Origin of the sequence: Bradyrhizobium acaciae (assembly GCF_020889785.1) — a bacterium.
GTDB classification, from domain to species: domain Bacteria; phylum Pseudomonadota; class Alphaproteobacteria; order Rhizobiales; family Xanthobacteraceae; genus Bradyrhizobium; species Bradyrhizobium acaciae.
The window spans coordinates 1-53,283 of the sequence record NZ_JACMYK010000040.1; the positions used below are offsets into that span (position 1 = coordinate 1).

44 protein-coding genes are annotated in these 53,283 nt (G+C 64.2%); 16 read left to right on the plus strand and 28 right to left on the minus strand.

What is annotated here, in order from left to right:
* Both H8A92_RS17640 and H8A92_RS17645 read right to left on the minus strand, forming a co-directional pair.
* A partial coding sequence (locus tag H8A92_RS17640; RefSeq protein ID WP_229196954.1) for a helicase-related protein occupies nt 1–2,962 on the minus strand: 2,962 nt, incomplete at its 3' end.
* Between the two features lie 758 nt (nt 2,963–3,720).
* Nucleotides 3,721–4,551, minus strand: coding sequence for a DUF3108 domain-containing protein (locus H8A92_RS17645; protein WP_420831335.1), 831 nt, complete (start codon nt 4,549–4,551; stop codon nt 3,721–3,723).
* Between the two features lie 354 nt (nt 4,552–4,905).
* Here H8A92_RS17645 and rpmB point away from each other — a divergent pair, with 354 nt between their 5' ends.
* Entirely contained in the window at nt 4,906–5,214 is a 309-nt protein-coding gene (rpmB, locus tag H8A92_RS17650; protein WP_229196955.1) for a 50S ribosomal protein L28, read from the plus strand.
* A gap of 132 nt (nt 5,215–5,346) precedes the next feature.
* Here the strand turns inward: rpmB and H8A92_RS17655 are convergent, their stop codons facing one another.
* Nucleotides 5,347–7,074, minus strand: a complete 1,728-nt coding sequence (locus H8A92_RS17655; RefSeq protein WP_229196956.1) for a hypothetical protein — start codon at nt 7,072–7,074, stop codon at nt 5,347–5,349.
* Between the two features lie 41 nt (nt 7,075–7,115).
* Entirely contained in the window at nt 7,116–8,168 is a 1,053-nt protein-coding gene (locus H8A92_RS17660) for a dsDNA nuclease domain-containing protein (RefSeq protein WP_229196957.1), read from the minus strand.
* 1,153 nt (nt 8,169–9,321) lie between these two features.
* Here H8A92_RS17660 and H8A92_RS17665 point away from each other — a divergent pair.
* Nucleotides 9,322–9,549 carry a hypothetical protein gene (locus H8A92_RS17665; RefSeq protein ID WP_229196958.1) on the plus strand — a complete coding sequence of 76 codons (228 nt, stop codon included), beginning with the start codon at nt 9,322–9,324 and terminating at the stop codon, nt 9,547–9,549.
* 286 nt (nt 9,550–9,835) lie between these two features.
* Nucleotides 9,836–11,041, plus strand: a complete 1,206-nt coding sequence (locus H8A92_RS17670; protein WP_229196959.1) for an ABC transporter substrate-binding protein — start codon at nt 9,836–9,838, stop codon at nt 11,039–11,041.
* Between the two features lie 539 nt (nt 11,042–11,580).
* Here H8A92_RS17670 and H8A92_RS17675 read toward each other — a convergent pair.
* The 4 genes from H8A92_RS17675 to H8A92_RS17690 form a co-directional block, all read right to left on the minus strand.
* A complete protein-coding gene (locus H8A92_RS17675; RefSeq protein WP_229196960.1) occupies nt 11,581–12,543 on the minus strand; it encodes an alpha/beta hydrolase in 963 nt (320 codons plus the stop codon).
* Nucleotides 12,544–12,566: 23 nt separating this feature from the next.
* On the minus strand, nt 12,567–14,342 hold the full coding sequence (locus H8A92_RS17680; RefSeq protein ID WP_229196961.1) for an NAD(P)-binding domain-containing protein: 1,776 nt from the start codon (nt 14,340–14,342) through the stop codon (nt 12,567–12,569).
* 123 nt (nt 14,343–14,465) lie between these two features.
* Complete coding sequence (locus H8A92_RS17685; RefSeq protein WP_229196962.1) at nt 14,466–17,933, minus strand: acyl-[ACP]--phospholipid O-acyltransferase; 3,468 nt, start codon at nt 17,931–17,933, stop codon at nt 14,466–14,468.
* Nucleotides 17,934–18,220: 287 nt separating this feature from the next.
* Complete coding sequence (locus tag H8A92_RS17690; protein ID WP_229196963.1) at nt 18,221–18,478, minus strand: hypothetical protein; 258 nt, start codon at nt 18,476–18,478, stop codon at nt 18,221–18,223.
* A gap of 52 nt (nt 18,479–18,530) precedes the next feature.
* Here H8A92_RS17690 and H8A92_RS17695 point away from each other — a divergent pair, with 52 nt between their 5' ends.
* The gene (locus H8A92_RS17695) at nt 18,531–19,157 is read left to right on the plus strand and encodes a TetR/AcrR family transcriptional regulator (protein ID WP_229196964.1); all 627 of its coding nucleotides are present in this window, start codon (nt 18,531–18,533) and stop codon (nt 19,155–19,157) included.
* Here H8A92_RS17695 and H8A92_RS17700 read toward each other — a convergent pair.
* Nucleotides 19,148–20,143, minus strand: coding sequence for a winged helix-turn-helix domain-containing protein (locus H8A92_RS17700; protein WP_229196965.1), 996 nt, complete (start codon nt 20,141–20,143; stop codon nt 19,148–19,150). The two genes, H8A92_RS17695 and H8A92_RS17700, sit on opposite strands and share 10 nt — an antisense overlap.
* A gap of 151 nt (nt 20,144–20,294) precedes the next feature.
* Here H8A92_RS17700 and H8A92_RS17705 point away from each other — a divergent pair, with 151 nt between their 5' ends.
* Nucleotides 20,295–21,473 (plus strand): ABC transporter substrate-binding protein, encoded by a 1,179-nt coding sequence (locus H8A92_RS17705; protein ID WP_229196966.1) that lies wholly within the window; start codon nt 20,295–20,297, stop codon nt 21,471–21,473.
* A gap of 170 nt (nt 21,474–21,643) precedes the next feature.
* Here the strand turns inward: H8A92_RS17705 and H8A92_RS17710 are convergent, their stop codons facing one another.
* Complete coding sequence (locus tag H8A92_RS17710; RefSeq protein ID WP_229187690.1) at nt 21,644–22,063, minus strand: hypothetical protein; 420 nt, start codon at nt 22,061–22,063, stop codon at nt 21,644–21,646.
* 222 nt (nt 22,064–22,285) lie between these two features.
* Between H8A92_RS17710 and H8A92_RS17715 the strand changes: the two genes are divergently transcribed.
* Complete coding sequence (locus H8A92_RS17715) at nt 22,286–24,556, plus strand: DUF2235 domain-containing protein (RefSeq protein ID WP_229196967.1); 2,271 nt, start codon at nt 22,286–22,288, stop codon at nt 24,554–24,556.
* A gap of 230 nt (nt 24,557–24,786) precedes the next feature.
* Nucleotides 24,787–26,469: a phospholipase D-like domain-containing protein gene (locus H8A92_RS17720; RefSeq protein ID WP_229196968.1), complete on the plus strand. Its 1,683-nt coding sequence runs from the start codon at nt 24,787–24,789 to the stop codon at nt 26,467–26,469.
* Nucleotides 26,470–26,536: 67 nt separating this feature from the next.
* Here the strand turns inward: H8A92_RS17720 and H8A92_RS17725 are convergent, their stop codons facing one another.
* The 6 genes from H8A92_RS17725 to cobS form a co-directional block, all read right to left on the minus strand.
* A complete protein-coding gene (locus tag H8A92_RS17725) occupies nt 26,537–27,637 on the minus strand; it encodes an LLM class flavin-dependent oxidoreductase (RefSeq protein WP_229196969.1) in 1,101 nt (366 codons plus the stop codon).
* Between the two features lie 109 nt (nt 27,638–27,746).
* A complete protein-coding gene (locus H8A92_RS17730; protein WP_229196970.1) occupies nt 27,747–28,859 on the minus strand; it encodes an NADH:flavin oxidoreductase/NADH oxidase in 1,113 nt (370 codons plus the stop codon).
* 133 nt (nt 28,860–28,992) lie between these two features.
* On the minus strand, nt 28,993–30,084 hold the full coding sequence (locus tag H8A92_RS17735) for an esterase-like activity of phytase family protein (RefSeq protein ID WP_229196971.1): 1,092 nt from the start codon (nt 30,082–30,084) through the stop codon (nt 28,993–28,995).
* A 3-nt stretch (nt 30,085–30,087) separates the two neighbouring features.
* On the minus strand, nt 30,088–31,986 hold the full coding sequence (gene cobT / locus H8A92_RS17740) for a cobaltochelatase subunit CobT (RefSeq protein WP_229196972.1): 1,899 nt from the start codon (nt 31,984–31,986) through the stop codon (nt 30,088–30,090).
* Entirely contained in the window at nt 31,983–32,393 is a 411-nt protein-coding gene (locus tag H8A92_RS17745; protein ID WP_095731654.1) for a GNAT family N-acetyltransferase, read from the minus strand. Before H8A92_RS17745 ends, cobT begins: the two co-directional genes overlap by 4 nt.
* A 3-nt stretch (nt 32,394–32,396) precedes the next feature.
* Nucleotides 32,397–33,395, minus strand: coding sequence for a cobaltochelatase subunit CobS (gene cobS, locus H8A92_RS17750; RefSeq protein WP_163155663.1), 999 nt, complete (start codon nt 33,393–33,395; stop codon nt 32,397–32,399).
* 293 nt (nt 33,396–33,688) lie between these two features.
* Between cobS and H8A92_RS17755 the strand changes: the two genes are divergently transcribed.
* A complete protein-coding gene (locus H8A92_RS17755) occupies nt 33,689–34,351 on the plus strand; it encodes a DedA family protein (RefSeq protein ID WP_229196973.1) in 663 nt (220 codons plus the stop codon).
* A 13-nt stretch (nt 34,352–34,364) separates the two neighbouring features.
* Here H8A92_RS17755 and H8A92_RS17760 read toward each other — a convergent pair whose 3' ends face one another.
* Nucleotides 34,365–35,588, minus strand: coding sequence for a citrate/2-methylcitrate synthase (locus tag H8A92_RS17760; protein WP_229196974.1), 1,224 nt, complete (start codon nt 35,586–35,588; stop codon nt 34,365–34,367).
* Between the two features lie 76 nt (nt 35,589–35,664).
* Here H8A92_RS17760 and H8A92_RS17765 point away from each other — a divergent pair, with 76 nt between their 5' ends.
* The gene (locus H8A92_RS17765; protein ID WP_229196975.1) at nt 35,665–36,759 is read left to right on the plus strand and encodes a citrate synthase/methylcitrate synthase; all 1,095 of its coding nucleotides are present in this window, start codon (nt 35,665–35,667) and stop codon (nt 36,757–36,759) included.
* Nucleotides 36,760–36,937: 178 nt separating this feature from the next.
* Here H8A92_RS17765 and H8A92_RS17770 read toward each other — a convergent pair whose 3' ends face one another.
* Entirely contained in the window at nt 36,938–37,573 is a 636-nt protein-coding gene (locus H8A92_RS17770) for a J domain-containing protein (protein WP_163155671.1), read from the minus strand.
* A gap of 109 nt (nt 37,574–37,682) precedes the next feature.
* Between H8A92_RS17770 and H8A92_RS17775 the strand changes: the two genes are divergently transcribed.
* Together H8A92_RS17775 and H8A92_RS17780 are read left to right on the plus strand one after the other, a co-directional pair.
* On the plus strand, nt 37,683–37,958 hold the full coding sequence (locus H8A92_RS17775) for a BolA family protein (protein ID WP_028338206.1): 276 nt from the start codon (nt 37,683–37,685) through the stop codon (nt 37,956–37,958).
* A 76-nt stretch (nt 37,959–38,034) separates the two neighbouring features.
* Nucleotides 38,035–38,484 carry a hypothetical protein gene (locus tag H8A92_RS17780; protein ID WP_229196976.1) on the plus strand — a complete coding sequence of 150 codons (450 nt, stop codon included), beginning with the start codon at nt 38,035–38,037 and terminating at the stop codon, nt 38,482–38,484.
* 174 nt (nt 38,485–38,658) lie between these two features.
* Here the strand turns inward: H8A92_RS17780 and H8A92_RS17785 are convergent, their stop codons facing one another.
* The 3 genes from H8A92_RS17785 to H8A92_RS17795 are packed head-to-tail and all read right to left on the minus strand — an operon-like array spanning nt 38,659 to nt 41,755.
* Nucleotides 38,659–39,966, minus strand: a complete 1,308-nt coding sequence (locus H8A92_RS17785) for an HlyC/CorC family transporter (RefSeq protein ID WP_229196977.1) — start codon at nt 39,964–39,966, stop codon at nt 38,659–38,661.
* Nucleotides 39,967–39,983: 17 nt separating this feature from the next.
* Nucleotides 39,984–41,126, minus strand: a complete 1,143-nt coding sequence (gene aroB / locus H8A92_RS17790) for a 3-dehydroquinate synthase (protein WP_229196978.1) — start codon at nt 41,124–41,126, stop codon at nt 39,984–39,986.
* Nucleotides 41,123–41,755 carry a shikimate kinase gene (locus H8A92_RS17795; protein ID WP_229196979.1) on the minus strand — a complete coding sequence of 211 codons (633 nt, stop codon included), beginning with the start codon at nt 41,753–41,755 and terminating at the stop codon, nt 41,123–41,125. Before H8A92_RS17795 ends, aroB begins: the two co-directional genes overlap by 4 nt.
* A 145-nt stretch (nt 41,756–41,900) precedes the next feature.
* Here H8A92_RS17795 and H8A92_RS17800 point away from each other — a divergent pair, with 145 nt between their 5' ends.
* The 5 genes from H8A92_RS17800 to H8A92_RS17820 all read left to right on the plus strand — a co-directional run bounded on the left by H8A92_RS17800 (nt 41,901) and on the right by H8A92_RS17820 (nt 46,567).
* Complete coding sequence (locus H8A92_RS17800) at nt 41,901–42,047, plus strand: hypothetical protein (RefSeq protein WP_016843561.1); 147 nt, start codon at nt 41,901–41,903, stop codon at nt 42,045–42,047.
* Between the two features lie 16 nt (nt 42,048–42,063).
* Nucleotides 42,064–43,044 (plus strand): site-specific tyrosine recombinase XerD, encoded by a 981-nt coding sequence (gene xerD, locus H8A92_RS17805; RefSeq protein WP_229196980.1) that lies wholly within the window; start codon nt 42,064–42,066, stop codon nt 43,042–43,044.
* A 202-nt stretch (nt 43,045–43,246) separates the two neighbouring features.
* Entirely contained in the window at nt 43,247–44,209 is a 963-nt protein-coding gene (locus tag H8A92_RS17810) for an acetyl-CoA carboxylase carboxyltransferase subunit alpha (RefSeq protein ID WP_229196981.1), read from the plus strand.
* A 229-nt stretch (nt 44,210–44,438) separates the two neighbouring features.
* Entirely contained in the window at nt 44,439–45,908 is a 1,470-nt protein-coding gene (locus H8A92_RS17815) for a L,D-transpeptidase family protein (protein ID WP_229196982.1), read from the plus strand.
* A 263-nt stretch (nt 45,909–46,171) separates the two neighbouring features.
* Complete coding sequence (locus tag H8A92_RS17820; RefSeq protein ID WP_229196983.1) at nt 46,172–46,567, plus strand: nuclear transport factor 2 family protein; 396 nt, start codon at nt 46,172–46,174, stop codon at nt 46,565–46,567.
* 39 nt (nt 46,568–46,606) lie between these two features.
* Here H8A92_RS17820 and H8A92_RS17825 read toward each other — a convergent pair whose 3' ends face one another.
* The 7 genes from H8A92_RS17825 to H8A92_RS17855 all read right to left on the minus strand — a co-directional run bounded on the left by H8A92_RS17825 (nt 46,607) and on the right by H8A92_RS17855 (nt 53,086).
* The gene (locus tag H8A92_RS17825) at nt 46,607–46,837 is read right to left on the minus strand and encodes a hypothetical protein (protein WP_229196984.1); all 231 of its coding nucleotides are present in this window, start codon (nt 46,835–46,837) and stop codon (nt 46,607–46,609) included.
* Nucleotides 46,838–46,901: 64 nt separating this feature from the next.
* Nucleotides 46,902–47,603, minus strand: coding sequence for a branched-chain amino acid ABC transporter ATP-binding protein (locus H8A92_RS17830; RefSeq protein ID WP_229196985.1), 702 nt, complete (start codon nt 47,601–47,603; stop codon nt 46,902–46,904).
* Nucleotides 47,596–48,330 carry an ABC transporter ATP-binding protein gene (locus tag H8A92_RS17835; protein ID WP_229196986.1) on the minus strand — a complete coding sequence of 245 codons (735 nt, stop codon included), beginning with the start codon at nt 48,328–48,330 and terminating at the stop codon, nt 47,596–47,598. The genes H8A92_RS17830 and H8A92_RS17835 overlap by 8 nt, the downstream gene beginning before the upstream one ends.
* Nucleotides 48,317–49,438: a branched-chain amino acid ABC transporter permease gene (locus H8A92_RS17840; RefSeq protein ID WP_229196987.1), complete on the minus strand. Its 1,122-nt coding sequence runs from the start codon at nt 49,436–49,438 to the stop codon at nt 48,317–48,319. Before H8A92_RS17840 ends, H8A92_RS17835 begins: the two co-directional genes overlap by 14 nt.
* 7 nt (nt 49,439–49,445) lie before the next feature.
* The gene (locus H8A92_RS17845) at nt 49,446–50,666 is read right to left on the minus strand and encodes a substrate-binding protein (RefSeq protein WP_163162090.1); all 1,221 of its coding nucleotides are present in this window, start codon (nt 50,664–50,666) and stop codon (nt 49,446–49,448) included.
* A 5-nt stretch (nt 50,667–50,671) separates the two neighbouring features.
* Nucleotides 50,672–51,529 (minus strand): branched-chain amino acid ABC transporter permease, encoded by an 858-nt coding sequence (locus tag H8A92_RS17850; protein WP_229196988.1) that lies wholly within the window; start codon nt 51,527–51,529, stop codon nt 50,672–50,674.
* A 42-nt stretch (nt 51,530–51,571) separates the two neighbouring features.
* A complete protein-coding gene (locus H8A92_RS17855) occupies nt 51,572–53,086 on the minus strand; it encodes an amidase (protein WP_229196989.1) in 1,515 nt (504 codons plus the stop codon).
* Nucleotides 53,087–53,283 lie beyond the last annotated feature (197 nt).

The window sequence follows — 53,283 nt, forward strand, 5'->3', positions numbered from 1 at the left end:
CCAGTTGCGGCTCGGCCGGCGCTTCCGCGGCGGGAGCGGCCTCGGCGGCAGCTTCAGCCGGCGCAGCGTCAGCGCTTGCGGTCTCCGCCGGCGCTTCGGCAACAGCCGCAGCGGCTTCCAGGGCAGGCTCGGCTGCGGCTTCAGCAGCCGGCGCCTCAGCAGCGGGTTCTTCGACGGCAGCGGCAACCTCTGCCGCGGGCTCATCCACCGGCGCGGCACGCTCGGCCACCGCATCCTGATGGGTCTCGACCACGACCGGCGTCGCCTCGCTGGCGGCGACCTCGGCAAAGCCGACATCGGGCAGCAGGGCAGCCGACGGCGCGGGATCGCCGGACACCGGCTGATGATCCACCGCAGCCTCCGGCGCATCGGCAGTGACTTCGGCAGCCGCATCGACCGGCGTGTCCACGGCGGCGTCGGATGTCGCCTCGACCGGCGGCGCAACGGCGGCAACCGTCTCGGTGGCCTCGGCCGGCGCGGCCTCGACGGGCTTCGGCGGCAACGGCGGACGGCGGTCCATGCGATAGCCGAGCGCGCGCAGGATCGAGGCGAAATCCTCGCCGGCGGAGCCGGTCAGCGAGGTCATCGCCTGCGTCACGACGAAGCCGCGGCCGTCGAAGGCACCCGCGGGCTTCTCGCCCGGCGAGGTCTCGCGCCAGGCCAGCGCCGGGCGGATCAGATCGGCGAGCCGCTCCAGGATGTCGACGCGCACCGCGCGCTCGCCGCACTGGCGATAGCCGAGCACGCGATAGCCGTCGCGCGGCAGGGTCTTGTCGACCGGGAACGAGGTGCGGCCGCTGGAGGCCAGATGCTGCACGGTCGACAGCGCAGCCATGTCGACATTGCTTTGCTTTTCGGCCCACAGCAGCGAAGCCAGCGAGCGCGCCGCGGGCTTCAAGAGCTGCGGGAAATAGATGTGGTAGGCGCCGAACCGCACGCCGTATTTGCGCAGCGCCGCGCGCGACGGCTGGTCGAGATCCTTCATCTCGGTCGCGATCCTGCTGCGCTCGAGCACGCCGAGCGACTCGACCAGCTGGAAGGCGATGCCGCGGGCGATGCCCTGGAGATCCTCGGCCTTGGACAGTTCGAACAGCGGCCCGAGCAGCTTCTCGATATGCGTCTTGAGCCAGAGATCGAGCCTGGTCTGCACGGCCTCGCGCGAGGCGCCGGTCAGCCGCTCGTCGGAAATGATGCGCAGCCGCGGATGCAACGCGTCGTCGGCGGCCACGAGCTTGGCGACCGCATCGCCGGTCCAGCGGATGGTGCCGTCGGAAGTCAGCACGAACTGCTCGTCGGGGGCGGCGCCCAGTTTCTCGGCACGGGTATCGATCTCGCGCGCCAGCACCTGCTGGGCGGCGGCTTGCAGCGCCTTGGCGTCGCTGCCGGCCTCGGCCGCATCAGGTGCAAAGGTGAAACCATCGAGCCGGCCAATCACGTGGCCTTCCACGATCACTTCACCGGTCTTGCCAATTTCCGTATTCAAAACTGAGTTCTCCCGCAGGCGGCGCATCAATACACTGGTCCGCCTGTCAACGAAACGCTCCGTGAGCCGTTCATGCAGCGCATCGGATAATTTATTTTCGAGCTCGCGCGTGATCCCCTGCCAGTGGTCCGGGTCGTAGAGCCAGTCGGGCCGGTTGGCAACAAAGGTCCAGGTCCTAATCTGCGCGATCCGGCCCGATAGCGTGTCGATATCGCCATCGGTCCGGTTGGCCTGGTCGACCTGGGCGGCAAACCATGCGTCAGGGATACGCCCCTTTTGCATCAGGAAGCCATACAGCGTGGTCACGAGTTCGGCATGGGCGGCCGGCGACAGCTTTCGGTAGTCCGGAACCTGGCAGGCCTCCCACAGCCGCTCCACGGCCTTGGCGCCATGCGCGAATTCGCGCACCTCGGCGTCGCGTGCGACATGCTCGAGCACCCGCTGGTCCTCGGCGACCGGCGCTCGCGTCAGTGCCTCATGATTGGGCGCCTGCGCCAGCGACACCTGGAGCGCGCCGAGCGAGGAGAAATCCAACTTGGCGTTGCGCCATTGCAGCATCTTGACGCTGTCGAAGGTGTGGTTCTGCAGCGCATTGACGAGCTCCGGCTCGAACGGCGCGCAGCGGCCCGTGGTGCCGAAGGTGCCGTTGCGCGTCGCGCGCCCGGCGCGGCCGGCGATCTGGGCGAATTCGGCCGGCGTCAGCCGGCGGAACTGATAGCCGTCATACTTGCGGTCGGAGGCGAAGGCGACGTGATCGACGTCGAGATTGAGCCCCATGCCGACCGCGTCTGTCGCGACGAGGTAATCGACGTCGCCGTTCTGGAACATCGCAACCTGCGCGTTGCGCGTGCGCGGCGAAAGCGAGCCGAGCACGACGGCCGCGCCGCCATGCTGGCGGCGGATCAGCTCCGCGATCGCATAAACTTCATCCGCGGAGAACGCGACAATTGCCGTGCGGCGCGGCTGCCGCGTGATCTTGCGGTCGCCGGCGAATTCGAGCTGCGACAGTCTGGGACGCGTGACGATCGAGGCGCCCGGCAGCAGCCGCTCGATGATCGGCCGCATCGTCGCAGCCCCCAGCAGCAGCGTCTCGTCGCGACCGCGGCGATTGAGGATGCGGTCGGTGAACACATGCCCGCGTTCGAGATCGGCCGCGATCTGGATCTCGTCGACCGCAAGGAACGAGACATCGAGATCGCGCGGCATCGCCTCGACCGTCGAGACCCAGAAGCGCGGCGCCTTCGGCTTGATCTTCTCTTCGCCGGTAACCAGCGCGACGTTGTCGACGCCGGCGCGATCGACGATCTTGTTGTAGACCTCGCGCGCGAGCAGCCGCAGCGGCAGCCCGATCAGACCCGACGAATGCGCCAGCATGCGCTCGATCGCGAGATGCGTCTTGCCGGTGTTGGTCGGCCCCAGCACCGCAGTGACGCCTGCGCCGGGCACGCGGTCATTTCCGAACGAAGTTGAGAAAACCATTTTTTGCAGGTGTTTCTTGAATTGTTGGCGAAACGCTCAATCCGTCATCCCGAGGGCTTGTGACGCATTGGCTTGCTCAGTGTCATCACCCGCGCATGCGGGTGATCCAGTATTCCAGAGACGGTCGTGCTTGAGCCGATCGGCCGCGGCGTACTGGGTCGCCCGGTCAAGCCGGGCGACGACAACGGTGGATGAGGACAAAGCTTCACATCCTCTCAGGGTGACGGTTTGGCAGTGTGTTTCGCACCAGCAGAGTGTTTCGCAAAATCTGTCTCACAATGCGACGCTTCCTGTGCCGCCCTTAAGCTTCGGAACGAGTCCGGAACGAATCGCGGCCGAATCGCTGACTCTATTCCGGGCCTGAAACGTTCACCGCAACATCTCGGGTAGACCCTACGGCGGCGGCACTAGATCAAGTTTGAGAGGGCTCCACAAGCAGGGGATATGCGGACTGAATTCCTTAAATTCCAGAGGTAGCCGAGTCGAATCAGAAGCGGGCAAGAGTCAACTGGATTCCGGTGGCGTTTGTTTCATGCCGTTCGCCCGCGAAGCGCCTCCGAAGTACTCTCCCCTTGTGGGAGAAGGGAAGCCCCTCGCCGCGGGGCCAACTCTCAACCCGTCATCCTGAGGTGCGAGCGGAGCGAGCCTCGAAGGATGAATCGGCCGCATCGGGGGGCCGTGCATCCTTCGAGGCTCGCCAAAGAGGCTCGCACCTCAGGATGACGGGTCTGGCAGCGGCGGCCCCGCGAACGAAATCCCTACTGCGTCTTCGCCACGCGCGGCGGCGCGGCTGTCGTGACGAACGACGTCGCTTCCAGCATGGCCTGGCCGAGCGGGGTCGGGATCGTCATGCGGAACGGCACCAAGAGGCGGGTGCCGGCGATCGGCACGAAGGCGATCTCGATGTTGCGCTGGGCGGCGAGATATTTGATCACGGGGCGATCCGGGATGTAGCCCGAGATCGGCACGAAATAGAGCGCGCAGACCAGCGCCGGGCCGTGATAGCCGCGCTCGGCCTTGACGATCTCGACCCGCTTGAAATCCAGCTTCATGTCGTAGCGCATGCGGCCGTCGAACACGCCGGCGCCGGTGCGGCAGACATCCGGGCTCATCAATTCGGCATTGCCGGGCGCGCGCAGGAACGAGCCGGTCATCGGATCGAACACGTTCTTCTTCTGCGCGTCGGTCACCGGCAGGCGGTCGGCATCGACCGGCGGCTCCGGCTCGATCGCGGATTCCTTGATGCCGCCACCCGCGAGCACCATCCGGATCGTCTCGGATTTCTTCGAGGTGGTGGTGGTCGCGGTGTAGGACGAGGCCACCAGCGAGCCGTTGACGACGCGGCCCTGCGAGGCGCCGGAGCCGCTTCCGCCGGAAAACGCCTTCAGGAGGCCCGCGGTGCCGCCCTGGGCGGTGGCGGAGAAGGTGTCGTCGCCGATTTCGATGGTCCAGGTGCCCTTGCCGACCGGAATACCGGCGAGCGTCGCCTCATACTGGGCGTCGAGCCGCCCCTGGGCGCTGGCGCGCTCGGCGCAGAACAGCAACAAGGCACCCGCGCACAGGCCGATCAGCCGGCCGAGCGGGGGCAAAATGGCAATGGCGGTGGTCACTTAACCTACCTGACGGTCCTGCTATCGGCGCTCTGGTCGTCGTCCATTGGGGCATTCAATTCGGCCGGACAACGCGCGCATCTCTTATGGAACCAAGACTTGCAGCCGAATACGCCCTTTATATGGTTGCCATATCCGGCGTTAAGTGGCTGGAAGACCTTATGAACCGGCATTCTCCGGTACCGCCATGCGCCGATATAATCTTGACGCTTGGGTGATCTGCCCCTATACACCCGCGGTTCCTGGAAAATGGACGCGAATTCAAAACCCCCGCGCGGGCCGTGTGATTGCACGCCTGGCAGAGCGGCGGGGATGCAATAAGGATTTTGTAAGATGTCCCGGCGCTGCGAACTGACGGCCAAGGGCCCCCAGACGGGCCACAAGGTGAGCCACTCGAACATCAAGACCAAGCGGCGCTTCCTGCCGAACCTGGCCAACGTGACCTTCATCTCGGATGCGCTCGGCCGCAACGTGCGCCTGCGCGTCTCGACCAACGCGCTGAAGAGCGTCGACCACAATGGCGGCCTCGACGCCTACCTGATCAAGGCCAAGGCCGACGTGCTCTCGCCCCGCGCCCTCGACCTGAAGCGCGCGATCGAGAAGAAGGTCGGCAAGCCGGCCCCGGTGAAGAAGGCGAGCTGAGCGAGACTGCGAGAGCGGAATTCGCGGAGAGTTTTGAACGGCCGGGTCGATGACCCGGCCGTTTTTGTTTCTCGCTTGCGTGTGAGCTGCAGCAGCTGGCCGCTCGAAGCGGTCCTCAAATGTTTTGGCCTGCTACTCGGCAGCCAGCATGATTTCATGCAGGTTGCCGATGCGATCCAAAACTGCGGAGTATTGATCTTTTTGCAGCAAACGCAGTTCATCGGTTAGGTGAATTCTCTTCGCGTCCTTGGGAATCACATCAGACCCAATGCCATCCAACGACAATGTTCCCAAGATCAGTTGCTGCCCAGGAAGAACCCGTGAAAAGATGAATCGAAAGATGGCCGCAGCGTTATCTTTGTCTTGCTCTTGTTGCAGCGGAGAATCGAGAACGAGGGGGCAAACGATCGAGGGATTAAAACTAGCCATGGTTTGAAGGAAGGCAAACTGCTGAGCTAGCAATGATCGCGGCAAGTCACTCCCTAGCGCGTTTGTCTTTATTTGCTTCTCATAGCTCTTATAGTCAGCTTCCGAAAGAACATTGACACTAAGAATGGCCAAGAATTCCTTCATGCGAGCCTGATAAAATTCGTTGATCTCCTTTCTGCGCTTGGCATCGACTTTTATGTCGCCGTCCAAATCGTCGATACGACTACGAACTTCCTGCTCTTTGGCGGCAAGGTCGTTTATGTCGTCGGAAAGAGAACTCACAATCTCCTTCATGCCTTCTGCCGCGACGAATTCTGCAAAGGTCACTTTGCTGCGCTGTCGCTTTAGCAACTCCTCGATTGGCGAGAGCTCAGCTGTAACTTGACCATACTTCAAATCGGCCGCTTTTTCCTTTTCACGGACGTCAACCAATTTCTTCTGCCGCTGATCGATCAGGCCATAGCAGTAATCGATGTCGTCGAGTATGCCGAAACGCTCAACAATGGAATTGGCGATCTCAGTTCCACATGTTGGGCAAGCGACAGGATCAGGCGTGTTCGGATCTTCTGCGAGTTCGTAGTCAGCGTCCAACTCCCGAATGGCTCGCCGAAGAACTACTATTTCATTCTCCAATCCGTGCCTCTCGTTTCTAACATTCTTCAGTTCTTGTGCTACTTCCTGCTGTCGTTCGTAAACTTTGTTGTATGCATCGACGAGCTCTTCCGCTTCCTTTCGGAAAACTGCGGGATCAATATCGACCTGACGCGCCGCTTTTCTCCTTTGATAAGTCTCGCGAACTGTACAGAGAGTAGTCCGCTCCGCCTCCAAGCGCGCCTTTTCGTCGAACAATTCTACAAGTCGCTTCTTGGCATCATAATATGATTGAGGCCGAACCCCGAGGTGGTACTCGAGCATATTCTTTCGGTATGCGCTGAATTGCTGCAAGCCGTTAAACGAGGCCCAACTTTTAGCCCAACCCTCATCTTGATCGACATAAAATGGCAAAAAGTAAAACGCTGGCCCCGCAGGCCCTAGCTTTCCGTCCTCTGATCGCTCCAATTCGATACGGAAATTCAACAGAGGATTCAAAAACGAGGCGATTCCTCTTTCACCCGATATCCCGACGAATCTTCCGACGAGGTGCCCGCCCTGATCGAAGACGCCAAAGTATTTCTCATCTCGGAGAAGCGTGTACTCAGCTCCTTCGATTGAAAAGCGCAAGGCGTATATAGGCCTCGCTCTCTTCCAGACGGTGTTCTGCAGACCGGGAACATCAGCACCAAGCGCATGATATAAGCTCTTTATAAGAGTCGACTTGCCGACGTCATTCTCTCCGGTGAGTAGGTTTGTCGTTGGACTGAACGTCTCCGCTCTCGCTGCCTTTTCGACCTTTGAGAGGATCAACACTTCTTTGAAGACCAGTCTTTTCATTGACGCGACCCTTGCGCAGGTTTCGGATGAGTTGACGAAACCTAGATTTCTTCATGATAAACCATCACGGTCAGAGCCGCTAAGTACGCACGATCGTTGTATGGCGCCGGCAGCCCTGGAAGCACCGCCTGCTCGGCTTCGCTAACGAACGTCGCGAGCGTGATTTCACCATTTTGGCAAAGAGACTCGAGGCTCAGCACGATCCTCGCGACTTCACGGTTCGTGGAGTCCGAGTAGTCGGCTGCAGCCTGAGGCATCCGCTTGTCCAATCTCATAAGGTCTTGCGAACTCCACCCAGCCTCCTTCAACTCACCAAAGACAAGAGCCATATTTGGCAACGTCTTCGGCTGCGAAGATATCAATGCGAGACTTTCGTCGATTGCTTGCTTCCCAATGCACTTCTTTGAAACTAGATCGTTGACGGTTTTCACCTTGTCGGAGTCGTAGTTGTTCTTGCGAACGATCTCGCTCTGCACCAACCTGACCCAGCTATGAACATTCAGACCGTGGTCCTCACCGAACTCTGTCTTAAATAGCTCCATTGCTTCGCCATGGAGATAGCTGTGCATCGACTCAATCGACACACCTGTGACGAGAAAGTGAAGGTTGTCGATATTCGCTTCGGAGAATTTCGATATCTCTGACGTCAGCTTTTCTTTGATCTTGTCACGGAAGGTAGGCGCAATGTCCTTTGCCGAGACACTCGTGTCAGCAAACTCAAACGCAACATTTGAAACTAGGATGACTCTGATTGCGTGGCTTGAACACATCCCATCGAAGTTCTGAAACATCTTTCCGAGAATGGAATTTGCTTCCTTCCGCCTCGCCGTAAGATCAGAAAGCTTCCGTGGTTTTGCCGATTTTGAGGTCTTTACCTGAAAAAATTCAACGTTTGTTGGAGCGTCGCTTGGCGATAAGAAAACCGTGTCGTCATGAAATTCGAATGCCACAAGATAATCCGCGCTTTGCATATGTCTGCGGAGCATCTCGCAGAAAGCCCAACTTCTCTGATAGTCGAAACGAGATGATGAGTCAGAGCCTGCAGTCTCACGTTGTGGTTTCTCGAGGAGTTCATCAAACAAGCTCTTCGCCATTCTAAGCCTCAGGTTATGAAAAAGGCTTTCTACAACCTATTGGATTAAATGCTACCTCTCCTTTTGGCGATATCCTCGGCCCCGAGTAGTGCACTTCTGTACCCGCACTACAGGGATAGCTTCTTTCTTTCCGAAGATCATTGACCTTGCCGAAACGAGGCCACTCAGCCCTGCCAGTAGCTCAGCGGCCCCGGCGAACATATTCCGGAGGTCGCGCTGCAAATGAAGCGCGCCTCTAGCGCGGATGCAGCGCGCAAAACCGCCATGCGTGACACGCTCTAATTTATGTAATTTTTTCAAAGCGATACGCATTGTCCAATCCTTGCAGGGCCCTGACGCCCTAGGGGTAGGGTCCCCCGCGAGATGCGAAAGCGTCTTGCGAATGTGGTGACAAGCAAGCCCAGTCTCGCCGGGAGAGCACGTATAAGCCGCAACCCATCTGCGCGGGGAACACCGGGATCGCCCGGCGCCCTGCGCCCACCAGCGAGTGTCAAGCTACCGCAAAACTCAGGACGATCGCGCCGCGAGAATGCATCTGCCCCCCTGACAGGTGAATCGATCTGGCTGATGCGTGCTCGCGACGAGGTGCGGGTGGATTCTTTCTTTGCGCGACGACGTGCGAAGCAAAACAATCCATCGCAATGGGCGCGGAGAGATGGATTGTTTCGTCACTTCGCTCCTCGCAATGACGACGTTCGCGAGTTGCGGCAAATCCCGTGACAGCTGCTGCCAATGACAGCGGTGTCATCACTCGCCGCAGTGCGAATCTCTGCTGGAGGAGTTGGTTCGTGCGTGAAGAAACGCTTAACGCGCGCGCCTCGAGCAACATAGAAACCCTATAAATAAAGGCAAAAGCGGCTTGTCGCGCCGTAGCCTTGGCGAAAGCGGAGCCCGTTAATCACAACATCACTGCGCATCATCACGAGCGCATGAGGCGCATGCAAAACGCCACGATCTCATCCAACTCATGGTGTGCAAACAAGCCGTCCGACACGATTGCGATTCGACGCGGCCACGCCGCGCGGCTCGAACATCGTGACGGACGTCACGGCCGGTACAACTGATTGTGAGGCATGTGCGCCGCACTCTTGGGAAGAAGCCTGGCCGTTCCTACATCACGTCCAAAGAACGACCCCGATAAAGGAATTGATCAATGCAAGTTCGCGCACTCAATACGCGCGGAAGACTGGTGCCCGCGATCGCAACCGCCGCCGTGGCGGTGCTCGCAACGGCCGCCCTCGTCGTCCTCGAATTCAGCCCGCCCCGCAATGTGCAGGCCGCGGCCGAACCCGGCATGATCACCTCCGCCGCCGCCAGCCGCGCCGGCGCCACCGTGCTGCCGACCGATCCGGTGACCACCGGCAGCGTGCGGTACCGCTGAGAGGCGCTCTATCCATCATCGTCGTCCCGGCGAAGGCCGGGACCCATTACCACTAATCTTTGCCATTACGCGGAATGTTACCCCAGCGTCGTACCAAATAGACAGCCGGGGTAATGGGTCCCGGCCCCCGTGCGCAATTGCGCACTCGGCCGGGACGACGGTAACAATTTCCCTTCCCGCCGCATTTTCGCATCCCTGCCCCGGCGTCTCGCCACAAGCCTGCCTCCCCACACCTCACGTAAGCTCGCCCCCGCGAACAACAAAAAACGCACAGGGAGAGCTCACGATGATCTGGAAAGCCATCACGGCAGCGGCTGTGCTTGCGCTGGCGACGCAAGCGCACGCCGCCGAGAAAAAGTACGGCACGGGCACGAGCGATACCGAGATCAAGCTTGGGCAGACCTCGCCATTCTCCGGCGCGGCGTCGGCCTACAGCGTGATCGCCAAGGTTCAGGCTGCCTACTTCAGGATGATCAACGACCAGGGCGGCGTGAACGGGCGCAAGATCAACCTGATCACGCTCGACGACGGCTACTCGCCGCCGAAGACGGTGGAGCAGACCCGCAAGCTGGTGGAGCAGGAGGAGGTCGCCGCGATCCTCAATCCGCTGGGCACGCCGACCGGCCTTGCCGTGCGCAAATATCTCAACGACAAGAAAGTGCCGCAGTTGTTCGTCGGCGCCGGCGCCACGTTGTGGGGCGACTATGCGCATTATCCGTGGTCGATCGGCTTCCAGCCGTCGTACCAGGCCGAGACCGCGGTCTACGCCAAATATGTGCTGACCCAGAAGCCGGACGCGAAGATCGCGCTGTTCTACCAGAACGACGACGCCGGCAAGGATTACGGCAACGGCTTCAAGAAGGGCTTGGGGCCAGAGAACACCGCCAGGATGGTGGTGGCGGAGACGACCTATGAATCGACGGACCCCACGGTCGACAGCCAGATCGTGAAGCTGAAAGCCTCCGGCGCCAACGTGCTGTTCATGCACGCGATCCCCAAGCAGGCGGCGCAGGCGATCAAGAAGATCGGCGAGATCGGCTGGAAGCCGGACCTGTTCTTCCTCGCGGCGACCTCGACCTCGGTGTCCTCGGTGCTGAAGCCGGCCGGCTTCGAATATTCCAGGGACATCATCTCGTCCTACTCGCTGAAGGATCCGAACGATCCGCAGTGGAAGGCGGATCCGGACGTGATCGCCTGGCAGGACTTCATGAAGAAATATTTCCCGGACGGCAATCTGCAGGACCAGCTGATCGTCTACGGCTATGTGGTGGCGGAGGCGACCGTGCAGGTGCTCAAGCAATGCGGCGACGACCTCACCCATGAGAACATCATGAAGCAGGCCGCCAATCTCGACATCGCGCCGCCGATGTTCCTGCCCGGCATCAAGGTGAAGACCTCGCCGACCGACTATTTCCCGGTGGAAGCGATGCGGCTGCAGAAGTTCAACGGCGAGACCTGGCAGCTGTTCGGCGACACCATCGGGAACGATTGAGAGGATTGAGCCCGATCCCCTTTCCATCGTCGTCCCGGCGAAGGCCGGGACCCATTACCCCGAATGAGCAAGTGGCGGCACACTGGGGCCGCAGCGCGCTTCAACAACAGGCTGCGGTGGTAATGGGTCCCGGCCCCCCGTGCGCAATTGCGCACTAGGCCGGGACGACGACGGTTAGACTTGCCGTCAACAACAGCGAAACGCCACTTGCCCCCGGGCCGCACATGCCTGCCAGATTTCGGAATATTGGAAATGTATCCCTGAGTTGCCCGACGCGTCAAGTCGCCTGCCGAAGGTCCCCCGCTACCGCCGGCTTCCTTTGCATGGGGTTGTTTTCGATATTTTGGCAATTCCCCTCCACACGACCATATCGTCGTCCCGGCGAAGGCCGGGACCCATTACCCCGACTGCGTGCGTGGCGCGACGCTGGGGCCACGGCCCGCTGCAAGAACAGCCTGCGGTGCTTATGGGTCCCGGCCTTCGCCGGGACGACGGAGGTTAGACTCCCGCCGCCAACAACGGCCAAGACGACGCGGAGGTTAGACTCCCCGCTCCAGCAACACCCGAAAATCCGCCCGCGCGCGCTGCGCCTCGGCGCGTGCGGCCTCCGACGCATCGCCGAGACCGAAATAGCCGTGAATGAGGCCCTCGCCCGTGTGATACGCGACCTGCACCCCGGCCGCCTGCAACGCCTTGGCATAGGCATGGCCCTCATCGCGCAGCGGGTCGAACCAGGCGGTCGTGACCACAGCCGGCGCCACGCCGGCGAGAGACTTCGCGCGCAGCGGTGAGACGCGCCAGTCGGCGCCTTGCGCCTTGTCGGCGAGATAGTGCCCTGCGAACCACCGCATCGTCTCACTCGTCAGGAAGTAGCCCTCCGCATTCTCGGTGCGCGACGGGAATTTCGCGTTCTCGGCGGCATCGGCATAGCTGCCGACCACGTCGGTGACGGGATAGACCAGCAATTGCGCGGCGAGCCTGATGCCGGCGTCGCGGCAGGCGAGCGCGGTGGCGGCGGCGAGATTGCCGCCGGCGGAATCGCCGGCGACGCCGACGCGCGAGAGATCGCCGCCGAAGTCGCCGATCCGTGCAATCACGTCGCGGATCGCGGCGAACGCATCCTCGAACGCGCCGGGAAAGCGCGTCTCCGGCGGTTGGCGGTAATCGACCGAGATCACCACCGCGCCGGTCTCGATCACGAGGTTGCGCGCCTGACGGTCATGGGTTTCGAGATCGCCGGCAACCCAGCCGCCGCCGTGGAAGAAGATCACGGTCGGCGCCTTGCCGGTACCGTTCCGATAGAGCCGCGCGCCGATCTTTCCTGCTGCGCCCTGCACCTCCATATCCCGTGCGACATCGACCGGTGGCGGCGGCACCGCCTTGCGTGCCTCGGCCAGCGCGCGGAGCGATTCCCGACAGCTCTGCGGCGTCATGGTTGCGGGCTCACGCAGCGGCAGCAGCGGGATGATGGTTGCAATGACGGGATCGAGCGGAAGCGGCATGGGAGTCCTTCGGTGCTTGCAGTTCAGGTCAATTGCTTGGAAAGCGTGCCGGCCTCGATCGCGGCGATTTGCAGCGCGATGAAGCGGCTGTAGATGCGGGCCTGCGAGAACGCGCCGCCGGTGAACCAGAGGCCGGGCTGCGGCGTGCGCGTCCACATGTTGCGCAGCTCCAGCGTCGCCTCGTCGAAGCCCCAGACTCGGCCGACGCGCTCGGCGACGGCCTCGCCGAGCAGTTGGCCAACCAGATGGGCGGGCCCCTTGTAGCCGGTGGCGAGCACGAACAGCTCGGCGGCGAGCGACGTGCCATCCTTCAGCGCGAGGCCGGCGGCGGTGAAATCAGCGATGTCGGCGGCCTGGATCAGGCGGATCCTGCCGTCGGCGATCAGCTCGGAGCAGCCGACATTGAAGTAATAGCCGCCGCCGCGGGAGCGGAATTTCAGCGGCCAGCCGGTACCGTCCTCGCCGAATTCGAGCCGGAAGCCGGCGCGCTCCAGCCGCGACAGCAAGGGCGCATCGAGCCGCTTCACCTCGTCGGTGATGATCCGGTGCGCGATCTTCATGACCGGCAGCGGCACGCCGGAATTGAGGATGTCGCGCACCTCGATCGGCGGACCGTCGCCGAGATAGGTCTTGTCGTAGAGCTGCGCCGGCTCGACATTGACCACCATGGTCGGGCTGCGCTGGACCATGGTGACGTCGGCGCCGGCGGCATGCAGCTCCTGGCAGATGTCATGCGCGCTAGTGCCGGTGCCGAACACGACCACCGAGCGCCCGGCCCATTCGCGCCCTGCCGCGAACGCGCTGGAGTGCAGCACTCGGCCCTTGAAATTCTCGATGCCGGCAATCGTCGGAATGTTCGGCGCGCCGCTGACGCTGGTCGCGAGCACGATGTGCTTCGGGTGCAGCGTGCGCGGACCGTCGCTCCGTTGCAGCATCACCGCCCAGCGTTGCGTCACATCGTCATAGCGCGCGCCCTCGAACGAGGTCTCGGTCCAGAAGTCGAGCTCCATGATGTCGACATAGCTTTCCAGCCAGTTCGCGATCTGGTCCTTCGGGATGTAGTCCGGAAAGCTCGGCGGGAACGCCAGGTAACGAAACAGATTGACCGGCGTCTTGTTGTGCAGCTTGAGGCCGCGGTAGCGCAGCCGCCAATTGTCGCCGATGCGCCGCTCGCGATCGACGATCAGCGCGTCGAGCCCGATCCGCTTGCATTCGACCGCGGCCGCGATGCCGGCATGGCCGCCGCCGACAATGAGCACATCAGGCTCGCGGTCGGCATAGGCGCGCGAGGCCTGCCGCTGCTCCAGCCAGTCCGGTGCGGCGAAATCGCGCGCGTGGGATTGCTCGGCGGCGTTTTTGGCGCGCGCATCGCAGATGCGATTGAAGTCAGGCATCGCCGAGAACGTCCACGCCGCGGAATTTTCGCCCCCGTCGTGCAGCAGGCGGACCGCACCGGTGCCGGGACCGTTCGACGTGTCGAAAGTGAAGACTGCCTCGATCACCTCGCGTCCGGCCACCACGGCCCGCCGCGGGTTCAACGCACGGTCATCGAGGCGAAATCCGCCCGCGTTGACCGCGGCAGCGCGCTCCAACAGCTCGGCAACGACACGCTGCCGTCCGCTGAACGTCGCAAAATGCCAGGAAATGCCGAAGATGTTGCGCCAGTGGCTCTCGGGCGCAAATAGTGCCGAGAGAGCCTCAGCGGAGCGGCTGGCGAGCGCCGCGTCCAGCGCGCCGATCCAGCGCTCGGCCAGAAGTTCAGGCGTGTCCTCGGTAGCCGGGTTCAGTTTGTCCAGCATGATCGTGCTTTCTCGGGAGCAGTTGCCGTCTATCTGACAACATGCTCCCGAAAAGCACAACCATCATGCCAAGACTCATGCCAGGACTCATGCCAAGACTCATGCCGAGGCTCATGCCACGGCTCATGCGACGTGTTGCTGGCGCGCCTCCGGCTCGGCCTCGGCCGCATCGGTATTCTCATCCGTCTGCGGCGCGGGGGTCGGCGCAGCAGCGGCGAGTTCCTTGGCCAAGGCAGTAGCGCCGACATAGTCGGTCTTGCCGGTGCCGAGCAGCGGCACCTTGTCGACGACGCGGATGTCGGCGGGCACTGCAAGTTCGGAGGCGCCGGCGCTCTTGGCCTGGCGCTGCATCGCTGATCGGTCGGCGTCCTTCTGCGTGGTGAGCAGCACGATGCGTTCACCCTTGCGCTGATCGGGCAGCGTGACCGCAACCGACATCGCCTGTGGCCACAGCGCGGTCGCCATCGTCTCGACCGCAGACAGCGAGACCATTTCGCCGGCGATCTTGGCGAAGCGCTTGGCGCGGCCCTTGATCGCGATGAAGCCCTGCGCATCGACCGTGACGATGTCGCCGGTGTCGTGCCAGCCCTCGGGCAGTGGCTCCAGCACGCCGGGGTTTTCGGCGCGGAGATAGCCGAGCATCACGTTCGGTCCCTTTACCGACAGGCGGCCGCCCTCCTCGATACCGGGGACCGGATCGAGGCGGTACTGCATCAGCGGCGAGATGCGGCCGACGGTGCCCTGGCGGTTGGCCATCGGCGTGTTCATCGCCAGCACCGGCGCGGTCTCGGTGACGCCGTAGCCTTCGAGAATGCGGATGCCGTAGCGCTCCATGTAGATCTGCCGCGTGCGGTCCTTCACCGCTTCCGCACCGGCGATGACGAGCCGCAGCGTGCGGAAATCGTAGGCATGCGCCGAGCGGGCGTAGCCGGTGAGGAAGGTGTCGGTGCCGAACAGGATGGTGGCGCCGGTCTGGTAGATCAGCTCGGGCACGATCCGGTAATGCAGCGGCGACGGATACATGAAGATCGGGATGCCGCCGAGCAGCGGCATCATCATGCCGCCGGTGAGACCAAACGAGTGGAACACCGGCAGGACGTTCAACACCTTGTCGTTGGCATTGGCATCGACCCGCGCCAGCGCCTGCGCCGCGTTGGCGAGGATGTTGCGGTGGGACAGCACGACGCCCTTCGGCGTGCCCTCCGAGCCCGAAGTGAACAGGATGACCGCGGGATCGTTGGCGTTGCGAGCGACGCGCGGCGCGATGCCGGCGCGGAAACCTGCGATCTTGTCGGTGAGGCTGATGCCGCCGCGCACGTCTTCGAGATAGACGACACGCGCCTGGCCCGCCATCGCCGCGATCAGCTTGTCGAGCTTGCCTTTCTCGATGAAGGCCTGCGAGGTCAGCACGGTCGTCACCTGCGCCGCCTTCATCGCGGCCAGCACGTTGACCGGACCGGCCGAGAAATTGAGCATCGCCGGCACCCGGCCGATGGTCTGCAGCGCCATGAACACGACGGCGACGCCGGCCGAGTTCGGCAACAGCACGCCGACATTCTCGCCCACCGAAGTCCCCTGCTCGAGCTTGCGGCTCAACACCTGCGCGCCGAGGATCAGCTTGCGATAGGTCAGCTTGGTGCCGAGCGCGTCCTCTATGATCGGCTTGCCGGTGTCGCGATCGCGGCAGGCATGGCCGAGGCCCTCGAACAGCGTCTGGTCGAGCATCGCGTTCTGGACCATGGCGTCGATCATGACGTCCTGCAGCGCGGCGCCGGCGGCATTGCGGCGCGCCTTGCCCTTCAGCGACTGGTCGATCGGCAGCTTCACCGGCGGCAGGATCGAGATCGTCACCTTGGGGAACCAGGAGCGCTTGATTTCGCCGTTCTTGAGATAGCTAAGATGCGAACGCTGCGCGCCCTCGATGCGGATCGGAACGACGACCGCATCGGCCTTGTCGGCGATCATCGCGGTGCCGTCGTACACTTTCATCAGCGAGCCCGAGACCGTGATGCGGCCTTCGGGAAAGATCACGACCGGCTCGCCTGCCGCGACCAGCTTGATCAGGTCACGCGCGGCCAACGGCTTCGACGGGTCCATCGTGTAGTGCTTGATCATCTTCAGGAACGGCTTGGCCCACCACGCCTTGGCGATGCCGGTGTCGACCGCGAAGCTCGCATCGATCGGCAGCATCGCGTGCAGCAGCGGACCGTCGACCAGGCTGACATGGTTGGGCGCGATCAGCATGCGGGTGCCTGATGGAGGCAGGTTTTCCATGCCGCGCACCTCGAGCCGGAACAGCGCGCGGAACAACAGCGCGCCGAAATCGCGGACACCTTCCTTGCCCCACTTGTTCAGCACGAACCAGACGCTGCCGAAGCTCGCGATGGCGAGGCCGAAGAAGATCCAGGCGATCGGCAGGCCGATCGATTGCAGGGCACCGACGAACACCGCGCCGACGACCATGAAGCCGGCCTGCAGGATGTTGCCGGCGGCGATGATGCGGGCGCGCTCGGACGGCGCGGTCCAGGCCTGCACGGCGGCAAACGCGGGCACCACGAACAGGCCGCCGCCGAAGGCGAACAGGAAGAAGTCGGCCAGCATGCGGAAGCCACTGAGCGAGCTCGCGAACGCAGCCGCGGTGACGTCCTTGCCGAGCGAGGTGGTGGCGATCGCGAGTGCGAGGTCGAGGCCGATCACGCCCATCACGATGGCGCCGATCGGCACCAGCGCGATATTCGGGCGAACATGGCTCAGCTGCGCTGCGAACAGCGAGCCGGCGGCGATGCCGATCGCGAACACGGCAAGGCACAGCGTGACCACGCCCTCGGTGCCGCCGACACCTTCCTTGATCAGCGCGGGCAGCAGCGACAGCACGATCGCGCCGACCATCCAGAACCAGGACACGATCACCATGCCGTCCCACAGCCGCTGCTCTGCATAGAGCGACTTCAACAGGCGCACGGTCGAGGTCCAGGGATTCCTGGTGATCGGCAGGTCGGGCGCCGAGGGCTGGGTCAGCGGGATGCGCGAGGCAAATCCCCAGGACAGCACCGACAGACCGACCACGGCGGCGCAGATCCAGCCCATGTGGCTGGCGCCGGCGACGAACAGTCCGCCCGCGATGGTGCCGATCAGGATCGCCATGAAGGTCGCGCCCTCGACCAGCGCGTTACCGGTCGCAAGCTCGGAGACCGACAGCTGGTCGGGCAGCACGGCATATTTCACCGGACCGAACAGCGCGGCGACAACGCCGAACAGCGCCAGCGCGATGAACAGCAGCGGGATCGAATGGGTGAAGAAGCCGGCTGCAGCAAAGGCCGCGGCGAAGATCTCGAAGAACTTCAGCCGGCGCGCGACGATGGATTTGACGTAGCGGTCGGCAAGCTCGCCGCCGAGCGCCGACAGCACGAAGAACGGGAAGATGAACACCGCGCCCGCGAGCTGGACCAGCGCCGGCCCCTGCTCGTTGGCGACGCCATATAGCAGCATGATGACCAGCGCATTCTTCAGCACGTTGTCGTTCAATGCCGAGCAGAACTGCGACCAGAACAGCGGCGCGAAGCGGCGGGACGTCATCAATTCCTTGATCATGACCGGTTCCTTGGGTTAGCGCGCTCAGCGCTGGCAGGTCTGCGAGTTTGCGTGGCAGAGAATCATGAGCGTGATGAGATGAGATGAGATCCCGCAGCCTTTAGTCTTTTCCGCAACGTATCGGTTCGAACCGGCGCTTACCGAGAACGCCGGGCGGCCGGGACATTGCCCGCCAGAGATGTACGAGACCTTATCCAGACCTTGGGTTGATTGATCTCGAGACGGGCTCGCGCGGGACATGGTGAGCGGTTTGTTGAGGTTTCGGCGACAATTGCCGGCTGGCCGCTTCAGGTCAGTTCACTCAACCCGCGGAACGGCGACCAGCGGCAGTTGCGTGACTTGCAACGGCCGCCGCTTGCGGCCGCCGGGCGCGGCACGCGCGGATCCGCGCGCCGCTGCTCCAGGACGCCTGCGACGTCGCAGGCACGGGCGATCCGCTCGATCGGCGCCGTCGCCAGTGAGAGGATGGCGCGGCCAAGGCCCTGCACGAGCGCGATCGCGTCATCGACAAGGGTGGTGGTCAATTGAAGTGCTAGGGTCTGCATCTGAGTGGCCTCCTATGCCAACTTGAGCAACGCTCAAATTAGTATCTTAAAAATGAACATTGTTCAAGAAGAATCGCGACGGGACCGGAAGAAACTTCAGCGGCGCACTTTGCTGGTCGAGATCGCGCGCCGGTTTATCGCCACTAAGGGCTTGAGATCATTGAAGGTTAGAGACGTCGCCGACGCCGCCAAATGCTCCATCGGCAGCGTCTATAACGAGTTCGGCGACTTCGACGGCCTGATCCTGACCGTGAACCGGGAGACCGTTGAGGCCCTGACCACACGGCTCAAGGCAGTCCCGGCCGACGATCCGCTGCGCCAGCTGCACGGGCTCGCGGACGCCTATCTCGGCTTCGCCAGCGAGCACGCCAACCTGCTGCGCTCGCTGTTCGAGCACCGGATGGAGGACGACCGGCCGTTTCCGGAAGACATCCTCGCAATGGTGATGGATGCGTTCGCGCTGATGCACGCGCCGCTGGTGCGGCTGTTGCCCGATCGCGATCCCGACGACGTCGCGCTGCTGTCGCGGATGATGTTCTCCGCGGTCCACGGCATCATCTCGCTGGGGCTCGAGGAGCGCATGGTCGCGGTGCCGCCCGAGATGCTGCGCGAGCGACTCGCGCAGTTCGTCGACACGCATCTTGCGGGGCTCGGCGTATCGCGTGGCGATCAGGTTTGATTGCGCGCGACGCGGCCGGGATGGGCGAGCGTCCAGAGCGGTTCAAGGAACACCACCCCGGTGCCGCCATCGCGGAAGATCAGCCTGAACTCGATCCGTCCGTCCGCGGTGATGCAGGCGGAATGCACTCCCGCATTGCCATCATATCGCAAGATGCCGTTTGAGACTTGCCCGGTAAAACCGCCGGAGAAGCCCGGTCCTGGCGTGCGACTGTGCGGCATCGCCGGTCCGTTCACGAGATAGCCGGTCGCGACGCCGTCCCGGTCGACGCTGGTGACAATCATCATGAATTGGCGGTGCGAGTTGATCCATCCCTCGTCGCTCGCCCACACGCCGAGAAAGCGGCGGACATCGTCCGGCACGTCGCTTGCCGGCGCACGAATGCGAAAGGCAGGAAGCGGCATCTGCTTCTCCGCGGCCAGCGCGATGATCCGTTCGACATCCCGATCCGGCACGATGCCGCGATCCTGCGGCGCAAACCAGTTCACCAACTCCGCTAGGGGATTCCGCATCCCATCGGCAATCGGTGACGCGACGAGAGCCGCCAAGGCGATCACCGACAGGCTCGAAACAAGCAACCATCGGGGAAGCGCGGCCAGACGTCCCGCCACGCCGCGGGACGTTGACGTCGTGCGCGGGATGTTGCTCGATTCATGATGGTGCGACGGCAGAACAGGCTCTGCATCGAGCCGGTATCCCCGGCGCGACACCGTCTTGATGATGCGGTGGTCGTCATCCCGCAATTTCAGGCGCAGCTCGCGGACACATTGGACCAGCGAGTCGTCTGAAACGGCGACGTTGCCCCAGACTGCCGCGTGCAGATCCTGCTTGGAGATCAACCGCCCGGCATTGCTGGCAAGATGCCGGAGCACCGCGAATGACTTCGGCCTGAGATCAAGGTCCACGCCATCCACGCGCACAACGCCGCGGGCAAGGTCCAATACAAATGAATCAAATACCAAAACGGAATCAGTCGCCGGGTCCATAGAGGTCACTCCATGCCCACAGACGGTACCAATCCGGGAAATTTAGCAGGAAATTCGTGGTTCTGTCACTTCTCGATCAGGACTCCCCTGCGGCGAAGCCGATAGTCGAGAGCCGGCCCGGCGTCATTTCCGGGCACGCGGGAGGTTGGCCATGTCGAGGACGCGGTTTGCCGTGTTGACCGGGGTTGTTCTGACGCTCGCGGCGGTGCAATCGGGACATGTCTGGGCGCAGGACACCGTGAAGGTCGGGCTGGTGATGCCATTGACCGGCGTTCTGGGGCCGGTCGGCAAGCAGGCGGTCGCCGGAGCGCGGCTCTACATGGCGCAGCACGGCGACATGGTCGCCGGCCGGAAGGTCGAGCTGATCGTCCGGGACGACGCCAGCGTACCCGACAATGCCAAGCGCCTTGCGCAGGAGCTGATCATTAACGACAAGGCCGCGATCCTCGGCGGCGGACTGACGCCGAGCGTGCTGGCCCTCGCGCCACTGGTCACTGAGAGCAAGACGGCAACCGTCGTCATGGTATCGGGCACGTCGATCGTGACCGAGCGGTCGCCTTACTTCGTGCGCACCAGTTGGACCCACGCGCAGCAGGCCAGCGTGCTGGCGGATTGGGCGGCAAAAAACGGATCGAAGCGGGCCACCATCATCGCGTCCGACTGGGCCCCCGGGCATGAAGCGGCCGGGGTCTTTTCGGCGAGCTTCACCGCGGCCGGCGGATCAATCGTCGAAGCGATGAAGGTGCCGCTGGCCAATCCCGACTTCGCGCCGTTCCTGCAACGTGCGCGGGACGGCAATCCGGATACGCTTTTTATTTTCGTCCCGGCAAGCCAGGCCGCCATCCTGGCCAAGCAGTTTGTCGAGCGCGGGCTGGACAAGAGCGGGATCAAGCTGATCGGCCCCGGCGACATCGCCGATGACCAGGACCTGCCGGGCATGAGCGATGCCATGATCGGCATGATCACCGCGGGATTCTACTCCGCCGCCCATCCATCCGATCTGAACCACGCCTATGTCGCAGCGTTCCGCAAGGCCAATGCGAATACGCGTCCGAATTTCATCAGCGTCAGCGCCTATGACGGCATGCATCTGATCTACGAGGCGCTAAAGGCGACCGGCGGCAAGACCAATGGCGACGCACTGATCGATGCCATGAAGGGCATGGCCTGGGAAAGCCCGCGCGGCCCGATGTCGATCGATCCAAAGACGCGCGATGTCATCCACGACATCTACATTCGCAAGGTCGAGAAGGTCGGCGGCGAGCTCTACAGCGTCGAGCACGAGACCTTCAAGGCGATCAAGGACCCCACCAAGATCGCGAACAAATGAGCAAAACGGGGTAGCTGTTTATTCGGCCCGGCTCCGGGTTTGTGCTGTCCCGGGCGCTGCGGCCGGCCGCGGGTGCAGGACTTGCGTGCAGGACTTGCGTTCGGGCAGCCCGCCAACGCGATCAATCTCGATCGCCGAAGCGAGCCTAGCCTGGCGTCCGTCCAACGTCCTCAGGCGCGCGCCCGGGCGATCGTGCCGGCGACGATTTGCATCGCGACGCCGAGCACCCAGCCCGCCATGATGGCCGCGGTCCAGCCGATATCCGGCTCGCTCCGCAGCACGACGACACCCACCGAGAAGAACGCGACCATCGTCGCGAGGAAGGTGCCGACCGCGCTGAGCAGCTCCGCCGCGTCGATCTTGCGCAGCGAGGCGGCGTCCTTCGGATGGAAGAGCTTCGGCGGCGTGTCGATGCCGAGGTAGAAGCCGATCGCGCCGCCCAGCATCATGATGAGCAGGAACGCCTGCGAGGTCAGCGCCGACACGCTCGAGCCGACATGGATGGCGACGAACAGACCGCTTGCAGCCCCCGCCAGGGCAAGGCCGAAGCGCTCCAGCACATGGGCAAATTTTCTGACGCGGCTGCGCATTGCCATGCCTCATCAATGAATTGCACCGGCAATCAAGCTAGGCCTTTTCGCAGCATCGCGAAAGCTGCCATCTCTCACATGGCCGCGACCACGTGACGCTTTTGTGCGCCAGTTCACACCTATCGCGGCATGGAATGATTAAAGATCGATCCAAGGTAGCATTCGATCTGACCCCTGTTAGGCTACGCAATCCGCTTCATTCATTTCAGCGAGCGTCTTTCAATGCCGAGCCCCAAGATCATCATTCTGTCCGACGGGACCGGCAACGCAGCTTCGAGCGTCTGGCGCACCAATGTCTGGCGGATATTCCAGTCGCTGGATTTGCAGGGCAACATCCAGGCCGCCAAATATGATGACGGTGTCGGTACCTCGTCTTTCGTCCCGCTTGCGCTGCTCGGCGGCGCGTTCGGTTACGGCCTCAAGCGCAACATCCTCGACACCTACAAGTTCATCTGCCGAAACTACGACCACGAGAACGAATCGAAGATCTACCTGTTCGGATTCAGCCGCGGCGCATTCACGGTGCGCACGCTCGCTGCACTCATCGTCGATCAGGGCCTCATCGTCGCGGACACCGAAGCCGAACTGCACGACGGCGCCGTGAAGGCCTATCGCGCTTACCGGGCTGCGGGCTACCACTCGATCTGGCGCATCGAGGTGATCTTCCGCGCGCTGCGCGACTTCATTCTCGTGCCGGTGCTGGACCGCCTGAAAGGCAACAAGCCCTATGCCGAGATTGCCCGGAAGCAGGTGCCATCGATCGAATTCATCGGCATCTGGGACACCGTCGCGGCCTATGGCCTGCCGATCGACGAGATGACGCGCGGCATCTCCAACTGGGTGTGGCCGCTCGAACTGCCGAACCGGATTCTCAGTCCGAAGGTCAAGTGCGCACGGCACGCGCTGGCGCTCGACGACGAGCGCACGACCTTCCATCCGGTGCTTTGGACCGAGCAGGAGCCGGGACAGCCCGCACCGGCGGTGCCGACCACAATCGACGGCGAGCGCCTCGTCCAGGTGTGGTTCGTCGGCATGCATGCCAATGTCGGGGGCGGCTATCCGGACGATGCCGTCGCGTTCGTGCCGCTGGCCTGGCTGGTCGACGAAGCCGTCAAGCACGGCCTCGTGTTCAAGAGCGCTCCGATTGCCGACCCCGATGCGATCAAGGCGATCAGATCGTCGGAAGACAAGGACGGCCGCCTCTATGATTCGCGGGCGGGCCTGGGCTCGTACTATCGATACGGTCCCCGCAAGGTCGCCGACCTCTGCAACGATCGCGATGCCGGCGTCAGCGTGCCGATGCCCAAGATCCACGAAAGCGTGTTCGAGCGGATCGACAGCGGCGCCAATGCCTACGCCCCGATCGGGCTGCCGCCGAACTATGTGGTCGTCTCCCGCAACGGCCAGATCACGCCGCTGGGCCCGAATACATTCGAGACGCCGGCCGGCGCACCGGCGCGTTATGCCGCGCAGGAGAAGCTGTGGAATTTCGTCTGGATGCGGCGGATCGCCTATTTCGCCACGCTGGCGGCGTCGCTGCATCTGGCGGCTTTCTGGCTGTTCCACAATCAGCACCAGGAGCATGAATTCAACTCTCGGTTCAGGATGATTTCGGAACTGGTGCGCTTCGTCGGATCGTTCCTGCCGGCTTCCTTTCACTGGTGGGCCGATTGGTATGCCGGCAATCCGGAATGGTTTGCCGGCGGCATCATCGCCGTTGCCGCGCTGATGGCCGTCGGCAGTTCGCTCAGCGCAATGATCAGCGACAGGATGCGGATCATCTGGCGTGACCGCGCCAAGCCTGCGCCGCTCTCCGGGATCGTGCACGATGCGATCTATCGATTCCGCACCAGCGCGATCTATCAATGGGTCCTCAATGTCGGGAAACGGCACGTCGTTCCATTCCTGCTGACTGCCGTGATGGTCTGGTACGGCGCGACGCTGCTCAGCCATTTCCTGTTCGATGCCGAGGATTCGATGGGCGCCTTCTGCACGGGGACAGCTGCCGACAAGCTCGTCGCCGTCGACAAGGGCATCCCGCAGGATGCGGCGGCCGATTTCGATACCAGCGCGATCTGCGCGCCTACCGGCCTCAAGGTCCGCACCGGATTCAAGTACGAGATTGCGATCACGATGTCGGAGCCCTGGGAGGACGCCGGGCGCGCCGTCACGCCGATCGGATACCGGACTTCGACCATCGAGGGTGACAAGCGCTGGCGCGGATACGCCACGATCTTCCTGCGACGGATCCTGTTCCGGCCGTGGTTCAGGCTGATCGCACGGGTCGGAGAGACCGGCGTCGACGAATATTTCCTTGACCCGCTGCCGGCGCCCAACACCGACCCGCAGGTCTACAAGGCGCGATTCACCGCCGATCGCAGCGGCGAGATATTCCTGTACGTCAACCAGGCAGTGATCGGCCTGCCCTGGGTCTACAAATCGTTCTACGGCGATCACAAGGGCAAGGCGAAGATCACAGTGCGGTTGATGTAGGCACCGCTCCGACGGCCTCCCAGGACCGCGGCCGCACCGAGCTGTGCTGCGACATCGATCTGTGATCCAGCCGATAGTCGAGGTTGTAGATTTTCTGACATACTTCCCTTGCTAGAATAGCGGCCGGCCGCCCGAGACGATCCGATGCGACGCGTCGGATCCCTGAGGGCGCTGACGCGCCAGGTTCATATCGACGGGATATTTCTCACCAGCGATTTGGAGGCATCACCGTGATTTCCAGGATTCAAGCGTTCCCAACCACCGACGGCATCTTCGTGGTCTGGGAAGTATCGGCAATGATCCCGAACTGTCTCGGCTTTGCGCTCTATCGTCAGCAGCAGGGCAAGAGCGCGACCGTGGTCGACACCTGGGTCGGGTTCGAGGATCAGGTGCAGGGCCACAAGGCGGGAGATCATCGGCCGAGCACCGAATGGCCGGTGCAGAAGACCAACTGGACCGACTTCCTGGCACCGGCCGATGCGCCGGTCCGCTATGGCGTGGTGCCCGTTCTGATGGACGGCGCCACCAAGGTGAAGCCCGTGGCGAATGCGCCATCGACATGGACCGACTACGTCTCCGCCACGCCCTCGGGTCCGCTGAAGCCATGGTTCAACCGCGGCACGATCTCGGCCCAATGGCTGTCGCGCGCGATCGGCACCACGCCAAAAGCGTCCCAGACGCTGGACAAGGCGATCTCGACCAAGGGCAACAAGATCCGCGACTTCCTCAAGGGAGAGCTTGGCGCCCGCCTGCTCGCCCTGATGGCCGATGCCAGGAAGAACAAGGTCGACGTCCATGTCGCGCTTTACGAGCTCAACGATCCTGAATTGATCGCGGCGCTGACCGCGATGAAGGGCAAGGCCCATGTCGTGCTCGGCAACAGCACCGGCAAGTCCGACGCCACGGCAAAGGATACCGAGAAGAACGCGGGCGTGCTGAAGAAGGCCGGCGTCGACATCGTCCGCCGCAAGATCGCGCCGAGCCGTTACGCCCACAACAAGTTCGCGGTGTTCTGCGACGGCGCCGGGAGGCCGAAGGTGGTCTGGACCGGCAGCACCAACTGGACCCGCACCGGGCTGTGCACCCAGAACAACAACGGTCTCGAGATCACCGACGACAAGGTCGCGGCGGCCTATCACGATCATTGGAAGACGATCTATGCCGACGGCAGCAAGTCGCCGAAAGCGCTGGCCGTGGCCGGCGATCACGAATGGCCGTTCACGATCGGCAAGTCGAACGCCAGCGTCTGGTTCACGCCGACCACCAAGAGCGGCGACCTCAAGGAAGCCACCAAGATGATCGAGGACGCCGAGCACGGCGCGGTGTGCCTGATGCTCAATCCCGGCAACAAGGGCCTGCTCGGCCCGATCCTGGACAAGGCGCAGGACAAGAATCTCTATGTGCGCGGGGTGCTCAACAATTTCCCGGCGCAGGGCAAGGACAGTCCAAAGGATCAGCTGCAGCTGCTCGCCGGCAACGGCCAGCAGCAGGTGTTCAAGGGCAAGCAGATTGCCGACGTGATCCGCCCCGCCGGCATCGACAAGACCACCGACTGGTGGCAGCGCGAGATCAAGAACACCGGCAAGTTCATGATCGCCGTGCACAGCAAGGTGATCGTGCTCGATCCCGCCGGCAAGAATCCGGTGGTCATGACCGGCTCGCACAATTTCTCCGACCGTGCCAGCACCAAGAACGACGATAACCTCGTCATCATCAGGGGCGATTCGCAGCTGGCGCTGACCTACGCCGCGCGCATCGTCAGCATCTACGGCCAGTATCGCTGGCAGGCCTGGCGCAACACGCCGGAAGGCCAGCAGGACAAGGGCCTGAAGCGCAGCGACACCTGGCTGAGCAGCCGCATCGGCAAGGGCTGGGCGCAGATCGAAACCCGGTTCTGGCTAGGTGCGACCTGACGCCTGCTATCCGTCATGACAAACGGGGCAGCGTTGTCGCCGCCCCGTACGAACTTCGCGCTCCAGCCTATGCCGCGCGCCCAACCGAAGCGTCGAGATGCTTCAGCCGTGGCAACACCTCCTGCTTCAGCAGCCGCAGCGAATTGTGCCAGGCTTCGGGCTTGTGCTTGTAGTCGAAACCGAACACCAGCAGCACACCGAAGCCGCCGACCTCCTGGTAGATATTCTCGATCTTCTCCGTGACGGTCGCCGGCGAGCCGACGATCCAGTTGTTGCGGGCGCAATATTCCACGGTGACGTCGCTGTCCGGCACGTCGGGTGACGCTTTCAGATAATCCTTGAAACCAAAGTGGCCGAGCAGCGGCAGGAAATACTCGCCCATCATCCGGCCCATCATGTCGCCGGTCGAGAGCTTCCACGCCTCCTCATCGGTGTCGGCCACGAACACCTCGCGCACCATCCGCCAGTCCTTGCGGCTCGGCTTGCGGCCGGTCTTGGCAGCACCGGCTTCGACCGAGTCCCAATGGCTGCCGACATAGGCGGGATTGAGGTTCAGGCTCATCGGGATGAAGCCGCGCTCGCCGGCGAGCTTGAGCGTGTCCGAGTTCTTCGACAACCCCGCGACGCCGATCGGCGGATGCGGCCCTTGCAGCGGCTTGATGTGGGGTTTGAGGAAATCGAACATCGTGTCCGGCTTGGTCACCGTCCAGAACTTGCCTTTATGAGTCCACGGGCCCGGCTCGGTCCACATCTTCAGGATGATCTCGAGCGCCTCGCGGGTCATGTCGCGGTTCTGGCCGGACATGCCGTCGACATTGAACATCGCCCAGTCGCTCGGCAGGCCTGAGGCCGCGACGCCGAAGTTGAGCCGCCCGCTCGAGAGATGATCGAGCATCGCAACGCGGTTCGCGAGCTCCGCCGGATGATGATACGGCAGCAGGAAGCCGCCGGGCCCGATACGGATGTTCGTGGTCTGCAGCAGCGCCTGCGCCACCAACAGATCTGGCGACGGATGCGGCTCCCACGGTGCGGTGTGATGCTCTCCGATCCAGGCTTCCTGATAGCCGAGCTCGTCGAGCCAGCGCAGCACCTGCAGGTCCCAATCGTGGCCCTCCTTCAATCCGCACTCCGGCGGATGCGACGGCATCGCGAAGTATCCGAGTTCCATGGGTTTCCTCTCTTTGTTCGTTGCGTGTCTTCCGCACGCGCGCAGAGAGTAGCTGCCCCGGCTGCGGCAGAACAATGGCTTTTGTCGCAGTCGGATCGGCGCGCCGTCGCTACCGCGCTCCGAACGTGGTCTTACCGAACAGCTGCTTCTGCGTTGAGGGCTGCGAGCGCCAATATTGCGGCGGCGCACTCACCTCGCCGCCGAGTTCGGCGGCGGCGTGCCAGCCCCAGCGCGGGTCGTAGAGCATGCCGCGGGCGAGCGCGACCATGTCGGCCTTCCCTGATGCGACGATCTCTTCCGCCTGCTTCGCTTCGGTGATCAGGCCGACCGCCATGGTGGTGACGCCGGTCGCCTCCCGCACCGCCTGCGCCGCCGGCACCTGGTAGCCCGGCCCGAGCGGAATCTTCTGCAGCGCCGAGACGCCGCCGGACGAGATGTCCATCCAGTCGACGCCGCGCTTCTTCAACTCCTTCGTGAACTCGATGGTCTGCGCGACGTCCCAGGCGCCCTCGACCCAGTCGGTTGCGGACACCCGGACGCCGACCGGCTTGCGGTCCGGAAATGCCGCGCGCACGGCATCGAAAACTTCCAGCGGAAACCGCATCCGGTTCTCGAGCGAGCCGCCATAGCGGTCGGTGCGCTTGTTGGCGAGCGGCGACAGGAACTGGTGCAGGAGATAGCCGTGCGCGCTGTGCAGTTCGAGCGCGTCGATGCCGAGCCGGTCGGCGCGCTTGGCCGACGCGACAAAGGCCTCGCGAATGCGCTTCAGCCCGGCGTCGTCGAGCGCTGCCGGCGCCGCCTCGCCTTCCTTGTGCGGGACCGCAGATGGTCCAACCGTCTGCCAGCCACCGTCGGCAATCGGGATCAATTGCCCGCCCTCCCAGGGACGCTGGCTCGAAGCCTTGCGACCGGCATGGGCGAGCTGCATCGCGACCGCCGCCTTCGAATGCTTGCGCACCGAGGCCAGGATCGGCTTCAACGCCGCCTCGTTGGCATCGCTGTAGAGGCCGAGGCAGCCCGGCGTGATCCGCCCGATATCCTCCACATGCGTCGCCTCGATGCAGAACATCGCCGCGCCCGACAGCGCCAGCATGTTGATGTGGGTGAAGTGCCAATCATTGGCGGATCCGTCGATCGCGGAATATTGGCACATCGGCGCGACCATGATCCGGTTGGAGAGCTTGAGGCCGCGCAGTTCGATCGGAGAAAACAGGGTGCTCATGCGAGGGATGTCCGGGATCGGGGAAAGGGCCACCATAAGATAGAGGCCGCCCAGTCGATCACCAACCGCCCTGGATGCCCCGCAGGCCGGAACGCAGATCAGCAATGCTCCAACGGCGCCCCTCGGCGGCGGCTCACTCGACCAGGGTGAACTGCAGCAGCAGATTGCGCTGGATCAGCGAGAAATTGTCGTCGGAGATCATGGTCAGCACGGTCTCGCCCTGATCCGTGACATGGGCGTCGATGCCTTCCATGTTGTCGATTTCGTTGCCGAGGTCGGCGTTGAAGATCGCAGGGCCATCGACGACGGCACCGGGCGCGATGTCGGGCAGCGCAAGGCGGCGGATGCGGATCCCGACGCCGCCCAGCCAGGAGAATTTCCGCTCCAGGATCAACAGATCGCCCGACGGCAGCAGCACCGCGTCGCTGATGTCGAAACTGTCGGTACGACGGACGCTGAACTGGCCCGGCGTCTTGCCGCCGACCAGAAAGGCGATCAGATTGCCGCTCGCATCGAGCCCGCGTTCCGAGAACGCGATCAGCGTACCGGCGAGCGCCTGTCCCTTGGCCATGGCCTTGGGCACGAAGACCAGCGCCTCCAGCCCCTTGTTGAGAGGAAGCTTGCGCGCCGCCGGCGGCAGCGGCACCAGCTCGCCGCGCGAGCGGGTGAAGCCTTTGGCGAAATCGTAGCGCAGCACCTGATTGACCCGTTCGAGCCCGACGTAAGCGAACGAGCCGTCGAGCGCGAGCGATTCCGAATCGTACCAGCCGCGGGTCGCGGTGATCGGCTTGCCGTCGGCGCCAAGCAGCGGCGCCGCCTCGACTTCGTCGAGCCCGGCCATCTCGCGGCCGCGATAGACGATACGGCCGGTGAACCAGCTGCCCTGGTCGCTGACCGCGATGAAGCGTTCGCCCTTGGCATCGAGCCGCAGCGCGGAGAGACCACCGAAGCCGGAGAAGGACGAGGTCAGGATCAGGCCACTGCGATACTCCAGCGCGCCGAACCGCACGCGTGCGCGATCCCGGATATCGAACGACGGCAGCGGCCGGGCCTTGACCTCGATCGAGACGGGTTCATTGACCCGATAAGGATTCGGCTTGGCGGCCGGGCGCGGCACCGCCGGCTGCGCGGCGTTATGCGCTTGCGCGAGACGCGACAAGGCGGCGACCGACAGCCCCGCCGCCACATCCCTCAGGACATGGCGGCGGCTAACGGGTGAGCGCATGTCTCACGAGTGGAGGCGGCGCCGGGTGCCGGGTGCGGGCGCCGAGCCGTGGGTCTCGCTGAAGAGTTCGGCGAGCTTTTCGGTGATTGCGCCGCCGAGCTCTTCGGCATCCACGATGGTGACGGCGCGGCGATAGTAGCGCGTGACGTCATGACCGATGCCGATCGCGATCAGCTCGACCGGCGAGCGGGTCTCGATCTCTTCGATGATGTGGCGCAGATGCCGCTCGAGATAGTTGCCGGGATTGACCGACAGCGTGGAATCGTCGACCGGCGCGCCGTCGGAGATCATCATCAGGATGCGGCGCTGCTCGGGACGCCCGAGCAAACGCTTGTGCGCCCAGTCGAGCGCCTCGCCGTCGATGTTTTCCTTGAGCAGGCCCTCGCGCATCATCAGGCCGAGATTTTTCCGCGCGCGCCGCCAGGGTGCGTCGGCCGACTTGTAGATGATGTGCCTGAGATCGTTGAGACGGCCCGGATTGGCCGGCTTGCCGGCGGCAAGCCAGGCCTCGCGCGACTGCCCGCCCTTCCAGGCGCGGGTGGTGAAGCCCAGGATCTCGACCTTGACGCCGCAACGCTCCAGCGTGCGCGCCAGAATGTCAGCGCAGGTGGCGGCGACCGTGATCGGACGGCCGCGCATCGAGCCGGAATTATCCAGCAGCAGCGTCACCACGGTGTCGCGGAAGGTCGCCTCCTTCTCATGCATGAAGGACAGCGGGTGATAGGGATCGGTGACGACACGCGACAGCCGCGCCGGATCGAGAATGCCCTCCTCGAGATCGAAATCCCAGGCGCGGTTCTGCTGCGCCATCAGGCGGCGCTGCAGACGGTTGGCGAGCCGCGCCACGATGCCCTGCAGATGCGCGAGCTGCTTGTCGAGATAGGAACGCAGCCGCTCGAGCTCGTCGTGATCGCAGAGATCCTCGGCTGCGACCACCTCATCGAACTTCGGCGCGAAGGCGTGATATTCCGGACCGCGCGGCTCGTTCTGGCCGCGTGAATTCGGCCGGGTCGCCTCGCCCGGCGTCTCGTCGTCACCGAGCTCGCCGTCGTCGAACGTGTCCGACGTGGAGGCCTGTGCGCTCTCCATCGCGCTTTCGCTCATTTCGTCCGCGGTGGTCTGGGCCTGGTCGGCGCTCATCTCCTGCGCGGCGTCGGAATCCGGCGAACCTTCGGCGCCGGACTGATCGCTCTCGCCGTCCTGGTTCTCGTCCTGGTCCTCGTCGTCGTCGGAATCCATGTTGCGGTCGTCGCCGAGATCGAGCGCCGACAGTAGATCGTGGACGAGGTCGCCGAACCTGGCCTGGTCCTCGGCAAAACGGCCGAGCTGGTCGAGCCGCGAGCCGATCTTGTCCTCCAGCGTCGGACGCCAGAGATCGACCATCTTCTTTGCGGCCGCGGGCGGAGCCATGCCGGTGAGACGTTCGCGCACCAGCATCGCCAGCGCATCGGACAGCGGCGCGTCGGCGCGGTCGGTGATCTCGTCGTACTTGCCGCGATGGAAATGATCGTCGAGCATCGCGGTGAGGTTCTTCGCGACACCCGCCATCCGCCGCGAGCCGAGCGCCTCGACGCGCGCCTGCTCGACCGCCTCGAACACGCCGCGCGCCTGCGGATTACCCGGCATCAGCTTGCGATGCACCTTGGGATCGTGACAGGCGATCTTGAGCGCGATCGAATCGGCGTGGCCGCGCACGATCGCCGCGTCGCGCTTGGTCATCTTGCGAGCCGGCTCCGGCAGCCGCGCCTTGCCGGGCGCGAGCCCGGGGCGCTCCGCCGCGAAGCTGACTTCGAGCTCCGGCTTCTTGGCGATCGCCTTCAGGCACGCCGACACCGAGCGCTTGAACGGCTCGGTCGGCGCTTCCTTCGATCCGGGACGGAATTTGATGTTGGAGGCTGTCATAGCGATTTCGTAAACCAATGGCGCGTTACGCCACCGGGATACCCCTCAATCGAACCGAACTCTTTATATCCGTTGGCGCGGTAGAAGCCCGGCGCCTGGAAGCTCATCGTATCCAGATAGGATTGCGTGGCCCCGAAGCGCCGCGCCTCGTCTTCGATCGCCTTGATCAGCTTCGCGCCAAAGCCCTTGTTGCGAAACTTCTGCTCCATCCAGAACAGCTGGATGAACAACACCGCGGTCCAGACCTCGCCGACGATGCCGCCGACGATCTCGTCGCCTTGCCGCAGCGAGATGGCGAAGCGCTTGTACTTCTGCTTCCCCATCTTCTCGTTGTTGTAGCGGAGCAATCCGCCGAGCACCGCCTTCTTCGTCTGTGTGACTGTGCGCTCGACGGAGATTTTCGGCATGGACTAGCTGAGCGCCACGTTGACCGAGGATTCCGGCAGCTCGACGTTGAAGCAGCGCTGGTAGAACTCGGCGACCAGCGGCCGCTCCAGCTCGTCACACTTGTTGAGGAAGGTGACGCGGAACGCGAAGCCGATGTCGCTGAAGATATCGGCGTTCTCGGCCCAAGTGATCACCGTGCGCGGGCTCATCACCGTCGACAGGTCGCCATTGGCGAACGCGTTACGGGTGAGATCGGCAAGCCGCACCATCTTGTTGACGATGTCGCGGCCTTCCTGCGTGCGGTAGTGGCGCGCCTTCGCCAGCACGATCTCCACTTCCTCGTCATGGGCGAGGTAGTTCAGCGTGGTCACGATCGACCAGCGGTCCATCTGCCCCTGATTGATCTGCTGGGTGCCGTGATAGAGGCCCGACGTATCACCGAGGCCGACCGTGTTGGCGGTCGAGAACAGGCGGAACGCCGGATGCGGCTTGATCACCTTGTTCTGGTCGAGCAGCGTCAGGCGGCCGGAGACTTCCAGCACGCGCTGGATCACGAACATCACGTCCGGGCGGCCGGCGTCGTATTCGTCGAACACCAGCGCGATGTTGTGCTGCAGCGCCCAAGGCAGGATGCCGTCGCGGAATTCGGTGACCTGCTTGCCTTCCTTGACCACGATCGCATCCTTGCCGACCAGATCGATACGGCTGATGTGGCTGTCGAGGTTGACGCGCACGCAGGGCCAGTTGAGGCGGGCCGCAACCTGCTCGATGTGGGTCGATTTGCCGGTGCCGTGATAGCCGGTGACCATCACGCGGCGGTTCTTGGCGAAGCCGGCGAGGATCGCGAGCGTGGTGGCGCGGTCGAAGCGGTAGTCGCTGTCGACTTCCGGCACGTGCGGATCGACTTCGGAATAGGCGGGAACTTCCAGGTCGCTATCGATCCCGAAGACCTGCCGGACCGACACCTTCATGTCGGGCAAGCCGACGGGTTCCTGAGCTTTGGTCTGGACGGCGGTCGTCATTCATCCTCCGAGGTCCCGGGCGTTCCCGAAACCAGATTAATCGTTTGGCTGCGGATGGGGTGCTTCGCACAAGCCTAGCAGAGAGCAACGGCTGGCAGAAGCCCGCGGGCAAATCAAAGTTCCGTTGTTCTATCATAAAGATAAGAGCGAAACTCGGTTTTTGGAAGGCTGCTCTGCAAATCCCGCCGTACTTTTGCCGCAGCGCCACGACGGCCTGCCCGTCCGGGGCACTTTTCAGCGCGGCGGGGAGTTGTTAGCTCTCGGACCTGTTTCACTATCGCCCAAGGGATTCTGTGACTTCATTCCTTGACCCATTGATTGCGTTCGTTTCGGCCCATGCCTGGCTCGCCTATCTGACGCTGTTTCTGGCCGCCCTGCTGGAAGCCGTGCCCGTGGTCGGCTCGCTGGTGCCGGGCTCGACCATCATCCTGGCGCTGAGTGCGCTGGTGCCGGGCGGCGAATTGAAGCTCGTGCCGGTGCTGGCCGCCGCGGCCGCCGGCGCGATGCTCGGCGACGGCACCGCCTACATGATCGGCCACCGCAGCCAGCGCGAGATCCTGTCGGCCTGGCCGCTCTCCAACTACCCGCGCGTGGTCGCGCAGAGCGAGGCCTTCTTCAACCGCTGGGGCGTGCTTGCGGTGTTCTTCGCCCGTTTCGTGCCGCCGATCCGCGCCTTCGTGCCGATCACGGCCGGCGCGCTCGACATGCCGCCGGCGCGGTTCTACGCGGTCAACATCCCTGCGATCCTGCTCTGGGCGCCGGCGCATGTGCTGCCCGGTGTGCTCGCGGTCACGGCGCTGCACGACTATGCGGGCCTGCCGCATCATCAGCATGTCGGCAAGCATCTCTGGATGTTTGCGGTGGCAGGCGGCGCCGTCATCCTCGCGCTGGCGGTCTGGACCATCAGGCGCCGGCATGGCGGCGGCCTGATCGAACCGTCCAAGCCGGCAGAATAAAAGCTAAATACTGCTAAATACTGTTGGTCGAACCGGCCCGCCCGGGTGCCGGGCCGACATAGCGTGCGCGAGGCCGGATCAATTTGCCGAGCTGAAGCTGCTCGCTGGCATGCGCGATCCAGCCGACGCTGCGGGCCATCGCAAACAGCGCCAGCTCGCTCCCCGCCGGCATCCGCAGCGCATGTACCAGCACCGCCAGCGCGTAATCGATATTGACGAACTCGCCGGTCGCCTCCGCGATTCTATCAGGCACCTCCCTGGTGAATTTGCGCGGCGCACCCGCGCGCGTCAGGGCCTCGAGCAGCGAGATCGCGCGCGGATCGCCTTTCTTGTAGACGCCGTGCCCGAAGCCGGCGAAGCGCTCGCCCAGCGCAACCCGCTCGCGGACGACAGGCGCGACGTCGTTATCGATCATGGTCCTGACCAGGCGCGAGGCGAGCACGCCGGCGCCGCCATGCATCGGCCCCTTCAACGCGACGAGACCCGCGATCACCGCGTCGTACAGATTGAGGCCGGTCGATGCCGCGCAGCGCGCGGTGAAGGTGGAGGCGTTCAATTCATGATCGGCGAGCAGCACCAGCGCGCGGCGAATAAGATCGGGCGCGTGCTTGTTGTCAGGCGTCCAGACCCGCGCCACCTGCTCATGTAGCGGCTCGGCCGATGGCACAGCATTCAACATGGTCGCGACCAGCAGCCGCAGGATGCGGCCGCCGACCATCGCGCGGCCGTCGGGCGCGCGGGTGAAGGCGCCGGGATCCGCGCTTGCGGCCAGCGCGAACACCGCGACCGTTCGGTCGATCGGCTGGGCGCGGCGCGCGGCTTCCGCGATCGCACGCATCTCATCCGAGACATGCGGGCAATTGTCCGGCGCGAACGGATCGACGCCGGTGACATCCCACAGCAGTGTCGCGGTGTGCTCCAGCGTATCGCGCTGGGCGAGATCGACGCAGTTCACGCCGCGATAGATCGGGCCCTGCTCGGTGATGGTTGCGATCGCCGAATCCATCACCGGCAAGTCCGCATCGAAGTTTCGGAGCCCACGCGGCTCCGGCGACGGTACGCGGCGCTCCTTCAAACCCCTGATGTCCTCGGCACGGTAGCGATGGCTGCGCGAGTCCGGCGACGGCTCCGAGCGGATGAGGCCGCGGCTGACATAGGCGTAGAGGGTCGCCGGCGAGATCGCGAGCTCGGCGGCGGCCTCGCGAGCGGAGAGGTAAAGCTCGGCGGATTTTTTCATATTGATTTATATAATCAAGATTGATCAACTCGTCGAGAGGCCCGACCTTGAAGGGGTGAAGCAAGGAGATCGGGCCATGAACATGATTCTCACCAAGAGCCAGATCGGTCTGGACGGCGTACCCGCCGCCGAGACCGTGTTGAGCCATGTCGACGGCGAGCGCGGCGAGTTGATCATCGCCGGCGAGCACGTCGCCAACCTCGCGGACAAGTCGAGCTTCGAGGCCGTCACGGCGCGGCTGTGGAACGGCGCCACCGGCAAGTCACTGAGTGAAGCCAATGTCCGCGCCAGCCTCGGCGCTGCCCGCGAGCGCGCCTTTGCGCGGCTGCCGGACCTGCTGCCGGCGACGCACGGCATGTCCATCGTCGACGGCTTCCGGGCCGCGATCGCAGGCCTGCGCGCCGAGAGCGGGCTGGAGCACGAGGCGACCATTGTCGGCGCCTTCCCGGTGATCGCGGGCGCCCTGGTGCAGAACGCCAAGGGACGTGCCCCGATCGCGCCGGACCCGAATGCCAGCCACGCCGCCGACACGCTGCGGATGCTGCGGGGCCGCAAGGCCGAGCCGCGCGAGGTCGCGGCACTTGACGCCTATTTCGTCACCGTCTGCGATCACGGCATGAACGCGTCGACCTTCACCACGCGGGTGATCGCCTCGACCCACGCCGATCTGTTCGCGGCAATCACCGGCGGCTACTGCGCACTGACCGGCCCGCTGCATGGTGGCGCGCCGGAGCCGGTGCTCGAGATGCTGGATGCGATCGGCACGCGCGAGCGCATCAAGCCCTGGGTTGACGGCGCACTCGCACATGGTGAACGGCTGATGGGGTTCGGCCATCGCGTCTATCGCGTGCGCGACCCGCGTGCTGACGTGCTCAAGGTTGCGATCGAGCGCCTGGAGGCCAGCGGTGCCGACCTGCCCTTTGCCGGCGAAGTCGAGGCCTATGTTCGCGCAGCGCTGCGCAAGAAGAATCCGGAGCGGCCGCTCGAGACCAATGTCGAGTTCTTCACCGCGATCCTGCTCGACGGACTGGAGATCCCGCGGCAGGCCTTCACGCCGATCTTCGCCGTGGCCCGCGCCGCCGGCTGGACCGCACACGCCCTCGAGCAGCGCCGCACCGGCCGGCTGATCCGGCCGAGCTCGTCGTATGTCGGGGCGGTGCCGAAGGACTGAGAAATCGAGATCGCAGCTGTTCGACGGCGGAGCCAACCACTCCGCTGTCGTCCCTGCGAAAGCAGGGACCCATACGCCGCGGCCCATCAATGGGGCAGCGGGGGCAGACATCTCGTTTGAACAATGACCGCTGGTGGTTATGGGCCCCTGCTTTCGCAGGGGCGACGACGGTGATGGCTTACGCCTCGCGCACCACGGTCTTCAGATAATTATACGCCTTGATGATCTCGATCAGGCGATCCTCGGTGGAACGGTCGCCGCCGTTGGCGTCAGGATGGTGCTGCTTGACCAGCGCCTTGTACTTGGCCTTGACGTCTTCCAGCGTCGCGCCGGCGCCGAGTCCCATCACCAGCAGCGCCTTGCGCTCGGCGTTCATGACCTTGCGCGTCTCGGGCTTGGGCTCCGCGCCGCCGGGTCCCGGGCGCCAACGGCCGCGGCCGTTGAGTTCGGAGAACACGTGGAACGGATCGGAGGCGGCATCGAGACCGCTCTCCTTCTTGCCGTTGTTGGCACCCATCTTCCAGGTCGGACGGTGACCGGTCAGCGCATCCTTCTGGTAGCGCGCGACGTCGTCAGGATTCATGCCCTGGAAGAAATTGTAAGACTGGTTGTACTCGCGGACGTGATCGAGGCAGAAGTGCCAATATTCGCGCGAATTCTCGCGGCCCTTCGGAGCGCGATGCGCGCCCTTGTTCTGGCACCCCGCCCACTCGCAGGCAACCGCCTGCTCGCCGGCCTGCGCCTGGCGCTTCGCACTCACCTTGGTCGGCTTGATGCGAATGGAGTCGAAGAATTTAGATGAATCGATGGCCATGTTCTCTTTGACTACGCAATGCACAATTCTTCAAGTCTTGACATTGCGCAGACCTCGTTTCCCGCTTGCACCATTGACGAAAAGCTGTCGCGGACCTAACTCCGCCGCCATGAGCACCAAAGACGCTATCATAAACAAGTTGCGTGAAGCTTTCTTGCCCGAAAGCCTCGACGTCGTCGACGAGTCACATCTGCATGAGGGCCACGCCGGCCACAGGCCCGGCGGCGAGACACATTTCAGGGTGTATATTGTGTCTCCGGCCTTCGAAGGGAAGAGCCGGATCGAACGCCATCGCATGATAAATGCGACGCTGGCGCAGGAACTCGCCGGCTCGGTGCATGCGCTGGCGATCCATGCCCACGGCCCCGGGGAAAAGCCGCGCTAGTCCGCGCTTGCCTCAAGACGAAGCAGCGGTTTTCCGTTATGAGAATAGCACCTCCGCGCTTTAGATGGGGCCATTGATGATCCCTTGCTGGCCACGTTTCCGGTCGATTGTCACCGCCGCCGGCCTGCTCCTGATCTGCGCGATGCGCCCGGCCGCGGCGCTGGATATGCCGAGCCCGTTCGTCCAGGAGGTGCTGATCAAGAGCATCCTGGTCTCGCTCAACGACGCGGTGGCCGCGAACAATTTCACCGTGTTCCACGCCAAGATCTCAAAGCCGTTCCGCGACCAGTTTCCACCCGACAAGCTGCGGACCATCTTCAAGGATCTGGTCGACAAGCACGCCGTGTTCGACGCGGTCGTCGCCAAGCCGATCGTGCTCGATGAGGACGCCAAGATCGACGACAAGGGCGTGCTGCGGCTGAAGGGCCATTTCGACACGACGCCCAAGCAGGTGAAGTATCAGCTCGGCTTCATCCCCTCCGACGGCGCGTGGAAGCTGTCGGGGATCTCGATCGATATCGAGTAGCTTCCGGCAGACGACCAGCCCCGTCATCCTGTGGCAGACTACTAGTCCGTCATCCTGAGGAGCGCGTAGCGCGTCTCGAAGGATGCACGGCCACCGGCTGGGCCGTCGACCCTTCGAGACGCGCGCGATGCGCGCTCCTCAGGGTGACGGTACCGGCAGCCTAGCCAGCTCCAACTAGAACGCCGTCCCCGCCCGCTTCGGCTTCTTCTCCTCCAGCTCGGCCTCGCGCGGCACGGCGACGATGCGCAGCGCGGTGATGCGGTTGCGCTCGCGGCGGAGCACGCGGAAACGGAAGCCGTGGAAGGTGAAGCTCTGGCCGCGCTCCGGGATCGAGCGCGCCTCGTGGATCACGAGGCCGGCGACCGTGGTCGCCTCCTCGTCCGGCAGGTGCCAGTCCATCGCGCGATTGAGATCGCGGATCGGCACCGAGCCGTCGACCACGACCGAGCCGTCCGGCTGCGCACGCACGCCGGCGACGACGACGTCGTGCTCGTCGGAGATGTCGCCGACGATCTCCTCCAGAATATCCTCCAGCGTCACCATGCCTTCGACCTCGCCGTACTCGTCGACGACAAGGGCGAAGTGGGTCTTGCGGCGACGGAACGCCTTCAGCTGCTCGGAGACCGGACGCATCTCCGGCACGAACCACGGCGGCAGCGCGATCGCGGAGGCATCGATCGCGGACATGTCGCCCTCATTGGCGCGCATCGCGCGCAGCAGGTCCTTGGCATGCAGCACGCCGACGATGTTCTCCGGCTTCTCCCGCCACAGCGGGATGCGGGTGTATTCGCTGGCCAGCACCTCGCGCACCAGCTCCTCGGGCGGCAGGTCGGCGTTGACCATGGTCATCTCGGTGCGATGGACCATCACGTCGGAGACCTGGAGCTCGCTGAGGTCCAGCAATCCGCCGAGCATGTCGCGGTCCTGCTTCTCGACCTTGCCCTCGTGATGCAGCAGATCGACCGCGCCGCGCAGACGCTCGGTCGGCGACAAGATGGCCTGATAGGCACCGATCTTGATGCCGAGCAGCCGCAGCAAGGCCCGGACGATGGCTTCGATGATGGTCAGGAGCGGACCGAGCACGAACACGGTCAGCCGCATCGGCCGCGCCACCAAGAGAGACACCCGGTCCGGCGCATTGATGGCGACGGTCTTGGGCAGCACCTCCGCGAAGATCACCACCAGGACCGTCATGACGCCGGTGGCATAGAGCACGCCGACATCGCCGAACCACGCGGTGAAGATGCCGGTCGCGAGCGCGGAGGCACCGATATTGGCGATGTTGTTGCCGAGCAGCAGGGCGCCGATCATCCGCTCGCGCATCGCGATCAGGCTGGACACGACGGTCGCCTCGCCGTTGCCCTGCTTCGACAGGCGCAGCATGCTGGCGCGCGAGGCGCCGGTCAGCGCCGTCTCACTCGCCGAGAAGAACGCGGAGACGAGCAGGCAGAGCAGCACGATCGAGAAGGTCAACCATCCCACTGAAATGATCCGTGGCTTTAGGCCTTGAGCTTGGCTTGCAGGAAGTCGCGCACCAGCTGTGGCTCGACATTGTTGGCAATCACCGCGCGGCCGACCGCCTCAAGCAGGATGAAGGTGAGCTTGCCGCGCTTGACCTTCTTGTCCTGCGCCATCAGCGCCAGCAGTGCGTCGGCATCGGCGAGGCCTTCCTGCGCGAAGCCTGCGATGTCCTGCAGGCGTGTCGGCAATCCTACCGCGGAAAGATGACGCGCGATGCGGGCCGCATCGTCGGACGAAATCATGCCGAGCTGCGCCGAGAACTCCGCGGCCAGCACCATGCCGACCGAGACGCCCTCGCCGTGGAACAGGCGATCCGAGAAGCCGGTCGCGGCTTCCAGCGCATGGCCGAAAGTGTGCCCGAGGTTGAGCAGCGCGCGCTCGCCGGTCTCGCGCTCGTCGCGTGAAACAACGCCGGCCTTGGCACGGCAGGAGGTTGCGATCGCGTGCTCACGCCCGGCGCCGCCCGCGAAGATGTCGGCGTGGTTCTTCTCGAGCCAGGCGAAGAAGGCCTCGTCACCGAGGATGCCGTATTTCGCGACCTCGGCGTAGCCGGCGCGGAACTGGCGCGGCGACAGCGTGTCGAGCACCGAGGTGTCGGCGATGACCAGCACCGGCTGGTGGAATGCGCCGATCAGGTTCTTGCCCTGCGGCGAGTTGATGCCGGTCTTGCCGCCGACGGAGGAATCGACCTGCGCCAGCAGCGAGGTCGGCACCTGCACGAAATCGACGCCGCGGCGCAGGATCGCGGCCGCGAAGCCGGCGAGGTCGCCGACCACGCCGCCGCCGAGCGCGATCACCAGGTCGTTGCGCTCGATCTTCGCCGCGATCAGCGCTTCGCTGACCTGCGTCAGCGTGGCGTAGCTCTTCGAGCCCTCGCCTTCCTCGACGACGATCCGCGAGGTCGGCACGCCTGCGGCCGCGAGCGACGCCTCGGCTGGCTCCAGCCAGTGCCTGGCGACCGTGCGGTCGGTGACGATGGCGGTCCGCACACCGGGGCGCAGCGCCGCGACGCGCTCTCCCAACGACTGCAGCACGTCACGGCCGATGACGATGTCATAGGCACGGTCGCCGAGCGCGACATCGACGGTAACGGAGGCGGAGTGTTTCAGGGGCGCAGTCATGAGGTCGCGTTCAATCCATCATTTGGTGGCTCGCCGGCCGGACGCACGCCGCACAGATGCACATGCAGGGCCTCGAGGCATTCGTCGACGATGCGGTCGTGCGGCACGTCGCGCGAGGCGATCGTCAGATCGGCGTTCTGGTAGACCGGCTCGCGCTCGCTGAGCAGCCGGTTGACGGTCGCCTCGGGGTCGGCGGTCTGCAGCAGCGGACGATCGGCGCGGCGGCGGACCCGCCGCATGATGATATCACTGTCGGCCTTGAGCCAGATCGAGATCGCACGGTCGCGGATCCGGTTGCGGGTCTCCTCGCGCATGAAAGCGCCGCCGCCGGTCGCCAGCACGACCGGGCCGCTGTCGAGGATGCGCGCGATCACCCGCGCCTCGCCGTCGCGAAAGTAAGGCTCGCCGTGGGTCTCGAAGATCTCCGGGATCGTCATGTCCGCCGCCGCCTCGATCTCGGTGTCGGCATCGGTGAACGGCAGCTTGAGCCGCACCGCCAACCGCCGGCCGATGGTCGACTTGCCGGCTCCCATCATGCCGACCAGCACGATCGACCGCGTCCCCAGCGCGGCCGCGATATCGGCCTCCAGGGTCGGGTTGGCTTGTGCCGGGACGGCTGCGTCGGACATCAAAAAGCTCGGATATTGGGACGAATTGTTCAGAATTCGAGCCACCTATACTACCCCCGGCGATACCGTTACCAGCGACTCTTGCAACCGCGCGGGGAACATGTTGGATGATTTCATTGGTTAATTCGCTGCCCGAGTCGCCTCCATGCCCAGCCTGTTCCGCTTCCTGACGGTCGTCGCCGTGATTTTCGGGATCGGCTACGGCATCGTCTTCGCGCTGGCGAATTTCGTGCACCCGAAACCGCGGGAAATGACCGTGACCATCCCGCCGGATAAGTTCCTCAAGAAATAGGCGCTATGATTCTGGCATGCCCGCTGCAGCCAAGATTCCCGCCAAGCCTCCCACAAAGTCTTCCGACGCCAAGCTGACCGCGCTGTTCCTCGACATGCTCGCCGCGGAACAGGGCGCAGGCCGCAACACGCTCGACGCCTACCGGCGCGACCTGACGGATTTCTCCGACTACCTCGCCCATGCCGGCGCCGACTTCACCAGCGCCGACACCGAGGCACTGCGCGGCTACCTCGCCGACCTCGATAGCCGGGGCTTCAAGTCGACCAGCGTGGCGCGGCGGCTGTCGGCGATGCGGCATCTCTATCGCTTCCTGCTCAACGAGCGGGTCCGCGGCGACGATCCGGCCGCGATCCTGTCCGGCCCGAAGCGAGGGCGCGGCCTGCCAAAGGTGCTGTCGATCCAGGATGTCGACCGCATGCTGACCCGCGCCAAGGAGCTGACCCAGACCGACGTCTCGCCGGCGCAGCGGCTGCGCGCGCTGCGGCTGTATTGCCTGCTCGAGGTGCTCTACGCCACCGGCCTGCGCGTCTCCGAGCTGGTGTCGTTGCCGGTCACCGCAGCGCGGCGCGATGCGCGGATGATCGTGGTGCGCGGCAAGGGCAACAAGGAGCGGCTGGTGCCGCTGAACGAGGCCTCGCGCCAGGCGATGGCGGACTACCTCGCGGCAATGGAAGTGATGCAGCCGAAGGCGAAGAAGGCGGCGCCGTCGAAATGGCTGTTTCCCTCCTCCGGCGAGAGCGGCCACCTGACCCGGCAGCATTTCGCCCGCGACCTGAAGGAGCTCGCGAGCGTCTCCGGCCTGGCGCCGCGGCTGGTCTCCCCGCACGTGCTGCGCCACGCCTTCGCCAGCCATCTGCTGCACAATGGCGCGGACCTGCGCATCGTGCAGACACTGCTCGGCCACACCGATATCTCGACCACCCAGATCTACACCCATGTGGTCGAGGAGCGGCTGAAAAGCCTGGTCCGCGACCTGCATCCGCTGGCGGAGAAGTAAGTCCAGCGCCTGCTGGACATCGATACCGTCGCCTGATCCGCCTTGACTTCCGCTTCGTCTCCGCGGAAAGAGCGTCACCTGCCTGCGATCCCGAAGCGTGCATTCCGCCAGAATGCGCGTTAACCAATTGAAGTTACAAAACTTCTCTTCTCTACGCCAAAACCGCTTCGCCCCTCGCACCGTTCCTCCCTATATTGAGTTGATGCCCGACCCGATGCGCAGCTATCTCGACTTCGAAAAACCCGTCGCCGAGCTTGAATCCAAGATCGACGAGTTGCGCACGCTTGCCGCAAGTGGCAGCGACATCGGCGACGAGGTCGCTCGGATCGAGGACAAGGCGGCGCAAGCGCTCACCGACCTCTATGCCAATCTGACGCCCTGGCAGAAGACGCTGGTGGCACGGCATCCGCAGCGGCCGCACTTCACCGATTTCATCGGCGGCCTGATCACCGAATTCACGCCGATGGCCGGCGACCGCAAATTCGCCGACGACGAGGCCCTGATCGGCGGCTTCGGCCGCTTCCGCGGCGAGAGCATCTGCGTGGTCGGCCAGGAGAAGGGCGCCACCACCGACAGCCGCATCAAGCATAATTTCGGCATGGCGCGCCCCGAAGGCTACCGCAAGGCGGTGCGCCTGATGGAGATGGCCGACCGCTTCGGCATCCCGGTGCTGTCGATCGTCGATTCCGCCGGCGCCTATCCCGGCATCGGTGCCGAGGAGCGCGGCCAGGCCGAGGCGATCGCGCGCTCGACCGACGCCTGCCTGTCGCTCGGCGTGCCCAATGTCGCGATCGTCACCGGCGAAGGCATGTCGGGCGGCGCCATCGCCATCACCACCGCGAACCGCGTGCTGATGATGGAGCACGCGATCTACAGCGTGATCTCGCCGGAGGCGGCGTCCTCGATCCTGTGGCGCGACGGCAGCAAGGCGCAGGAAGCCGCCAACAGCATGAAGATCACCGCCCAGGACATGCTGCGCTTCGGCGTGATCGACCAGATCCTGAAGGAGCCCGCCGGCGGCGCCCACCGCGACCCCGCCGCGATGATCACGACCACCGGCGACGCCATCGCCCAGGCGCTCAACGACCTACGAAATCTTGATCCGGACGCGATTCGCAAACAGCGGCGCCAGAAGTTCCTGGATATCGGCCGCAAGCTGGGCTGAGGCGCCCAAACGGCTGGATTTTTCGCCCAAATCGACCGATTTTGCCGTAATTGGGCCCCGAGCCGGGTCTTTAACGTTCCTTGAACCATGCCTGCTACCGTGAAGGCTGTCAGCCCCGGTTCAGGTTGCGAGCAGGGGTGGTCGAAGGCTAATATTTTACACAATGGCTTCAGGGCATATTCGCCGTGTTGGGGTCGCGAAAATCGCCCGGTGGGTGTGGAGCTCGGACTTGACTCATCGCACGCTCGTACGCGCGCTTCTGACCTCGGCGGTCCTCGCCGCGGGCGTCATGCTCGCCGGCTGTGACAGCGACCAGATATCGCTCGCCCAGAACGCCAAGGCCAACCAGCCGGTCCCGCCAAAACTCGTCGCCGCCATGGCCGAGAAGGACATGGACATGCAGTCGCCGATCCTGGTGCGGCTGTTCAAGCAGGAGGCCGAGCTCGAGGTCTGGAAGCAGACCCGCTCCGGCCAGTTCGCGCTGCTCAAGACCTATCCGATCTGCCGCTGGTCGGGCGATCTCGGCCCCAAGGTCCGTGAAGGCGACCGCCAGGCGCCCGAGGGATTCTATTCGATCAACCCGAGCCAGATGAATCCGCAGTCGGCCTACTACCTGTCGTTCAACACCGGCTATCCCAACGCCTTCGACAAGTCGCTCGGCCGCACCGGCTCCGAGCTGATGGTGCACGGCGACTGCTCCTCGCGCGGCTGCTACGCGATGACCGACGAGCAGATCGCGGAAATCTACTCGCTCGGCCGCGAATCCTTCTTCGGCGGCCAGAAGGCGTTCCAGTTCCAGGCCTATCCGTTCCGGATGACGCCGGTGAACATGGCCAAGCACCGCAACAATCCGAACATGCCTTTCTGGAAGATGATCAAGGAAGGCAACGACCATTTCGAGGTGACGAAGCAGGAGCCGAAGGTCGACTTCTGCGAGAAGAAGTACGTCTTCGACGCGGCGAAGCCGGCCGACGCTGTGCGCGACCCGGTGTTCAATGCATCGGCGAAGTGCCCGGCCTATGTGATCCCTGAGGAGATCGCGAGCGCCGTGCGCGAGAAGGAGCAGCGCGACGACGCCGAGACGGCCAAGCTGGCCGCCAAGGGCACGCCGGTAGCGCGCCTCAACACCGGCATCGACGGCGGCATGAACGCGATCTTCGCTTCGAAAATTCCGGAAGGAAACACCGGTCTGTCCGAAGGCGGCGACAGCCAGGCGCTGGCATCGATGTCGCTCGCGCGCGCCCCCGGCACCATCCCCGGCACGGTCAACCCGCCGCGGCCCAACCTCGCGGTCCAGCAGGAGGAGCCTGTCGTGGCGACGACGTCGTCGACCCCGCCGGCCAGCACCCGCGTTGCTTCGGCGAACGCGTCCGACAAGTCCGAAGGCTTCTTCTCCAGCTTCGCGCGCAAGGTCGGCATCGGCGGCACCGCGGACGCCAGCAAGACCGCCGCGCCGGCGCCGGCCGCTGCCATGCCGGCCAAGCCGAAGGTCGCCGAAGCCAAGCCGCAGTCGGTGGTTCGCGTCGCACCGAAGGCGGAGCCGAAGCAGGCCGCGAAGCCCGCGCCGAAGCCGGCGGCGACCAACACCGCTGCTGCCACCGCACCGGCCGCGACATCGTCGGCGTCGACCCAACTCGCCGGCTCCGCGCCTGTCGTGCAGACCAATTCGTTCGACGGCCGCTTCTCCGCGGTGAAGTAAGCGCGGCGCGACTCCATCCCCACGTCATTCCCCGATGCGCAATTGCGCATCTGGGGGCGCGCCTCTTGGCGCGAGCCCGGAATCCATTGGGCCGCAGAGCAAGTAGTGCGATGGATTCCGGGTTCTCGCTTCGCGAGCCCCGGAATGACGGAAGGGAACGGTGACGCCCTCGCATCATCGCTCCCTTCCCCGCCACATTCCCCTCGCCAATTGCGCGTAGACAATCGTCCGATCAACACGCCGGGCACAGCCGGGAGACTGCCATGGATGATCACACCGTGCGGATGGCGCTGCAGCGCCATTGGGAAGCCTCGGACGCGAGCGATTTCGAGCGCGAGCATGAGATCTACGCCGAGGATGCCGTGCTCGATTATCCGCAGTCGGGCGAACGGATCCGCGGCCGGCGCAACATTCAGGACAGCCGCACGGTGCAGCCGAACAAGAAGCGCTTCACGATCCAGCGCATGATCGGCGGCGGCGATCTCTGGATCACCGAATACATCCTCACCTACGACGACAGACCGTCCTACGTGGTGAGCATCATGGAATTCCGCGACGGGCTGGTCGCCCACGAAACGCAGTACTTCGCCGACAGATTTGATCCTTCACCCTCGCGGGCACACCTGGTCGAGCGCATCGACGGAACGGCGCCGCGCTGAGTCGACACGGAGTTGCTGTGGCGACCGGCAAGCGGCGCGTCACATTCCGTGGCCTTCGAAAACCTTCTTGCAGCTTCGGCCCAGACTGGCGCGATTCGTCTGAAGACAGTTCTGCACGGCGTCGTCATTGCCGAGGTCCTTGCGGCAGAACCGCTGCGCATCGCGCGAGCACGCGGATTGTTCCGACTTGGTGCCGGCATGCTGGGCCAGCGCGGCAGCGCTGTTCATCACGACAACGGCGAAAAGACCTGCAATCGAAAGATAACGCATCGGTGAATTCCTCCCGCGGCCCAACGGCAGCGAGGGCTCTTCGTTCCCAAGGGAACCCGGGATTCTAGGGCGCCAGATAGCGCAGCAGTTCCGGATCGCTCCGCACCTTACCCGCCTCGCCCTGCAAGGCGACGCGGCCGCGGTCCAGCACATAGGCGTATTCGGCGACGCGCAGCGCGAGGTCGAGATGCTGCTCGACGATCACGACCGCGATGCTCTTGGCAAGCTCGATCAGCCGCTCGGTGATCTCCTCGATCACGCCGATCCAGACCCCTTCGGTCGGCTCATCCAGCAGCAGCAGCTTCGGATTGCCGAGCATGGCGCGGCCGATCGCCAGCATCTTGCGCTCGCCGCCGGACAGCGTGCCGGCCGGCTGGTCGAGGCGCTGGCCGAGTTTCGGGAATATCTCCAGCACGCGATCGGCCGCGCCGGCATCCGAATTGGACAGCGAACCGACCGCGAGGTTGTCACGCACCGACAGGCGGGCGAACACCGAATGCTCCTGCGGCACGTAACCGATGCCGGAGCGCACCCGTTCCTCGGTGCGGCGGCGGGTGATGTCGCGGCCGTCGAAGAACAGCTCGCCTTGCGAGCTTGCGAGCTCGCCGACGATGGTTTTCATCAGCGTGGTCTTGCCGGCGCCGTTGCGGCCGAGCACGGCAACGCCGCCGCGCCAGGGAATGCCGATGTTGACATCGAACAGGACCTGGCTGCGGCCATAACCGGCATCGAGATGCCTTATATCGAGGAAGGTTTGCTCAGGCACGGCGAAGATAAATCTCCTGGACGCTCTTGTTGGCCTGGATCTCCGCAACCGTTCCGGAGGCCAGCACCTTGCCCTGGTCGAGCACGGTGAGGCGGTCGCAGATGTCGCGGATGAAATCGAGATCGTGTTCGACGATGACGAGCGAGCAATGCTGCTTGATCGGCTGCAACAGCTCGCCGGTGACGCGGCGCTCCTCGAGGCTCATGCCGCCGGTCGGCTCGTCCAGCAGCAATAGCCGCGGCTTGCCGGCAAGCGCCATCGCGATCTCGAGCCATTGCTGCTGGCCGTGCGACAGCGCCGCCGCGGCGTCATACGCGCGATCGGCGAGACGGAACTGGGTCAGCATCGTCATCACCTGATCGTGCAGCCTGTTGCGGGTGCGCGAGAGCACCAGATCGAACAGCGAGGACTGCGCCTGCAGCGCCAGCAGGATGTTGTCGTACAGCGTCAGTGTCGGCAGCACCGAGGTGATCTGGAATTTCAGGCTCATGCCGGCGCGGGCGCGCTCGGTCGGCGAGAACGCCGTGATGTCGGTGTTGACGAAGGAGACCTTGCCCGTGGTCGGCACCTCGGCGCCGGCGACACATTTCATCAGCGTGCTCTTGCCCGAGCCGTTCGGGCCGATCAGGCCGTGAAACTCGTTCTCGCCGACGGTCAGCGCCGCACCGTCAAGCGCGGTGAGCTTGCCGAACACCTTGCTGATCCCTGAGGCCTCAAGGAGCGGCATTGCCGGCCTCCTTTTTTGCTGCCTTGCTTGGTCCCTTGCCTGGCTCCTTGCCGAAGCTGCCGACGCGCTCGCGCTCGCCGAGCACGAAGGAGATCAGCCCGAGCGGGCGGAACATGATCACGAGCAGCAGCAGCACACCGAGGATGATCGGCCAGACATCGCGGTAATTGTCCGACAGCCAGAAGCTGACACCCTCGATGATGACTGTGCCGATCACCGCTCCGATCAGCGTGCCGGAGCCGCCGAACAGGACGTAGAGCACGACCTGGGTCGAAAACACGACGCCCAGCATGTTGGGCCAGACGAAGCCTTCATGGAAGGCATAGAGGCTGCCGGCGAGGCCGGCGATGGTGCCGCCGATCGCGAACACGATCGCCTTCAGATGTTGCGCCTTGTAGCCGAAGAAGGCGATGCGCTGCTCGTTCTCGCGCAGGCCCGCCAGCGCCAGGCCGAATTGCGAACGCACCAGGAAGCGGCAGAGCAGATAGGTGACCACGAGGATGCCGAGCACCATGTAGTAGTAGACCGGCCCTTCCTCGAACTCGTAACTGCCGAGCGTGAGCGGCGGGATCGACGGGATGCCATTCTGGCCGCCGAGATAGTACCAGCCGCGCGCCAGCCGGTCCGCGGCATAGGAACCGGTGAGCGTGCCGAGCGAGACGAAGATCACGCTCGAGGGATAGCGCCCGAGCAGCAGAAAGCCGCCGAGCAGCAGCGAGGCGGTGAGACCTATCAAGGTGCCCGCCGGCAGGATCAAGAGGATCGAGGTGACGTTGAGATCGCGCGCCATCAGCGCCACGCCGTAGCCGGCGGCGCCGAAGAACAGCGCCTGGCCGAAACTCATGATGCCGGCATAGCCCCACACGAGGTCGAACGACAGCGCGAACAGCGCGAGGATCACCACGCGGGTGGCGAACACCGTCAGATAGTCCTGCAGAACCCATGGCAGGACCAGTGCGATCAACAGCACCAGCCCTTCCACGATCGGCAGGACCTTCCATCCTGCCGATGTCCGTCCCGCCGGCGCGCTTGCGGCCGGTGCACCCTCACCCGTCACGACATCTGGTCCCTCGCCGATGCGTGCGACGGCCTCTCTTGCTCCACCCATCGACTGCTCAGCACTCCTTGGGATCGACGAGACCGGCACTGCGCGCCACGATCTCATAGTTCCCGCCTTTGGCAACGGCGGTGTACATCTTCATCTTGCAGTGACGCTTGCCCGGAACCATTTCGGCAGGCCCGCCGGGCCCTTCGGCGATCTTGGCGTGGTCGAGCGCGGCCGCGACCGAGTCGCGGTCGACCTTGCCGGCTTCCTTGACCGCGGCTTCCCACAGCTTGAGGCCGCGATAGGTTCCGGTGGCGGCGCTGCCGGCCGCGAACAGGAAGTTGCCCGGAAAATCCTTCTCATAAGCCGCCTGGATCTTGGCGTTGAACGGGTCCTCCTTGGTCAGCACCTTGAAGTAGTCGAGGCAGCTCGCGAGCCCCTCGATCTCGTTGGCCTGATTGATGTTGAGCGTGTTCTCGTCATAGTAGACGCAGGCGAGCCGCCCGCCGTTTTTGAGGAAACCCGCCTCATAGAGCTGCTTGAAGAACGGGCCGACGCCCGGCGGGATCACCGTGTTGAAGACGACGTCGACCTTGTTGGAGATGATGCGGTTGACGGTGGACGAGAAGTCGACCTGATCGAGCGGGTAATACTCTTCGAACACGACCTCGCCGCCATTGGCCTCGATCACCTTGCGGGCATAGACGTTGAGTGTGTGCGGCCAGACATAGTTGGCGCTCGGCAGCGCGAACTTCTTGCCGCCGTTCTTGATCAACCACGGAATGAACTCGTCGCATTGCTGCGCCGGCGTCGGCCCGGTGCAGAACAGATAGGGCGTGCACTCCTTGCCCTCGTAGAGCTGGGGATAGATGTAGAGCGTCTTGCCGCGCGCCACGATCGGGTCCTTGATCGCGTTGCGCATCGAGGAGGTGATGCCGCCCAGCACCATGTCGACCTTGTCGCGCTGGATCAGCTTGCGGACGTTGCCGACCGCGACCGATTCGTTCGAGGCGGTGTCCTCGATATAGAGCTCGAGCGGCCGGCCGAGCAGGCCGCCGCCGGCGTTGATCTCCTTGATCACCATCTTGGCGACGTTGGCGTCGGCGTTGCCGGCATAGGCGATCGGGCCGGTCAGGTCGGTCGCGATGCCGACCTTGATCGGTCCCTCGGCGGCGTTGGCCCAATCGGGCCTGACCACCCAGCTTCCCACGCCGGTGGCGAGCGCGCCGGTCGCGAAGGCGAAATTGCTCATGAAGCGGCGGCGCGTAAGGTTCATGCGTTCAATCGACATGGTGATTAGACCCCTTTCCCAGCAATGAGGCCTTGCGGCCGGAATTTGATGAAGGCGATGGCGAGCACGAAGACGAGCACGTCGGCGACGACCGGCGACATGACCCATGGCAGCGCCGCGCTGAGCGTGCCGATCACACCGGCGCCGGCGACCGGACCGATGAAGGAGCCGACCCCGCCGACCATCACGGCGACGAAGCCCTGGATCAGGAAGCGGATGCCGAGATCGGCAAACAGGCTGAACACCGGCACGATCAGCGCGCCGGCAAGCCCGGCGAGCGCCGCGCCGAACGCGAACGTCGCGCCGTAGATCAAGGGCGTCGAGATACCCGACGCGCGCGCCAGCGCCGGGTTTTCCAGCGTGGCGCGGACCCGAAGCCCGAAAGAGGTGCGCGACAGCAGCAGATAGCAGCCGCCCATCACCAAAAGCGTGATCACGATGATGGTGAAGCGCCAGGCCGAGATGTGGACCGAGCCGAGATCGATCGAACCGCCGATCGGCTCCGGCACCGTGAGATAGAAGCCGCCGATCAGGCCGCGCACGCTTTCGCGGATGATCAGCCCGAGCGCATAGGTACCGAGCATCGCCACGATCGGCGCGGCGTAGAAGCGCCGGATGATCAGCGCCTCCAGCACGAATCCGATCGCGCCGACCACGAAGGGCGCCGCAACCATGCCGACCCAGACCGGCGCGCCGTGGGCGTAGGCCAGATAGGTGACGTAGGCTCCGAGCAGGACGAATTCGCCCTGCGCGAAGTTGAAGATGCCCATCATGCTGGCGATGATGCCGAGCCCGAGCACGACCAGCACGATGATCGCGCCGAAGCTCACAATCTCGAACACCGCGGCGAAGGTGCTAGCCATGGTGTTCGATCCATCGACCTTGTGTCTGCGACAAGCGGCGCCTCACATCTTCTTCCAGTCGCCGGCCTGCTCGAAGGCGTGCGCGGCACGGTAGATGGTGGATTCCTCGAACATCCGACCGACCAGCATCAGGCCGACCGGCAAGCCGTCGACCATGCCGCAGGGCAGCGACATCGCCGGGTGATGGGTGATGTCGAACGGCGCGGTGTTCGAGATCATCTCCAGCGCGCGGGCGACGTATTCCTCGCGGCTGGCATTGGCCTCCGGCAACTTCGTCGCCTTCATCGGCGTGGTCGGCATCAACAGCAGATCGTAATCCTTGAAGGCCTTGTCATAGGCCGCGGTCAGCCGGCGGGAGATGTTGAGCGCCTTGCCGTAGAAGCGCGGACCGAAATTGTTGTTGATGTAGGTGCCGAGCATCATGAACAGCTTGGTGGTCTCGGACAGCGAATCCGCCTGCCGGCGCCAACCGCGATGGAAGTCCATCAGAGAGGTCGAATAGAGATCGCCGCGGCTGAGGCCGTAGCCGTCGCCGAACATCATGGTCTGGGTCAGGCCTTCGGTGCCGATCGGCGTCCAGATCGCGCCGCCGAGCATGTGCATCGGGATCGAGACATTCTCGACCGACGCGCCGAGATCCTTGAGGCGCTTGGCCGCCTCGCGCACGCTCTCATTCACCGCGGCCTCCGCGGTCGGCTGCTCGAAACCTTCCTTGACGATGCCGATCTTCATGCCCTTGACGCCCTTGCCCAGCGCCTTGGTGTACTCCTCGACCTTCGGCGCCTTGATGCGCGGGTCATAGCCGTCGTCGCCGGCTAGCACTTCGAGCAGCAGCGCGTTGTCTTCCACCGTCGCGGTCATCGGGCCGGTGTGGTCGACGTAGATCTCGATCGGCATGATGCCGGTGTAGGGCACGAGGCCCCAGGTCGGCTTCATGCCGTAGGTGCCGCAGAACGAGGACGGCATGCGGATCGAGCCGCCCTGGTCGCCACCGATCGCCATGTCGACCTCGCCGAGCGCGACCACCACGCCGGAGCCCGACGACGAGCCGCCGGCCGAATAGCCCATCTTGTGTGGATTGTGCACCGGCCCGTAGGAGCCGGTGTGGCTGCCGCCGGACAGGCAGAAGTGCTCGCAATGGGTCTTGCCGGCGATCTCGGCACCGGCATCGAGCATGCGTGTGACGATGGTGGCGTCGAAATCGGGGATATAGCCTTCCAGCGTCGACGAGCCGTTCGTCATCGGCACGCCGGCCAGCATGATGTTGTCCTTGAGCGCGACCGTCTTGCCCTTGAGCTTGCCGGAGGCGGCGCCCTTCACCGTCGACTTGCGGTACCAGGCGTTGTGCTTGTTGTCTTCCGGCGCCGGCCGATAGCCGGGCGTGCGCGGATATTTCACCTCGGGCAGTTCGTCCGGCATCTGGGCGACGAGGTTGTAGGCATCGATCGAGCCCTGCATCAGGCCGCGGAACGAGGCCACGTCCTCTTCGGTGAGTGACAGGCCGCACTGCTCGGCGACGGCGCGAAGTTGCTTTGGCGTGGGAAGGACGACGGTCACGGCGCTCTCCTGAAGCTTTTGATCTTTGGATTTGATTCCTGGATCGGATCCCTGGACGCAGGGCAGCGAGCTGCGCGTTGCTCCGCGCGAACCGCTCACCCCGTTGCCGTATTGAAAACGGAAATATTTTCCTTTTCAAGTATTATTTCGCAAAGCGCCCTCTCCCGCTTGCGGGGGAGGGCTGGGGTGGGGGTCCG

Bases quoted from the DNA above. Each gene is read 5' to 3' on its own strand.
- rpmB (WP_229196955.1), top strand. From the start codon at position 4,906: ATGTCCCGGCGCTGCGAACTGACGGCCAAGGGCCCCCAGACGGGCCAC.
- H8A92_RS17655 (WP_229196956.1), bottom strand. From the start codon at position 7,074: ATGAAAAGACTGGTCTTCAAAGAAGTGTTGATCCTCTCAAAGGTCGAA.
- H8A92_RS17660 (WP_229196957.1), bottom strand. From the start codon at position 8,168: ATGGCGAAGAGCTTGTTTGATGAACTCCTCGAGAAACCACAACGTGAG.
- H8A92_RS17665 (WP_229196958.1), top strand. From the start codon at position 9,322: ATGCAAGTTCGCGCACTCAATACGCGCGGAAGACTGGTGCCCGCGATC.
- H8A92_RS17670 (WP_229196959.1), top strand. From the start codon at position 9,836: ATGATCTGGAAAGCCATCACGGCAGCGGCTGTGCTTGCGCTGGCGACG.
- H8A92_RS17675 (WP_229196960.1), bottom strand. From the start codon at position 12,543: ATGCCGCTTCCGCTCGATCCCGTCATTGCAACCATCATCCCGCTGCTG.
- H8A92_RS17680 (WP_229196961.1), bottom strand. From the start codon at position 14,342: ATGCTGGACAAACTGAACCCGGCTACCGAGGACACGCCTGAACTTCTG.
- H8A92_RS17685 (WP_229196962.1), bottom strand. From the start codon at position 17,933: ATGATCAAGGAATTGATGACGTCCCGCCGCTTCGCGCCGCTGTTCTGG.
- H8A92_RS17690 (WP_229196963.1), bottom strand. From the start codon at position 18,478: ATGCAGACCCTAGCACTTCAATTGACCACCACCCTTGTCGATGACGCG.
- H8A92_RS17695 (WP_229196964.1), top strand. From the start codon at position 18,531: ATGAACATTGTTCAAGAAGAATCGCGACGGGACCGGAAGAAACTTCAG.
- H8A92_RS17700 (WP_229196965.1), bottom strand. From the start codon at position 20,143: ATGGACCCGGCGACTGATTCCGTTTTGGTATTTGATTCATTTGTATTG.
- H8A92_RS17705 (WP_229196966.1), top strand. From the start codon at position 20,295: ATGTCGAGGACGCGGTTTGCCGTGTTGACCGGGGTTGTTCTGACGCTC.
- H8A92_RS17710 (WP_229187690.1), bottom strand. From the start codon at position 22,063: ATGCGCAGCCGCGTCAGAAAATTTGCCCATGTGCTGGAGCGCTTCGGC.
- H8A92_RS17715 (WP_229196967.1), top strand. From the start codon at position 22,286: ATGCCGAGCCCCAAGATCATCATTCTGTCCGACGGGACCGGCAACGCA.
- H8A92_RS17725 (WP_229196969.1), bottom strand. From the start codon at position 27,637: ATGGAACTCGGATACTTCGCGATGCCGTCGCATCCGCCGGAGTGCGGA.
- H8A92_RS17730 (WP_229196970.1), bottom strand. From the start codon at position 28,859: ATGAGCACCCTGTTTTCTCCGATCGAACTGCGCGGCCTCAAGCTCTCC.
- H8A92_RS17735 (WP_229196971.1), bottom strand. From the start codon at position 30,084: ATGCGCTCACCCGTTAGCCGCCGCCATGTCCTGAGGGATGTGGCGGCG.
- cobT (WP_229196972.1), bottom strand. From the start codon at position 31,986: ATGACAGCCTCCAACATCAAATTCCGTCCCGGATCGAAGGAAGCGCCG.
- H8A92_RS17745 (WP_095731654.1), bottom strand. From the start codon at position 32,393: ATGCCGAAAATCTCCGTCGAGCGCACAGTCACACAGACGAAGAAGGCG.
- cobS (WP_163155663.1), bottom strand. From the start codon at position 33,395: ATGACGACCGCCGTCCAGACCAAAGCTCAGGAACCCGTCGGCTTGCCC.
- H8A92_RS17760 (WP_229196974.1), bottom strand. From the start codon at position 35,588: ATGAAAAAATCCGCCGAGCTTTACCTCTCCGCTCGCGAGGCCGCCGCC.
- H8A92_RS17765 (WP_229196975.1), top strand. From the start codon at position 35,665: ATGAACATGATTCTCACCAAGAGCCAGATCGGTCTGGACGGCGTACCC.
- H8A92_RS17770 (WP_163155671.1), bottom strand. From the start codon at position 37,573: ATGGCCATCGATTCATCTAAATTCTTCGACTCCATTCGCATCAAGCCG.
- H8A92_RS17775 (WP_028338206.1), top strand. From the start codon at position 37,683: ATGAGCACCAAAGACGCTATCATAAACAAGTTGCGTGAAGCTTTCTTG.
- H8A92_RS17780 (WP_229196976.1), top strand. From the start codon at position 38,035: ATGATCCCTTGCTGGCCACGTTTCCGGTCGATTGTCACCGCCGCCGGC.
- aroB (WP_229196978.1), bottom strand. From the start codon at position 41,126: ATGACTGCGCCCCTGAAACACTCCGCCTCCGTTACCGTCGATGTCGCG.
- H8A92_RS17795 (WP_229196979.1), bottom strand. From the start codon at position 41,755: ATGTCCGACGCAGCCGTCCCGGCACAAGCCAACCCGACCCTGGAGGCC.
- H8A92_RS17800 (WP_016843561.1), top strand. From the start codon at position 41,901: ATGCCCAGCCTGTTCCGCTTCCTGACGGTCGTCGCCGTGATTTTCGGG.
- xerD (WP_229196980.1), top strand. From the start codon at position 42,064: ATGCCCGCTGCAGCCAAGATTCCCGCCAAGCCTCCCACAAAGTCTTCC.
- H8A92_RS17810 (WP_229196981.1), top strand. From the start codon at position 43,247: ATGCCCGACCCGATGCGCAGCTATCTCGACTTCGAAAAACCCGTCGCC.
- H8A92_RS17820 (WP_229196983.1), top strand. From the start codon at position 46,172: ATGGATGATCACACCGTGCGGATGGCGCTGCAGCGCCATTGGGAAGCC.
- H8A92_RS17825 (WP_229196984.1), bottom strand. From the start codon at position 46,837: ATGCGTTATCTTTCGATTGCAGGTCTTTTCGCCGTTGTCGTGATGAAC.
- H8A92_RS17835 (WP_229196986.1), bottom strand. From the start codon at position 48,330: ATGCCGCTCCTTGAGGCCTCAGGGATCAGCAAGGTGTTCGGCAAGCTC.
- H8A92_RS17840 (WP_229196987.1), bottom strand. From the start codon at position 49,438: ATGGGTGGAGCAAGAGAGGCCGTCGCACGCATCGGCGAGGGACCAGAT.
- H8A92_RS17845 (WP_163162090.1), bottom strand. From the start codon at position 50,666: ATGTCGATTGAACGCATGAACCTTACGCGCCGCCGCTTCATGAGCAAT.
- H8A92_RS17850 (WP_229196988.1), bottom strand. From the start codon at position 51,529: ATGGCTAGCACCTTCGCCGCGGTGTTCGAGATTGTGAGCTTCGGCGCG.